Origin of the sequence: Kitasatospora fiedleri (genome assembly GCF_948472415.1) — a bacterium.
In the GTDB taxonomy this organism is placed as follows: domain Bacteria; phylum Actinomycetota; class Actinomycetes; order Streptomycetales; family Streptomycetaceae; genus Kitasatospora; species Kitasatospora fiedleri.
Genome location: NZ_OX419519.1, coordinates 2,161,972 through 2,217,991 on the forward strand (window position 1 = coordinate 2,161,972; position 56,020 = coordinate 2,217,991).

The window sequence follows — 56,020 nt, forward strand, 5'->3', positions numbered from 1 at the left end:
TGGGCCCAGGCGGCCTCGTGCCCGTGGGTCATGCCGAGCAGCCGTCCGGCGCCGGCCCGGCGCAGCGCGGGGGCCATCAGGCCGAGCGGGGCGGCGGCGCCGAACCAGACCGAGGTGCAGCCCTCCGCCCGGAGGATCTCGGCGGCGCGGCGGGTCACCCGCGGCGTCGGGACCATCATCCTCGTCCGGTCCCGGACCACCGGGAAGGGCTGCCGGGCGTCGAACTCGGCGACCTCCCGGCCGTCCCGCCAGGTGGAGGCGTACACCACGACCGACCCGGCGGGCTGCCGGACGGCCATGTTGTGCACGAACGCCTGGATTCCGCCGGGCCTGGGCGGGAAGTCGTTGGTGACGATGAGGGTCTTGTGCATGCCGCGGCTCGCTCGGTCGGGGGGTGCTCGGACTACCTGTGAGTGGTCCGTACGATAGGTCACCGTGCCCGTCCACCGGGAACGCGGGCCGCGCCGCCGGCCGCCCCGGCCACCGCACCGCCGACCGCACCGCCGGTCCGGCGGACGGGGGCCGGAACGGGACCGGACCGGAGCCGCCCGCCGCCCGGGCGATCCGGACACGGTTCGGTGACGTCGGGAGCGCCGCCGCAACCGTTCGGGCCGGCCGGCGGTCCTTCCGGTGGGGCCCCGTCCGCCCGGTGTTCCGGCGTGCACGCGACGACCTGAAGGAGCGCAGTGGAGTCAGCCCAGGCCGAGAGGCCCGGTGGCGCGGAGCCGTCGGCGCCGTCATCCCCGGCCGTTGCCGTGCCGAGCCGCCGTCCGCTGTGGGCCCTGGCCGGCGGCTGGGTGGCGACCAGGGTGCTGGTCGTCCTGATGGCTGTCAACGTGCTGAAGATCGGCGACGTGAGCTCCGACATCTCGGTGATCTACCACAGCTGGTACGAGGTGCTGCGCACCGGCACCTTCCCGCTGGACGACGTGACCTGGCAGTACCCGCCGGGCGCGGCGCTGGTGATCCTGCTGCCGGGGCTGCTGCCCTGGTCGTACCTGGTGTCGTTCTTCGTGATCTGCGGGGTGGTGGACGCGGCCGCGATGGCGCTGCTGATGCGGGCGGGCGTCCGCCGGGGCCGCAGCTACCTGGGCGGCTGGTACTGGGTGGTGGGCGTGCCGCTGCTGGGGCCGACGGCGTACTGCCGGTACGACATCATCGTGACGGCGCTGGCGGTGGCCGGCCTGCTGGTGATGCTGCGGCGTCCGGCGCTGAGCGGGGTGCTGCTGGGCCTGGGCGGCCTGTTGAAGGTGTGGCCGCTGCTGGCGCTGATCGGCTCGCCGCGCGGGCGGCGGACCCGGCGGGCGTGGACCTCGGCGGTGGCGTTCGCGGCGGCGCTGGGGTTCCTGCTGACGGCGGGCATGAACGGGGCGTTCGAGTTCCTGAAGTTCCAGTCGGAGCGCGGCATCGAGATCGAGTCGGTGGGCGCGCTGCCGCTGCACTTCGCCCGGCTGGCGGGGTCGTGGCACGGCACCGTGACGATGAACTACGGCTCGACGGAGTTCCTCGGGCCGTGGGTGCCGGTGATCTCCAAGGTGATGGTCGGGCTGTCGGTGCTGGGCTTCGGCTGGCTGCTGGTGTGGCGGCTGCGGGCGGCCCGCTGGACGGCGGCGACCACCTTCGACGCGGCGCTGTGCGCGCTGCTGATCTTCGTCACGACCAGCCGGGTGATCAGCCCGCAGTACCTGATCTGGGTGGTCGGCCTGGTCGCGGTCTGCCTGACGGTGCGCGGCAGCAGCCAGCGCCCGGTGGCGGTGCCGGTGCTGGTGGCGGCGGCGCTGACCACCTTGGAGTTCCCGGTGATGTTCGGCTCGGTGAACCACAGCGAGCTGGACGGCGTGCTGGTGCTGACCGCCCGCAACCTGCTGCTGGTGGCGTGCACGGTGCTGTCGGCGTACCGGCTGTGGCGCTCGACCCGGCGGCGGGAGGCGCTGACCACGGTGGTGCTGCCGGCCGGGCAGGTGGGCCCGCAGTACCCGGTGCGCCCGGGCATCGCCTACGAGCAGGACCTGCTGGACGACCTCACCCCGGCCGACCGCCCCTGACCCGGCCCTGTCCCGGCCCTGACCCGGCCCTGTCGCGGCCCTCCCCGGTCCTGTCCCGGACCACCGCCTGCAAGTTTCTGAAACTCCTTGCAGCGCGGGTCCCGGGCTGTCACCATCACCGGATGATCGACTACGACATCCTGATCGTCGGTGGCGTCGGCGTGGACACCATCGTGCGGGTGGACCGGCTGGAGGTCCCCCCGGGCCGCGACTCGCTGGCCGTCCCCCGGTGCTGGACTACCCGGCGCACACCGGCAACGGCGTGGCCCTGGCCTGCCTGGCGCTCGGTCTGCGCACCAAGTTCGCCGACTTCCTCGGCGACGACCCGCAGGGCGCCCTGGTGCTGGCCGAGTACGCCCGCCGCGGCCTGGACTTCAGCCACCTGCCCGCCCCGGCCGGCACCCCGCGCAGCGTCAACCTGGTCGACCGGGACGGCCTGCGGTTCTCCTTCTACGACGGCCGGCACCCGGCGGACGCCCGGCTGCCGCGCGCGTTCTGGCTGCCGCTGCTGGAGCGCTCGGCGCACGTCCACCTGTCGATCACCGGCGTCAACCGGGACATGTACCCGGACATCGAGCGGCTGGGCCGCAGCAGCTCCACCGACCTGCACGCCTGGGACGGCGCCAACGGGCACCACCTGCACTACGCCCTCCGCTCGGACCTGGTGTTCCTCTCCGCGGCGGGCCTCGGGGGCCGACCGGAGGCGGCGATGCGCGCGGTGCTGGCCCGGGGCCGGGCCGAGCTGGTGGTGGCCACCGCGGGCGCGGACGGCGCCTTCCTGCTGACCCGGGAGGACGCTGCGCCCCGGCACTTCCCGGCGGTCGACCCGGGCGCCCCGGTCGTGGACAGCAACGGCGCGGGCGACGCCTTCGTCGCCGGCTTCCTGCACCGGCGGCTGGCGGGCCGCCCGGTGGAGGAGTGCATGCGGGCCGGCGCGGTGGCCGGGGCGTACACCTGCACCGTCGCGGGCACCCACACCGCGTTCCTGGACGCGCCCGGCCTGGAGCGGGCCCTCGACGCCTGAGCGCGGCACCCTGCCCGGATCAGCCCGGATCAGCCCGGATCAGCCCGGATCAGCCCGCCCGGCTCAGCTCCGGAGCCGGGCCACCTCGGCCGTCCAGTCCTTGGTGAACTCCGCCACCCCGAGCCCGAGTTGGGCCTTCATGGCGCGCTCCAGCCCGCCCTCGCCGAAGGCCCCGACGGTGCGGTAGAGCGCCACCAGCCGGTCCTGCCCGTACCGGCGGGCGATCAGGTCGCAGGCCAGCCAGGCCAGCTCGTAGGCCTGGGCGATGCCGGCCGCACCGGCCGTGAACGCCTCGTCGGCGGGCAGCGCGGCGGGCAGCCGCCCGGCCTGGACGTCCTTGGCCAGCTCGGGGGCGATCTGCCGGGCGGTGCGCCCGGCGTCCCGGTAGCCGGTGTAGTCGGCGACGCCCTCGGAGAGCCACAGCGGCGTCCAGGACCTGGTGTCGGCCCGGGTGGCGACGTGGGTGGCCTCGTGGGTGACCACCACCCGGCGGCCGAGTTCGCTGAGCTGCCGGTACGCGTCGGGGTTGACCACGATCCGGTCGGCGGGGGTGTGCACGGGGGCGCCGCCGACCGCCAGGGTGACCGCCGCTATGCCCTGGTAGGCGTCCGCGGAGACGTCCATCCGGCGGGCGAACTGCTGCTCGGTGAGCGGCAGTTCGAGCAGCAGCCGACCCGCGAACGGCCCCCAGACCGCCTCCACCGCGGGCACCGCCCGGTCCGCCAGCTCGGCCAGCGCGGCCAGTTCCGCCACCTCGCCGAGGCCGAGCACCAGGCCGCGCCTGCCCTCCGCGGTCCGGACGGTGCCCAGGTCCCAGGGCGCGGCCGCGCCGGTCGGCACCTCCCGGGCCACCCGCCAGCCGGCCGCCTCACGCACCAGCTCGACCTGCCGCTCCAGCAGCACCGGGTAGTCGTCCACCCCGGCCAACCGGTAGCCCAGTTCGGCGCCGACCCGCACCCGGTCCGCGTCGGCGGGCGGCTCGGCGAAGGAGGTCAGCTTCAGCGTGTACGCGGCGAAGCGCAGCCCGGCGGTCCGGGTCAGCAGGTCCCGGTCGGCCTCCTCGGCGCCGTCCGCGGAGCCCGCCAGCAGCCCGGCGGTGTCCCGGCCGGCCACCGCGCGGGCCCGCTGCTCCAGCAGCCGTACGGCGGTCTCCCGCAGCCCGGGCGGCGGCGCGGGCGGCGCGGCGGGGGCCGGCCGGGCGGGCCGGACCGGCGGGAGCGAGAGCTGGGTGGCCCCGGCGGCGGCCAGCAGCAGGGCGGCCCGCCGGGACAGCGGAGCACCGGCCCGGCCCGGCCCGGTGGCCGTCGCCGGGTCGGTGACCAGGGGCTCGTCGACGAGGCTCAGACCCGCACCACCGTGTTGACCGGCATCGCGCCGACGCTCTCGTAGCGGACCCGGGCCCCGGGGTAGGGGGCGTGCACGACGACGCCCCCGCCGGCGTACATGCCGACGTGGTGCCTGTCGCTGTAGAAGATCACCAGGTCTCCGGGCCGGGCTTCGGCGAGGCTCACCCGCCGGCCGGCCGTGGCCTGCGCCTGCGAGGTCCGCGGCAGGGTCACTCCGGCCTGCCGCCACGACCAGTACATCAGACCGGAGCAGTCGAAGGTGCCGGGGCCGGTCGATCCGTAGACGTAGGGGGAGCCGATCTTGGAGAGGGCGGCGGCCAGCGCGGCGGCGGCCCGGTCGGAGGAGGGCGGCTGGTCGCCGAGGTCGATCCGGTCGGTGCCGCGGGTGGCGCGCTGCCGGGCCGCCCGGGCGTCGTCGGCCGTCAGCCGGGCCCGCTCGGCGGGGGCGAGGCCGTTCAGCAGCCGCTGGGCCGTGGCCAGCCGCTCGCGGACCTCGTCCTTGGCGGCGGACAGCCGCTGCCTGGCCCGCTCCAGCTCGTCGAGCTTGGCGCCGGCCTCGTGCCGGCGCTCGTCGAGCCGCCGGGCCCGCTCGGCCAGCTCGCGCAGCCGGTCGCCCTGCCGGGCGGTGGCCTGTTCGAGCGAGCGGGCGCCGGTCAGGTAGCCGGCCGGGTCCTGGTCGAGCATCAGCCGGACGGCGGGGTCGATGCCCTGGGAGCGGTACTCGGCGGCGGCGACGGCGCCCAGGTCGCCACGCATCCGGTTCAGCTCCTCCTGCCCGGCGGCGACCTGGTCCTGGAGGGCGCCGGCCTCGGCCTGGAGCCGCCGCTGCTGCTCCAGCGCGGCGTTGCACTGCTCGGAGGCCCGCTCGGCCTCCTCGTAGAGCTGGTCGACCCGGGCCTTGACCTCGCCGCGGTTGGGCGGGTCGGCGGGGCTGAGCGGGGCCGCGGCGGCCCCGCCCACGGTCAGGCCGAGCGCGCCGGTGGCGGCGGCGGTGAGCGCCAGGGCGCGGGCGAGGCGCTGGACGCCGGGCAGTGGGGTGCGGCGGGGCACGGACACGCGCGACGGCTCCGTTCTGCGGCCGGCCTCCGCCGCCGCCCGCGGTCGGACGGCCGTCCTCGCGGGGGCCCGGGGGCAGAGGTTAGCGATTCCGGCCGATCCAGTCCAAACCCCGACAGCACCGAATATTTGACCCCTAATCGGGCATTCGCACGAGAACGGCCCGGCACCCCGTACGGGGTACCGGGCCGGGGCCTCGACGGAGCGTCAGATCCGGACGATCCGGTTGATCGGCATGGCGGTCGCCGACTCGTAGCGGACCTGCGCGCCGGTGTGCGGGGCGTGGATGATCTGCCCGTTGCCGACGTACATGCCGACGTGGTGCTGGTCGCCGTAGTAGATGATCAGGTCGCCCGGGCGGGCGTTGGCGATGTTGGTGCCGAGGCTGGTGCCGGCCCCGGCCTGCGCCTGCGAGGTGCGCGGGATCGACACCCCGGCCTGCTTGTAGGCCCACTGCATCAGCCCGGAGCAGTCGAAGGTGCTCGGCCCGGCCGCGCCGTAGGAGTACCAGCTGCCCAGCTTGGAGGCCGCCGCGCCGACCGCGTTGCCCGAGAAGCTGGAGGACGCCGGGGCGTTCAGCTCCGCCCGGCCGCTGTCGCGGGAGGCCCGCGGCTGCTGCTGCTGTTGCTGCTGCTGGGCGGAGTCGGCCTTCGCCTTGGCGTCCGCGGCGGCCTTGGCCTCGGCGGCGGCGAGCTGCTCGCGCTCCTGCTGGGTCAGCGTGTTGAGCAGTTCCTGGGCCTTGGCCAGCTTCGCCTGGACGTCCTCCTTGTCGGCCTTGAGGGCCTTGGTGGTGGTGTCCAGTTCGGCGAGCTTGGTCTCGGCCTCCTTGCGCTGCGCGTCGAGCTTGGCCTGCTCGTTCTGGAAGGTCTTGAGCAGGTCGGCCTGGGTGGAGCCGACCGCGTTCAGCGCGCCGGCCTGGCCCAGGAAGGTGTCCGGGCTGCTGGAGAGCATCAGCTGCATGGTCTGCGGCATGGTGCCGGTGCGGTACTGCTCGGCGGCGATGCCGGCCAGCGACTCCCGGGCGGAGGTCACCTGCTCCTGCTGCCGGGCGAGCTGGTCCTGGAGCTGGCCGACCTGCTTCTGCAGGTCCTGCTGCTTCTCGACCGAGGCGTTGAGCGCCTCCGTCTTCACCTCGGCCTGCTCGTTGAGCTCGTCGACCTGGGCCTTGACCTGGTCCTTGGTCGGTGCCGGGTCGGCGTGCGCCCCGCCCTGGGCGGAGAGCGCCACGGCAGCGGCGGCGGTGGCAGTGAGAATCGAGACCCGGGCACGGCCGACGGGCTTGGGACGGCGATGGGACGCCACGAAGGCGGACTCCTTCTTCCTCACACCGCCTACCGGGTGAGCTGACGGGTTCGGGCTGGAAGAGATGCCCTACGGCGCTTCACCGACCGCGCGCGGCGGTCGGCCCGGCGCCGATTCACCCCGGGGGAACGTGGTTCCCCGGCTCCGTTCGACAGCACCCCCGCAGGGGTATCCCCGTCGGCAGACCCGGTGTTGACGGTCTGCCCGCTGCGTCACGGACTCGGCGGCGACCTCCGCCGCCGCCCCCCTTGGGCGATCGACACTGCGGTGGTCGAAGCACGACCCTAGTAACCGATCCGTGATCCGTTCAAATCCTTGTCGGAAAAAAATCTGATTCTGAATCAAATACCTCGACACATATGACCGAACGTGATCGATTCACTACCCAGCACGGAGCAATTCTCACCCTGCGGCCGAGAAACACCACACCCGGGCGTGTCACGGATCACAGCGGGATCTCGACCGGCCCGGGCGTGTCACGGTACGTCAATTGTCGCCCGACGGGGCGTTTGTCCGATTCGCCGGACCGTCGGTCGGCCCCGACCAGACCCAACCGGACCCGGTCAGACCCGGCGGATGGTGGAGATCGGCAGGGTGTCGACCTTCATCGTCTTCACCACGTCACCGGTGCGCGGCGCGTGCACCACCAGGCCGTTGCCGATGTACATGCCGACGTGGTGCCGGTCGCCGTAGTAGATGACCAGGTCGCCGGGCTGCGCGTTGTGCCAGTCGGTGCCCACGTTGGTGCCGTAGCTGCCCTGCGACTGCGAGGTGCGCGGCAGCGAGACGCCGGCCTGCTTGTACGCCCACACCATCAGGCCCGAGCAGTCGAAGGTGCTCGACCCGGTGGCGCCCCACACGTACGCCGAGCCCTGCTTGCCGAGCGCGGCCGCCACCGCGGTCGCCGCGTAGCCGCTGGCCGGCGGCAGGGTGGACGGGTCCACCCGGGAGGCGCTGCGCGAGGCGGTGCCGCCGCCCGAGCCGCGGAGGATGGAGGCGCGGTCCGCGGCGTTCAGCTTGGAGAGCAGCTTCTGCGCCTCGGCGAGCTTGGCGTTCACGTCGTTCTTGGCGTCGTTGAGCGCCTGGGTCTGGCTGTCCAGCTCCTGGAGGACCTGGGAGGCCTCCTGCTTCTGCTGGTCCAGGCGGCGCTGCTGGTCCTTGAGCGACTTGAGCGTCTCGGCCTGGGTGCTGGCCGCCTGCCCGAAGGAGGTGGCCTGGGTGAGGTACTGGTCCGGGTTCGAGGAGAGCATCAGCTGCATCGACGGGTCGACGCCGCCCTGCCGGTACTGGTCGCCGGCCACCGCCGCCAGCCCGGAGGCCAGCTCGGTCAACTGCTCCTGGCCGCGGGCCACCTGGTCCTGCAGGTCGTCGGCCTGCTTGCGGAGCTGGTCGGCCCGCTCCTTGGCGCCGTTGTACTTCTCGGCGGACTGCTCCTGCTCCTCCAGCAGCTTGTCGACCTGCGCCTTCACCTCGTCCTTGTTCGGCTGGGCCGGGGCGGCGTGCGCGCTGGCCTGGGCCGTCAGGGCGACCGCGGTCGCGGCGGCAGCGGTGAACACGGAGATCCGCGCACGGCTCGGCTGCTTGGGACGGCGGTGGGAGGCCAAGGGGGAGCTCCTTCTTCCTGCTGGACTCACCCCGACGAGTGATGGTCCGGAATATAGGTTTGACGCCAGACCCTAGTGAAGTCCCCGCCCCCGCGTCCACTCCCGGGGGCTTTCGGATGCCCACCCCCGCCCCCTTTCACGGGACCGTCACACTCCGGCCGCCCGGGGGCCCGCCGACCACCCCTCAGCTGCGCGCCAGCCGGTTCAGCAGCAGCACCGAGGCCACCGGCCGCGCCCCCGCCTTGCGGACCCCGTCGGCGACCTCCCGGTCGGCGGAGACCACCACCACCGGACGGCCCTGCGGCTCGGCCCGCACCAGCCGGCGGATCAGCTCGTCCGCGGTCTCCCCGGTCCGGCTGAAACGCACCCGCACCCCGCGCGGCGGGGCCATGATCACCGGCACGTCCAGGTCCTGGCCGTCGAACACGCAGGTCACCTCGGCCTGGGTGCGCTGGGCCAGCATCGCCAGCCCGCCCAGCAGCCGCATCCGCTGCTGCTCCAGCGGCAGTTGGGGGTAGCCGGTCTTGGTCACGTTGTAGCCGTCCACCACCAGGTGGACCTGCGGGATGGCCAGCAGCTGGTCCAACAGCGCCGGGTCGTCCTCGGCCAGGCCGCGCCGGGCCACGTCGTGCGGCGAGGCCGAACCGGGCTCGACCGCCTCCACCAGGTCGGCCGGGCGCAGCGCGGTCACCGGCAGCGCCAGCTCGCGCTGGAGGCCCTGGGCCGACTGCAGCACGCTGTCCAGCAGCAGCCGCAGCCGCATGTCCTCGACGCTGCGGCCCTCCCGGGCGGTGCGCCGCCCGCTCTCCACCGCGGCCTCCAGCTCGGCGACCCGGTGCCGCAGCCGCCGGGCCTCGCTCTCGGCGGCGCTGCGCTCGGCGGCGGCGGCGGCCCGGGCCTCGGCCAGCTCCCCGGCCAGCCGGCGGTTCTCGGCCTGCGCCCGCCGGGTGTCCGCCTCCAGCGAGCGGACCTTCTTGCGCAGCGACTCCGCCTCCCGGCGCACCCCCTCGGCCTCGGCCCGGTGCCGCTCCAGCTCGCCGCGGGCCGCGGCCCGGGCCTCGGCCAGCTCCTCCTGGAGCTTCTCGGCCAGCCGGGCGGCCTCGGCGGCGGCGCCCTCGGCGTCGACCCGCTCGGCCTCCTCGCCGGCCTCCTCCACCAGCCGGGCCCAGCCGGACGGGCGGACCAGGTAGGCGGCGGCGGCCACGTCCATCGGGTCGGCGGCGGCCGGGACGGCGCCCGACTCCAGGGCCTGCACCAGGTCGGGCTGGCCGAGCCGCAGCCGTTCGGCTATCCGGACCCGGAACGCCGGGTCCGACTCCAGCGCGGCGGCCAGCGCGGTCGCCGCGTACTTGGCCCGCCGGGCCGGGGTGAACTTGGCGTACGGGCGCAGCGAGGCGGGCAGCTCGGCCGGGGCGATGCCGCCGAGCGCGTCCGAGGCGATGCCGACCACCCGCCGGCGCACGCCCTCGGGCAGGGGGCGCCCGGCCGTCTCCGCCGCGTCGTCCCGGGCCGGGGCGGGCGCGGTCCCGTCCGGGCCCGCCGGCGCGTTCGCTGCCTCCGCCACTGTCCTCGGCTCCGATCCTGGTCCTGGCGGGCCCTCCCGGCGGGTGCCGGGCGGGGGTTGGTGTCCGCCGCTGCTGCCAATTGTCCCGTCTACCGTGCCGCTCCGACAGCACCCCGCCGACGAGTGCGCCCCGCGCCCCCGTCCGGGCCGGACGGGAACGCGGGGCGGTGGGGACGGCGTCAGCCCTGCTGGGCCCCGCCCTCCGCGGACTCCTCGGCGCCGGGGCGGGCCACCAGCTCGACCTGGTCGACGGCGTTGCACCAGCGGCAGCGCACGGACTCGATGGTCTCCGCGAGCACCTGGGTCTCCTCGACCTTGGACTCGCCGGAGAGGTCGAAGTGCAGGAAGTCGGTCACCCGGGACGAGCGGGTGACGTCGAAACGGGTCAGGTTGCCGCACAGGGTGCAGCGCCAGCGGGTCTCGGCGGTCGGCGCGGCAATGCTCATCAGTGGTCCCTCTCGGCTGGTCCCGGTTCCGGGCCTCCAGCCTATTGCCTGCCGCCGGACGGGCGGATCACCGGTCCACAGCCCGGACGCTCACCCGACCGGAGCAGCGCCCGGTGTCGCGGGTGCGCCCCCGAGGAATGCTGACCGGCATGGTGCTCTCCGCCCCCGCCCGGGCCGGTTCGCCGGCGGCCGAGCGGGCCGCCCGCACCCCGGTCGCCGGCTACCTGCTGATCGCCCTGGCCGCGCTGGCCATGCTGCTCGGCCCGTCCGGCCCGAACCCGCTGTACGGCAGCGGCGACGCCCGGGCCTGCGCCGAGCAGCGCTACGAGCACCGCTGGGGCGCCGTCCCGGCCGAGCTGCTGGGGGGCCGTCCGCTGACGGCGGCCCAGCTGTCGGCGCTCCCCCCGGCGGCGCCCGGCTGCGTGCTGCCGGCCACCCCCGGCAAGATCCCCGAACTGTCGGTGCTGACCGCGCTGTTCGTCCACGCGGGCTGGCTGCACCTGGTGGGCAACCTGCTGTTCCTGTTCGTCTTCGGCCCGGCCGTGGAGGCCCGGCTGGGCCGGGTCCGCTTCCTGGTCGGCTACCTGGCGATCGGCTACCTGGCCACCTACGGCTACGCGCTGGCCGAGGCGGGCACCCCGGACGCGGTGCGGGCGCTGGTCGGCGCGTCCGGCGCGATCGCCGGGGTGCTGGGCGCGTTCCTGCGGCTGTACCCGAGGGCCCGGGTGACCACGCTGGTGCCGGCCCTGCTCTTCCTCCCGCTGCGCTTCCCGGCCTGGCTGGTGCTCGGCCTGTGGTTCGCGCTGCAGTTCTGGTCGGTCACCTCCGGCGGCGACGGGGTGGCCTACCTGGTGCACGTGATCGGCTTCGTGACGGGCTGGCTGTTCGCGTGGGCCGCCCGTCCGGCGGGCGATACCCTGGGCGCACCTTCTCGAACAGGAGTCGTCCAGTGATCACCGCGATCGTCCTCATCAACACCGACGTCGACCGGATTCCCGAGATCGCCGAGGCGATCGCCGCCATCGAGGGCGTCAGCGAGGTCTACTCCGTCACCGGCACCTACGACCTGGTCGCGATGGTCCGGGTCCGCAACCACGAGGACCTGGCCGAGGTGATCCCCGGCCGCCTCAACAAGGTCCCGGGCGTCTCCAACACCGAGACCCACATCGCCTTCCGCACCTACTCCCAGCACGACCTGGAGGCCGCGTTCTCGCTCGGCCTGGACGGCTGAGCGCTCAGCGCTGCTGCTGGGTGTCGACCACGCAGCGGCCGCCCTCGTTGCGGTAGGTCCACTTCGCGCCGTCGCTGACCAGCTCGCGCACCGCGGTCAGGAACCGGTCCAGGTGCTCGACGGGCGTCCCGGCGCCGAAGCTGACCCGGATCGCGTTCAGGCTGCGCTCCCCCGGCAGCGAGGACTCCGGCGCCCCGCACTCGCTCGGGGCGCTTTCCTCGCCGCCGAGCAGGGTGCGCACCAGCGGGTGCGCGCAGAACAGCCCGTCCCGGACGCCGATGCCGTACTCGGCGGAGAGCGCGGCCGAGAAGTGCGAGCTGTTCCAGCCGCGCACCACGAACGACACCACGCCGACCCGGTCCGCGCCCTCGCCGAACAGGCTGAGCACCCGCACCTCGGGGATCGCCGCCAGGCCCTCGGTCAGCTTGGCCACCAGCGCCCGCTCGCGGGCCTCCAGCGCCTCGAAGCCGGCCTCGTCCAGCGCCCGGCAGGCCGAGGCGATCGCGTACGCGCCGATCACGTTCGGCGAACCGGCCTCGTGCCGCGCCGGGCCGGTGTGCCACTCCACCGCCACCGAGCCGTCCAGCTCGCGGGCCACCGTCCGGCTCGCCCCGCCGCCGGCCAGGTACGGCTCCGCGGCGTCCAGCCAGTCCGAGCGGCCCGCCAGCACTCCGGCGCCGAACGGCGCGTACAGCTTGTGCCCGGAGAACGCCACCCAGTCGACGTCCAACTCCCGCACCGAGACCCGGTGGTGGGGCGCCAGCTGGGCCGCGTCCAGCACCACCCGGGCGCCGTAGCGGTGCGCGACGGCGGTCAGCTCCCTGACCGGCCACAGCTCGCCGGTCACGTTCGACGCCCCGGTCACGCAGAACAGCTTCGGCCCCTCGGCCGCCCCCAGCAGCGCCTCCTCCAGTGCCGCCACCGCCTCCGCGTGCGACCGCGGCGCCCGCAGGTAGCGCACCGTCAGGCCCTCGCGCCGCCACGGCAGCAGCGAGGCATGGTGCTCGGTCTCGAACGCGAACACCTCGGTCCCGGCCGGGACCGCTCCCGCCAGCAGGTTCAGCGAGTCGGTGGTCGCCCGGGTGAACACCACCTGGTCCCCGTCCCGCAGGCCCAGGAACTCGGCGACGGTCCGCCGGCTCTGCTCGAACAGGTCGGTCGACAGCTGCGACAGGTACCCGGCCCCCCGGTGCACCGACCCGTAGTACGGCGCGTACGCCGCGACGTCGTCCCACACCCGCTTCAGCGCCGGGGCGCTCGCCGCGTAGTCCAGCGCCGCGTAGCCGACCTTCTCGCCGGAAGCCAGCGGCACCTCGACGTCCCCGCCCAGCACCGCCAGCGGCTCGCAGATCTCGGTGGTCACAGACATGGGTGCACTCCTCCACAGGGTCAGGACCCCGGAGGAGCTGCACCGGAAGTCCGCGCTTGCCGCGCGGACTGGTCGCCGCACGGCCTGGTCCTCACCCAGGGCACCCCGCCACGGACGGAGGGTTGCCGGACAGCCAGCTGGGGCTTCGCGCTGTCACTCATGACCTGGCGAAAACAGTACACGAGACGCGTCCCGTCTCAACACCCGTCCACATGGCGAGAAGGCGCGGGGCGGCCGAGGGGCCGGGGGAACGACGGCCCCGGCCCCCGGACGGGCGTCCGCTACGCCTGCGTCGCCTCCGCCCAGCGCTTCAGCAGCGCCCCCGCCGCCCCCGAGTCGATCGCCGCCGCGGTCCGCTCCATCGCCGCCGCGATCTGCGCGGTGAGCGGCGCCTCCCCCAGCTCCAGCGCGACCAGCGCGGCCGCGCTGTTGAGCAGGACGGCGTCCCGCACCGGTCCGCGCTCGCCGTTCAGGACCCGCCGGGCGACGTCCGCGTTGTGCTCGGCGTCGGCGCCGCGCAGGGCCTCGATGCCGACCAGCTCGATCCCCACCTCGCGCGGGTCGAACCCGGTCTCCGTCACCTCGCCGCCGCGGATCACCCAGACGTGCGAGGTGGTGGTGACGGTCAACTCGTCGAGCCCGTCGTCCCCCCGGAAGACCAGCCCCTGCGCGCCGCGCCGGGCCAGCACGCCGGCGATCAGGCCGGCCAGCCGGGTGTCGAAGCAGCCGACGGCGTGCGAGGTGACCTTGGCCGGGTTGGTGAGCGGGCCGAGGATGTTGAAGACCGTCGGGACGGCCAGTTCGGCCCGCGCCTGGGCGGTGTGCCGCATCGAGGGGTGGAACCTGGCGGCGAAGCAGAAGGTCAGGCCGACCTCCTCGGCCACCGCCGCGACCCGGTCGGCGGGCAGTTCCAGGTTGATGCCGAGGCGGCCGAGCACGTCGGAGGAGCCGGAGGCCGAGGAGGAGGCCCGGTTGCCGTGCTTGACCACCTTCGCCCCGGCGGCGGCCGCGACCACCGCGGACATGGTGGAGATGTTGACCGTCCTGGCCCGGTCGCCGCCGGTGCCGACGATGTCGACCGCCGGGCCGGGGATGTCCAGCGGCACCGCGTGCGCGTACATCGCCTCGACCAGGCCGGCGATCTCCTCGACCGTCTCGCCCTTGCCGCGCATCGCGATCAGGAAGCCGCCCACCTGGACGGGGCTGGCCTCGCCGCTCATGATCCGGTCCATCGCCCAGGCGGTGTCGGCCTGCGAGAGGTCGTTGCCCTGGAGCAGCGAGCTGAGCAGGTCGGGCCAGGTGCGGACCACCTGCGCGGGCTCGCTACCGCCGTTCGCAGAGTGCGCGTTCACCATGGCTGACTCCAGCTCTCGTCATCGTCCCGGAGGAATCCCGAAGAAACGACGTCAGCCTATCGAGCGAGCGGGGACGGCCGCCCCGGGTTGCCGCCCCCTTCTCTCCAGCTGAGACGCGGCGGCGCCGGTCAGCGCCCGGCGGGCGCCCGCCGGGCGAGCCGGGCCCGCAGCAGCGCGGTCGCGGCGTCGGCGAGGCCGACCGGGTCGACCGGGTGGGAGATCGCGGCGTCGGCCCGGCTCCAGGCGGCGAGCCAGGAGTCCTGCGGCCGGCCGATCACCACCAGGACCGGCGGGCAGCCGTAGATCTCGTCCTTCAGCTGCCGGGTCAGGCCGAGACCGCCGACCGGGGCGGCCTCGCCGTCCAGGACGCAGAGGTCGACGCCGCCCTTCTCCAGGGCCCGCAGCACCGCGGGCGCGGTGGCGCACTCCAGGTAGTCGAGGGCGGGGACGTCCGCGGCGGGCCGCCGGCCGAGGGCGAGGGTCACCTGCTCACGGGTGTTGCGGTCGTCGCTGTAGACGAGAACGGTGAGCGTCTCGTCGGAGTGCTGCGCCATGGCCCCTGCTTCCTGGTGCTCGTCCTCTTATATGTGTGCTCACGCCGGGCGGCCCCGACCGAACGGCCCAGTGTGACCCGGGCCACGTCCTTGGACGGATGCTACTCCCGCGCGCCCGTCCTGCGGAGACCCCGACGCGATCTCGCTCAAGCCGCCGCGCCCGGGAGTCACTCCGGCGGCCCAGCGCGCTCACCCGCTCGAACAACCGTCAGAAAACGGGCGGTGCGCGAGGCGGGCATACCTCACGCACCGGACACTCCGAGGGAGACCCCCCGGCGTGAAGACGGAATAAGGGACCGACATAATGTCCGTCGTGGCGACAGCAACAGCAACAGAAACCGGACACGCGCACGGAGCGGTCAACAGGCCGAACCTGGTCAGCGTCGGAACCATTGTCTGGCTGAGCTCGGAGCTGATGTTCTTCGCGGCCCTGTTCGCGATGTACTTCACCCTCCGCTCGGTCAAGGGTGCCGAGTTCTGGCACGAGAAGGCCCATGCCCTCAACGTGCCGTTCTCCTCGGTCAACACCACGATCCTGGTGCTCTCCTCGCTCACCTGCCAGCTCGGCGTGTTCGCCGCCGAGCGCGGTGACGTGAAGAAGCTGCGCTCGTGGTTCACGATCACCTTCGTGATGGGCGCCATCTTCATCGGCGGCCAGATCTTCGAGTACACCGAGCTGGTCAAGAAGGACGGCCTGTCGCTGTCCTCGGACCCGTACGGCACGGTGTTCTACCTGACCACCGGCTTCCACGGACTCCACGTGACGGGTGGTCTGATCGCCTTCCTGCTGGTCCTCGGACGGACCTACGCGGCGCGGCGGTTCACCCACGAGCAGGCAACCGCGGCGATCGTGGTGTCGTACTACTGGCACTTCGTCGACGTCGTGTGGATCGGCCTGTTCGCGACCATCTACCTGATCAAGTAACAGCCGCCCCGCCCCTGACCCGGCGTCACCTTCGACGCCTGGGAGTCGGGGGCAGGCTGCTGCCGACCAGATCCTGACACCGGGGTTATTCCGTGAAAAAGCTCTCCGCACGACGGCGCCACCCACTGGCGGCGGTCGTCGTTCTACTTCTCGCCCTGGCGGCCACCGGGGGGCTGTACGCCGCTTTCGCGCCCGCCGAGAAGGCGCAGGCCGACAGCTCGGCGCAGTCGCTCGCCATCGACGAGGGCAAGAAGCTCTTCGCCGTCGGCTGCTCCTCCTGCCACGGCCTGAACGGCCAGGGCACTTCTGACGGCCCGTCGCTGGTCGGCGTCGGTTCCGCGGCGGTCGACTTCCAGGTCGGCACCGGCCGCATGCCGGCCCAGCAGCCGGGCGCCCAGGTCCCGCGCAAGAAGACCATCTACTCCCAGGCCGAGATCGACCAGCTGGCCGCCTACGTGGCCTCGCTGGGCCCGGGCCCGGTCGCTCCGGACAGCAAGCAGTACCAGCCCTCCGACGACCCGGTGACCAACGCCGAGCAGGTCGCCAAGGGCGGCGAGCTGTTCCGCACCAACTGCGCCCAGTGCCACAACTTCGCCGGCAAGGGCGGCGCGCTGACCAACGGCAAGTACGCGCCGTCGCTGGAGGGCGTGGACGCGAAGCACATCTACGAGGCCATGCAGACCGGCCCGCAGAACATGCCGTCCTTCCCCGACACCACCATGCCGGAGGAGCAGAAGCGCCAGATCGTGGCCTTCGTCCGCCACACGAACGACGAGCCCAACCCCGGTGGTCTCGCGCTGGGCAGCCTCGGTCCGGTGACCGAGGGCCTGTTCGGCTGGATCTTCGGTCTCGGCGCGCTGATCGCGATCGCGATCTGGGTCGCCGCCCACACCACCAAGGCCAAGAAGTCATGAGCCACGACATGTCAGAGAACCTGCCCGAGGCGCACGACGCCTCCCACGGCACGGCCGTCGCCACCCACGGCGACCCGTTCGCCGACCCGGGCCTGCCGGCCCACGAACCGCGTCGGACCGACATCGACGAGCGGGCCGCCAAGCGGGCCGAGCGCCAGGTGTCGCTGCTGTTCGTGGTCTCGATGCTGGCGACCGTCGGCTTCATCGCGTCCTACGCGTCGATCGACGCCGACAAGCTGGTCTACATCTTCCCGCTGGGCCACGTCAGCGCGCTCAACTTCGCCCTGGGCATGACCCTCGGCGTGGCGCTGTTCTGCATCGGCGCGGGCGCGGTCCACTGGGCCCGCACCCTGATGTCGGACCACGAGATGCCGGCCGAGCGCCACCCGATCGAGGCCGACGACGACGTCCGCAACGACGTCATCGAGCAGTTCAGGACGGGTGCCGCGGAGTCCGGCTTCGGCCGCCGCAAGATGATCCGCAACACCCTGATCGGCTCGATGGCCCTGGTGCCGCTGTCCGGCGTGGTGCTGCTGCGCGACCTCGGCCCGCTGCCGGAGAAGAAGCTGCTCCACACCAACTGGGTGGAGGCGACCCCGGCCCAGCCGATCAAGCTCGTCAACATGAACACCGACGAGCCGATGAAGCCCGAGGACATCGTCCAGGGCTCGCTCACCTTCGCGAAGCCCGAGGGCCTCGAGGAGTCGGCCGAGGACTTCCAGCAGCGGATCGCCAAGGACGCCCTGATGCTCATCCGGATCGCCCCGGAGGACATCAAGGACGACAAGTCCCGCGAGAAGGGCTTCGAGGGCATCCTCGCCTACTCGAAGATCTGCACCCACGTCGGCTGCCCGATCTCGCTGTACGAGCAGCAGACCCACCACGCGCTCTGCCCCTGCCACCAGTCGACCTTCGACCTGGCGGACGGCGCTCGCGTCATCTTCGGCCCGGCCGGCCACCCGCTGCCGCAGCTGAAGATCACCACCGATGAGCAGGGCTACCTGGTCGCCACCGGCGACTTCGACGAGCCCGTCGGCCCGAGCTACTGGGAGCGTCCGCGATGAGTTCCGCAAGCGGCACCAACACCGGCGCCTCCAAGCCGGCCAGCACCCGCGCCAAGCCCGCCAACAAGGCCGAGGCCGCTGCCGACTGGGTGGACGGCCGGGTCGGGATCTACTCCCTGGCCAAGGCCAACCTGCGCAAGATCTTCCCGGACCACTGGTCCTTCATGCTCGGTGAGATCTGCCTCTACAGCTTCATCATCATCATCCTCACGGGTGTGTACCTGACGCTGTTCTTCAAGCCGAGCATGGCCGAGACCGTCTACCACGGCTCGTACCTGCCGCTGAACGGCATCCGGATGTCGGAGGCGTACGCCTCCACGATGAACATCAGCTTCGAGATCCGCGGCGGTCTGCTGATCCGGCAGATCCACCACTGGGCCGCCCTGGTCTTCGTGGCCGCGATGCTCGTGCACATGATGCGCGTCTTCTTCACCGGCGCCTTCCGCAAGCCGCGCGAGATCAACTGGGTCTTCGGCTTCCTGCTGCTGGTCCTGGGCATGTTCGACGGCTTCTTCGGCTACTCGCTGCCCGACGACCTGCTGTCCGGCACCGGCATCCGCTTCATGGAGGGCGCGATCCTGGCGGTGCCGATCGTCGGCACCTACATCCAGATGTTCCTGTTCGGCGGCGAGTTCCCGGGCACCGACATCGTCCCGCGCTTCTTCACCATCCACGTGCTGCTCATCCCGGGCATCATGCTGGGCCTGCTGGTCGCGCACCTGATCCTGGTCTTCTACCACAAGCACACCCAGTGGGCGGGCCCGGGCAAGACCGAGAAGAACGTCGTCGGCATGCCGCTGATGCCGATCTACATGGCGAAGGCCGGCGGCTTCTTCTTCCTGGTGTTCGGCATCATCGCGGCGATGTCCGCGATCGCCACGATCAACCCGATCTGGGCCTACGGCCCGTACCGTCCGGACCAGGTGTCGACCGACGCCCAGCCCGACTGGTACATGGGCTTCTCCGAGGGCCTGATCCGCATCATGCCGGGCTGGGAGATCTCGGTCTGGGGCGGCCACACGCTGAACCTCGGCGTGATGGTCCCGCTGGCGGTCTTCCCGATGGTCCTGGTCGCGATCGCGATCTGGCCGTTCATCGAGTCCTGGGTCACCGGCGACAAGCGCGAGCACCACATCCTGGACCGCCCGCGCAACGCCCCGGTCCGCACCGCGTTCGGCGCGGCCTGGATCTCGCTGTACCTGATCCTGCTGGTCGGCGGTGGCAACGACCTGTTCGCCACCCACCTGCACCTGTCGATCAACACGATCACCTACACGGTGCGCATCGGCTTCTTCGTGGTCCCGGTCCTCACCTTCTTCGTCACCAAGCGCTGGTGCCTCGGCCTCCAGCGCCGCGACAAGGAGAAGGTGCTGCACGGCCGCGAGTCCGGCGTCATCAAGCGCCTGCCGCACGGCGAGTTCGTCGAGGTGCACACCCCGCTGGCGCCGAAGGACCTGCACACCCTCACCGCCCACGAGCAGCCCCAGCCGCTGGAGCTGCCCGCCGAGACGGACGAGAACGGCGTGGCCCGCAAGGCCGGCGTGATCACCAAGACCCGGGTGAAGCTCTCCGAGGGCTTCTACGGCGAGGGCAACCAGATCGCCAAGCCCACCACCGAGGAGTACCACGAGATCACCAGCGGCCACGGCCACCACTGATCCCGGGTAGCTGTCCCGCCACGTCAGAACCCCCCTCCGGCTCCGGCCGGAGGGGGGTTCTGGCATCTCGGGCCGGAGCCCGACCTGACGCCCTGTTATGTTGACCGGGTGCACGTGGCGATCGATCACCAGTCCCCCACCCCGCCCTACGAGCAGGTCCGCTCGCAGATCGCGGCCCGGGCCCGCACCGGCGAGCTCCCGGTCGGCCTGAAGCTCCCCACCGTCCGCGCGCTGGCCGAACAGCTCGGCCTGGCCGCGAACACGGTGGCCCGCGCCTACCGCGAGCTGGAGGCCGACGGGGTGGTCGAGACCCGCGGCCGGGCCGGCACCACCATCGCCCCCACCGGGGACACCTCGCACCGCCTGGCCGCCACCGCCGCCGCCGAGTACGCGGCCCGCGCCGCCCGCCTCGGCCTCACCCGCGACGAGGCACTGGCCGCGGTCGCCACCGCCCTGGACGCGGCCTACCGCTGACCCGCGGCGGACAGCGGCGAGGTCCGCCCGGCGGGAGCCTCGCTCCCCGGGCGGACCTCGCCGCGCCTCACCGGCCCGTCGGGCTCGCGCTCGGACCGGGGTTGACGCTGGGGGCGGGCATCGCGTTCGCCGCGTCCCCGGACGCCGCCGTGCTGACCGGCTTGCCCAGCGCGCTGTGCTTCACGTACTCGTCGAAGCCGATGTTCCAGTCGCCGAACCCGTTGCCGAACGGCTCCATGTCGTGGCCCTTGCTGTTGACCACCTGCACGATGTCGCCGACCCGGGTGTTGTCGAAGAACCACTTGGCCTCGTCGGTGCTCATCCCGGTGCAGCCGTGGCTGACGTTCTCCTTGCCCTGCGACGACACGGACCACGGCGCGGCGTGGACGTACTCGCCGCTCCAGGTGACCCGGGTCGCCCACTTCACGTCCAGGTCGTAGGCCTCGCTGCTGCCGGCCGCGATGCCGATGGTCTCGCTGCTCATCCGGACGTCGGACTCCTGCCCGAGCACCACCTTGACGCCGTTGCGGGTGTCGAAGCCGGGCTTGCCGGTGGTGACCGGGATGGTCTTCACCACCTCGCCGTTGCGCTTGTACGTCAGCTGGTCGGTGGCCGCGTCGACCAGCGCCTCGATCCGGTCGCCGGTGCGCAGGTCGAGGGTCTGCTCCTCGCCGCCGTAGACGCCGTCGGAGAGCGGGACGCCCGGCAGGTCGTAGGAGAGCTTGACGGTGGTGTTGGCGGGCCAGTAGTCCTGCGGCCGGAAGTGCAGGTTCTCGTCGTCGACCCAGTACCAGGCGCCGGTCACGGCGGGCTGCGAGGTGACGGTCAGCCCGCGTTCGATCTGCTGGCGGGCCGCCGGGTCGGTGACCGGCTCGGAGAGCTTGACGGTGAGCGGCTGGCCGACGCCGTAGACGCCGCTGCCGGAGCTGTCGGGGCCGAGTTCGGCGGTGACGACGTGCTGCGCCTCGGCGGTGGTGAAGGTGGAGCCGGTCTCGCCGTGGCCGCCCTTGCCGTCCTCGGCCGCGACCTTGACGGTGTACGCGGCGCCGGCCCGGAGCGGGTCGGTGGTCCGCCAGTGCTGCTGGTCGGCGGCGAGTTCGCCGGCCACCGGCTTCCCGTCGGGGTCGGTGACGGTGACGGCGTCGAGTTTCGCGGTGCCGTCCGTGGTGACGCTGAACGCCTGTGCCGGGTCGGCCTGCTCCTCGGCGGCCGAGGTGTGGACCAGCGGGGTCACGTCGATCTGACGGGGCGACGAGTCCTTCTCCGCCGAGTCGTTGTCGGAGGAACAGGCCGCGGCGGGGGCCAGCACCAACATGGCGGCCAGCGCGGTCCGGGTACTGCCGGCTATCCGAGAGCCCTTCAACGGAACCTCCCAGGGGTGTGAACCTGCCTCAGAGCGTAGGAAGGCGTCACCCGGTCGGCACTCCGGGTAACCCGGTCGGGGGACGGACGCCCGGCCCGCCCCGGGAACGACGGGGGCCGGGCACCCCCGAGGGGGGTGCCCGGCCCGCCGTGCGGCTGCGCGGTCCGGAACCTACTGGTTCTGGTTCTCGCCGCGGTAGAACTCGAAGACCCAGCCGAACAGGCCGACCAGGAGGATCGGGATCGACCAGAACAGCAGCCACCAGCCGAAGACCACGCCGAGGAAGGCCAGCGCGCCGCCGATCGCCAGCGAGAGCGGCTGCCAGCTGTGCGGGGCGAAGAAGCCCAGCTCGCCGGCGTCGTCCGCGACCTCGGCCTCGGGGTTGTCGCCCGCGCCGGTGTCCACCCGCTTGGCGGTGAACGCCAGGTAGAAGCCGATGAAGGCGGCCAGGGCGAAGGCCAGGAAGAGCGCGGTGGTGCCGGCGGCCTCCAGGCCGTGGTCCGACTTACCGGTCCAGACCATGTAGGTGATGGCGATGGCCAGGATGAAGACGGCCAGACCGGCGAAGATCTTTCCCTGTTCCTTCATCGGGCGTCACCCTCATTCTTGCCCTTGCCCAGCGACGGACGGTCGTACTGCGCGGGGGTCACACCCTCGAAGTGCTTGGCCGGCTCACCGTGGTTCTCCAGGTAGTCCAGCGCGGCGATCTCCGGGTGGTGCAGGTCGAACGCCGGGGACTCGGAGCGAATCCGCGGCAGGGTGGTGAAGTTGTGCCGCGGCGGCGGGCAGGAGGTCGCCCACTCCAGCGAGCGGCCGTAGCCCCACGGGTCGTCGACGTTGACCTTCTCGCCGTACTTGGCGGTCTTCCAGACGTTGTAGAGGAACGGCAGGATCGACAGGCCGAGCAGGAACGAGCCGATGGTCGAGACGGTGTTCAGCGTGGTGAAGCCGTCCGAGGCCAGGTAGTCGGCGTAGCGGCGGGGCATGCCCTCGGCGCCCAGCCAGTGCTGGACCAGGAAGGTGGTGTGGAAGCCGATGAACAGCGTCCAGAAGGTGATCTTGCCCAGGCGCTCGTCCAGCATCTTGCCGGTCATCTTCGGCCACCAGAAGTGGAAGCCGGCGAACATCGCGAAGACGACGGTGCCGAACACCACGTAGTGGAAGTGCGCGACGACGAAGTACGAGTCGGAGACGTGGAAGTCGATCGGCGGCGAGGCCAGCAGCACGCCGGTCAGGCCGCCGAACAGGAAGGTGACCAGGAAGCCGACCGTCCAGAGCATCGGGGTCTCGAAGCTCAGCGAGCCCTTCCACATGGTGCCGACCCAGTTGAAGAACTTCACGCCGGTCGGGACCGCGATCAGGAAGGTCATGAACGAGAAGAACGGCAGCAGCACCTGCCCCGTCACGTACATGTGGTGCGCCCACACCGTCACCGAGAGGCCGGCGATGGCGATGGTCGCGGCGATCAGGCCGGAGTAGCCGAACATCGGCTTGCGGCTGAACACCGGGATGATCTCGGAGACGATGCCGAAGAACGGCAGCGCGATGATGTAGACCTCGGGGTGGCCGAAGAACCAGAACAGGTGCTGCCAGAGCAGCGCGCCGCCGTTCGTCGGGTCGAAGACGTGCGCCCCGAACTTCCGGTCCGCCTCCAGCGCGAACAGCGCGGCGGCGAGGACCGGGAAGGCCAGCAGGACCAGCACGGCGGTCAGCAGGACGTTCCAGACGAAGATCGACATCCGGAACATCGTCATGCCGGGCGCGCGCATGCAGATGATCGTGGTGATGAAGTTGACCGCGCCGAGGATGGTGCCGAAGCCGGAGAAGGCCAGGCCCATGATCCACATGTCGGCGCCGACGCCCGGCGAGCGGACCGCGTCGCTCAGCGGCGAGTAGGCGAACCAGCCGAAGTCGGCCGCGCCCTGCGGGGTCAGGAAGCCCGCCACCGCGATGATCGAGCCGAACAGGTACAGCCAGTAGGCGAACATGTTCAGTCGCGGGAAGGCGACGTCGGGGGCGCCGATCTGGAGCGGCATGATCCAGTTGGCGAAGCCCGCGAACAGCGGGGTGGCGAACATCAGCAGCATGATCGTGCCATGCATGGTGAACGCCTGGTTGAACTGCTCGTTCGACAGGATCTGGGTGCCCGGGCGGGCCAGCTCGGCACGCATGACCAGGGCGAGCACGCCACCGATCAGGAAGAAGGCGAACGAGGTCGCCAGGTACATCGTGCCGATCGTCTTGTGGTCGGTGGTGGTGAGCCACTTGATGATCGCGTTGCCCGGCTTGCGCACCCGCGGAGTCCCCGAGGTGACGGCCCCGGCTCCCCCACCGGCCGCGGCGGGCTCGTTGAGGATGGTCACTTCTCTTCACTACTTCCCGTGGTGGGGAGGATGCCTGCGGGAACCGCGCCGGCCTGGCCCTTGTCGCGGAGTTCCTTGAGGTGCTGCTGGTACTCGTCGGCCGTGACGACCTTGACGTTGAACAGCATCCGCGAGTGGTCGACACCGCAGAGCTCGGCGCACTTGCCGCGGTAGGTGCCGAGCGCGGTCGGGGTGACCTGGAACTCGTTGACCACACCGGGCACGACGTCCATCTTCATCATGAAGTTGACGGGCCAGAAGTCGTGGATGACGTCGTTGGAGGTCAACCGGAACTTCACGGTCTCGTTGATCGGCAGGTAGAGCGTCGGAGGCTCCTTGGTGCTGCCGACCTCGTACGCGGCGGTGGTGCTCGCCGGGTCCGGGATCTCGGAGTTCTCGTAGTTGAACGCCCAACTCCACTGGAAGCCCACCACGTTGATCGTGTGCTGGGGCTTCGCGTCGACCTTCGTCAGGGTGGCCTCGTCGCGGGCGACGAAGTAGAACAGCACCGAGACGATGACGAGGGGACCGCGGTGTACAGCGCCTCGATGGGCACGTTGTACCGGGTCTGAGCGGGGACCTCCACCTTGGTGCGGCTGCGCCGGTGGAAGATCACGCTCCAGAGGATCAGACCCCACATCAATGCACCAACAACCAGAGCCGCGATCCACGAGCCCTGCCACATGTGAAGGACCAGCGGGCCTTCCTTCGTGACGGGACTGGGGAGGCCAAGCCTGGGCAGGTCGTTGGCCGAGCAGCCGGTGGCGGTCGCGATGACGAGGCCCAGTGCCAGCGCCTGAGGCAGCTTCCGCCGCATCGTGCGCCGCGGCGAGCGGTCGGAGCCGTTGGGACTCACGTAGCGCCTTCCCGAAGTCTCGCCCGGGAACGCACCACCGTCCGGAGTCCGTTGTCAGGTCTCCTCGGTGATCCGGCCACGGGCACGGTTTGAATGCTTATGCGGGCCAAACGCTACTCCATCCTTATGCGGCGCTCACGGGCAGCCCCCGGTAACGCGCCGCCCGGCTACCCGATCAGCCCCCGTGGGGTGAACCGCCCCCGCGGGGCGGACGGAGTCGCAGGTCATGGCGGACATCCGAGCCTCCCACGGCCGAACGGGCGACCGTCCTGCGACACGCGGGTGACGGAGCGTCGGCTCCCTGACGGGCCGGGAGGAATCACCCCGTAAGGGGCGCCGCGCGCGGTCGTCTACGGTGGCCCGGTGCCCTACTTCGACGCCGCCTCCACCGCCCCGCTGCACCCCGTCGCCCGGCAGGCCCTGCTCGCCGCCCTCGACGAGGGCTGGGCCGACCCGGCCCGGCTGCACCGCTCCGCCCGGCAGGCCCGGATGCTGCTGGACGCCGCCCGGGAGACCGTCGCCGAGGTGCTCGGCGCCCGGGCCGACGAGATCGCCTTCACCGGGTCCGGCACCCAGGCCCTCCAGTTGGGCGTCCTGGGCACCCTGCGCGGTCACCGCCGCCGCGGCGCCCACCTGGTGCACTCCGCCGTCGAGCACTCCGCCGTCCTGCACACCGCCGAACGCTGGGAGGCCGACGGCGGCAGCGCCACCGCCGTCCCGGTCGACCGCCACGGCCGGGTCGACGCCGGGGAGTTCGCCGCCGCGCTGCGCCCCGACACCGCGCTCGCCGTCCTGCAGTCCGCCAACCACGAGGTCGGCACCCTGCAGCCGGTGGCCGAGACCGCCGCGCTGCTCGGCGACGTCCCGCTGCTGGTGGACGCCGCGCAGAGCGCCGGGCGGCTGCCGGTGCCGGAGGGCTGGTCGGTGCTCACCGCGAGCGCGCACAAGTGGGGCGGGCCGGCCGGCGTCGGGGTGCTCGCGGTCCGCAAGGGCGTCCGCTACTCCTCGCCGCTGCCCGCCGACGACCGGGAGAACGGGCGGGTGCCCGGCTTCACCAACGTCCCGGCGATCGTCGCCGCCGCGGCCTCGCTGCGCGCCGTCCGGGACGGGGCGGCCGCGGAGAACGCCCGGCTGCGGGCGCTGGTCGAGGTGATCCGCCGCCGGGTCCCGGAGCTGGTGCCCGCCGTCGAGGTGGTCGGCCACCCCGAGCTGCGCCTCCCGCACCTGGTCACCTTCTCCTGCCTGTACGTGGACGGCGAGGTGCTGCTCACCGAGCTCGACCGGGCCGGCTTCGCGGTCAGCTCCGGCTCCTCCTGCACCTCCAGCACCCTGACGCCCAGCCACGTGCTGGCCGCGATGGGCGTCCTCACCGAGGGCAACCTGCGGGTCTCGCTCCCGGCCGGCACCAGCTCGGCCGAGGTCGACGCCTTCCTCGACGTGCTCCCCCGGGTGGTCGCCGGGGTCCGCGCCCCGCTCGGCCTCGACCTGCCCCCGGCGGGCAGCGCCGACGCGCTGGTCCTGGACGCCCTCGGCAAGCGCTGCCCGATCCCGGTCATCGAGCTCGCCAAGCACATCGGCGAGGTCGCCCCCGGCGGCCGCGTCGCCGTCCTGTCCGACGACGAGGCGGCCCGCCACGACATCCCCGCCTGGTGCGAGATGTGCGGCCACGCCTACGAGGGCGAGGCCCCCGCAGCGGAGTACGGGGGCGCCCGCGGCACCGCCTACCTGGTGCGCCGGGCCCGGCCGGAGCCGTCGGCCGGCCGGTAGCGGGCCGGCGGGCTAGAGCGCGATCCTGGTGCGGATGTCGGCCGCCGCCTCGGCGCCGTAGGCGGTCTCGAAGCGCTCCAGGAAGTGGCCGCCGCGCAGCTCGTACTCCTGGGTGCCGACGGTCTCGATCACCAGGGTGGCGAGCATGCAGCCGACCTGGGCGGCGCGCTCCAGGCCCAGCTCCCAGGAGAGCCCGGCCAGGAAGCCGGCCCGGAAGGCGTCGCCGACGCCGGTGGGGTCGGCCTTGCGCTCCTCGGCGGGGCAGCCGACCACGATGTCGGGCTCGCCCCGGCGCTGGATGCGGACGCCCTTGGGGCCGAGGGTGGTGACCCGGGTGGTGACGCGCTCCAGGATCTCGTCCGAGGACCAGCCGGTCTTGGACTCGATCAGGGCGGCCTCGTACTCGTTGGTGAAGAGGTAGGCCGCGCCGTCGACGATCTCCCGGATGTCGTCGCCCTCCAGGCGGGCGAGCTGCTGGGAGGGGTCGGCGGCGAAGGCGTAGCCGCGGGTGCGGCACTCCTGGGTGTGGCGCACCATCGCGGCCGGGTCGTCCGCGCCGATCAGCACCAGGTCGAGGCCGCCGACCCGGTCGGCGATCGGCTTGAGCTCGATGTTGCGGGCTTCGACCATCGCGCCGGTGTAGAAGGACGCGATCTGGTTGTGGTCCTGGTCGGTGGTGCACATGAACCGGGCGGTGTGCCGGGTCTCCGAGATGTGCACCGAGTCGGTGTCCACGCCGTGCCGGTCGAGCCAGCTGCGGTACTCGGCGAAGTCGCCGCCGGCCGCGCCGACCAGGACGGGGCGCAGGCCGAGGACGCCCATGCCGAAGGCGATGTTGGGGCCCACCCCGCCGCGGCGGATGTCCAGGGTGTCGACCAGGAAGGAGAGCGACACCGTGTGCAGCTGCTCGGGCACCAGCTGGTCGGAGAAGCGTCCGGGGAAGGTCGTCAGGTGGTCGGTGGCGATCGAGCCGGCGACGGCGATGCGCACGGGGTCTCCTCTGGCGGCCCGGCAGTGGCCGGAGCTGGGGGCAACAACCCGCCTACGGTACCGGCCCGACCGGGTGCTACCGAGCGGTAGGGCTGTCTTCCGGCCGCAGGTCGGCCTAGGGTCGCCAGTACGGGGGCCGGACGCGGCCCCCGTCCAGGTCCGCGGCAGCGTGGCCGCGGCACGGCGATCGGAGCTGGGTAGCCATGGTGATCGATCACTCCTCCGGGTGGCGGCCGGGCCGCCGCCGCGACGACGCCGACGCCGAGTCGCTGGCCGAACTGCTGGACTCCTCGCGCCGATTGGGCCGGTTCTGGCCGGTCGCCGGACCGCTCCCGACGGTGTCGGCCCCGGCCGTAACGCGGGTGCGGGTGCCGATCGAGGCGCGCCGGGTGGTGGCGGGCATGCCGGAGTACGGCGGATAGGCCCGCTCCTCCGGCTCCGGCCGGAACCGGTTTCCTCCGGGGCACGTCAAACCGGCGCGGTACCGCTCACCGCGGCGCCGCACGACCCTCGGGAGGAACGCAGATCATGGACGAGAGCACCGCAGCCGTCCCCACCAAGGCTCCGCACCCGCGCCGGGCCGCCGCCGCGCTGTTCGGCGCGGCCCTCGCGGCCGGCCTGCTGACCGCGTGCGGCGGCTCGGGTTCGCCCGCCACCGCCACGGCCCCCGTCAGCGCCACCGCCACCGCCTCGCCGAGTGCGAGCCCGTCCGCGAGCAGCGACCCCGGCTCGGCGTCCGCCTCCGCCCCCGCGAGCCCGTCGGCGAGCGCCAGCCCGCAGCCCTCGGCGGCCCAGCCGACCACGCCGGGGATAGCCGTCGGCGAGCGCCCGCCGACCGCCGTGAAGATCCCGCGACCGGGTACCGGCAGGACGGTCCGACCCAGCTGACAGTGTTCTTCACCGCCGGGATCTGCGACAAGTACGGGGTCCGGGTCGAGGAGGCCGCCCCGCCGGTGGTGAAGCTGCGGGTGGTGGTCACCCAGACCGCGGAGCCGGGCAAGGCGTGCCCGCAGCTGGTCAAGGAGCAGCAGGCGACCGTCACCCTGCCCGGGCCGATGACCGGCGGCGGCGTGGTGGACACCGCGACGGGCGAGCAGGTGCCCGTACAGAGCGGCGTCGCGGGCGGCGACCCGCGCTGACCGCCGCCGGAACGCTTCCGGAACGCTTCCGGAACGCCGCGAGGGCGGCTCCCCGCGCTGGGGGAGCCGCCCTCGGCGTGTGCGTGCCGGGCCTCGGCGCGGGGCCTAGCTGAACGAGTCGCCGCAGGCGCAGGAGCCGGTGGCGTTCGGGTTGTCGATCGTGAAGCCCTGCTTCTCGATGGTGTCCACGAAGTCGACGGTGGCGCCGCCCAGGTAGGGGGCGCTCATCCGGTCGGTGACGACCTTGACACCGTTGAAGTCCTTGACGACGTCGCCGTCCAGCGAACGCTCGTCGAAGAACAGCTGGTAACGCAGGCCCGAGCAGCCGCCGGGCTGCACGGCGACGCGCAGCGCGAGGTCGTCGCGGCCTTCCTGCTCCAGCAGGCCCTTGACCTTGCCCGCGGCGGCGTCGGTGAGGAGAATGCCACTCTCGACGGTGGTCTCGTCCTGGACGGTCATGCTTACTCCCGGTCTGTGACGACTGTGATCCGCCAGTGCCAACCAGCGGCCTCCCGGATTCATTTCCGGAAGGTGGTGCGTTCGGGGGACATTTTTCGTCGCCCACTCCCCCACGCACCCCATGCTCGCACACCGGGCCGGGCGGGTCACCGCCCACTTCGGCAAACCGCTACCGCCCGCGCACCGGGCGCAGCAGGATGTGACGGGTGATCATTCGTCAGCTCAGGAACACCGCCGCCGACGCCGAGGCCGTCCAACGGGTCTCCCGCGCCGCGTTCCGCGATCTCGACGGCCGGCCGCAGGACGATCCCGACCGGCCCGGCGACGCGGCCCACCGGGTCCGGGCGCTGGCCCGGGCCCGGCACCTCGCGGTGACGGACCCGGACGGGTGCTGGATCGCCGAGCAGGACGGCGAGGCCGTCGGGGTGGCGCTGTCGCTGCGCCGCGAGGGCGTGTGGGTGCTGCCGCTGTTCGTGGTGCTGCCCTCCGCGCAGGGGCGGGGGGTGGGGCGGCTGCTGCTGGAACGGGCCGCGGCGTACGGGCGGGGCTGCCTGCGCGGGATGCTGTGCGCCTCGCCGTCGCCGGCCGCGGCCCGCCGGTACCGGGCGGCCGGGTTCACGCTGTACCCCACGATGCGGCTGGCCGGGCGGGTCGACCGGGAACGGCTGCTCGACCCCGGCGACATCCCGGTGCACCCGGGCGGCGCGGCGCACCTGCACCTGCTCGACTCGGTGGACCGCCGGTTGCGGGGCGCGGCGCACGGCCCCGACCACCCGTTCATGCTGGCCCACTTCGAGGAGCTGCTGATCGCCGACACCCTGGCCGGCACCGGCTACTGCTACCGGGACGGCGGCACCGTGCAGCTGCTGGCCGCGACCTCGAAGCGGATCGCGGCCCGGCTGCTGCGCGAGGCGCTGGCCCGGGTCCCGGCGGAGCAGGAGGCCGCGGTCTCCTTCCTGACCGCCGAACAGGAGTGGGCCCTGGACGTCGGCCTCGACCTGGGCCTCTCCGTCACCAACCGCGGCTACCTGGCGCTGCGCGGCATGCGGCCCCCGGCGCCGTACATCCCCAACGGGGGCTACCTGTAGGCGTCCGGGAAGGGCCCGCGGGGGCCTCGGAGGGGCCCGCGGGACCCGCTCACTCCATCGTGGCGAGGATCTCCTCGACCATCTCCATGGTCGTGCCCGGGTGCAGGAAGGCGAAGCGGGCGACCGTCTCGCCGTCCCAGCCGGTGGGGGTGACGAAGCCGACCTGGTCGGCGAGGAGCTGCCGGGACCAGCGGTAGTAGTCGTCGTGGGTCCAGCCCTTGCGGCGGAAGCAGACGGCGGAGAGCTGGGGGTCGTGGAGCAGTTCGAGGTGCGCGCTGTCGCGGATGAGCCGCGCGGTGTCGCGGGCGAGGCGCAGGCCGGCCTCGATGGCGTCGGTGTAGGCCTGGACGCCGTGGACGGCGAGCGAGAACCAGAGCGGGAGGCCGCGGGCGCGGCGGGTGAGGTGGTAGGCGTAGTCGGTGGGGTTCCACTCGTCGCCCTCGGTGTGCAGGACGTCGAGGTAGGAGGCGTCCTGGGTGTGGACGGCGCGGGCCAGGCGCGGTTCGCGGTAGAGCAGGGCGGCGCAGTCGAACGGGGCGAACAGCCACTTGTGCGGGTCGACGACGAAGCTGTCGGCGTGCTCGATGCCGTCGTAGCGCGCGCGGACGGAGGGGGCGAAGAGCCCGGCGCCGCCGTAGGCGCCGTCGACGTGGAACCAGAGGCCGTGCTCGCGGGCGACCTCGGCGATGCCGGCGAGGTCGTCGACGATGCCCTCGTTGGTGGTGCCGCCGGTGCCGACCACGGCGATGACTGTCTCGGGGTGCGGGTCGGCGGCGAGGGCGGCGCGCAGGGCGGGGCCGGTGAGGCGGCGGTCGACGGCGGGGACGGGGAAGGCTTCGACGCCGATGATGTTGAAGGTGTTCTTGACCGAGGAGTGCACCTGGTCGGCGACGGCGATCCGCAGCCGGGCCTCGGGGCCGACGCCAAGGCGGCGGCGGGCGGTGTCGCGGGCGACGACCAGCGCGGAGAGGTTGCCGGCCGAGCCGCCGGAGACGAAGGTGCCGCCGGCGCTCGCGGGGAGGCCGGCCCGGTCCGCTATCAGGCGCAGCACCTGGTTCTCGGCGGCGATCGCGCCGGCCGCCTCCAGCCAGGAGATGCCCTGGAGGGAGGCGCAGGAGACCACCATGTCGAAGAGCAGCGCGGCCTTGGTGGGGGCGCAGGGGATGAAGGAGAGGTAGCGCGGGCTGTCGGCGGAGATGACGGCGCGGGAGAGCTCGTGGTCGTAGAGCTTGAGCACGTCGGCGGGGTCGTTGCCGTGGTCGTTCAGCAGTCCGGCGAGGGCCTGGCGCAGGTGGGTGCCGTCGCCCGGGTGGTCGAGCGGGACGGGGTCGTACTGCAGGCGTTCGCGCATGTAGTCGAAGACGAGGTCGACCAGCTCGTTGTCCGGCTTGTGCATGCGGTCGGGGGCTGCGTACACGGGTGTCCTCTTCGCTGCGGGCGGTGCTGGGGGCGTGATCAGCGTAGGCAGCGGGGGTGGGCGGGCGCGCGTCGGAACGCGGCCGTCCGGGGCCGGTTTCCTGCGTGTTCGGGCGGGGGCGCGCAGGAAAGCTGCGTCAGATGAGCTGGGAGAGGACGACGGAGGAGCGGCTGCGCTGGACGCCGGGTTCCTTGCGGATGCGCTCGATGACGGCTTCCAGGTGGCGGGTGTCGGCGGCGCGCAGGTGGACCAGGGCGTCGGGGTCGCCGGTGACCGTCCAGGCGGCGGCGACCTCGGGGAACTGGCGCAACGAGGCGAGCAGTTCCTCGGGCGAGGTGCGGGGGCGGCAGTAGACCTCGACGAAGGCCTCGGTGCGCCAGCCGAGCAGGGCGGGGTCGAGGACGACGGTGAAGCCGCGGACCGCGCCGCGCGCCCGCAGCCGGTCGATCCGGCGGCGGACGGCGGTGGCGGAGAGGTTGGTGAGCAGTCCGATCTCGGCGTAGGAGGCGCGGCCGTCGCGGCTGAGGTGTTCGAGCAGCAGGCGGTCGGTGTCGTCGAGGGCCGGCCCGTCCGGCCGGACGGGCCCGAGGTCGGACGGCCGGTGGGTGCGCATGGCGGGGCTCCACGGTGGTGCGGGTGAGGGTGGTGAGCCGTGGGGGAACGACTCTGCGGAGCCCATTGTCGCGGACGGCCGGAACCGGGTCAGTCCACCAGCAGGACGATCTTGCCGCGGGTGCGGCCCTCGGCGTTGAGGGCCTGGGCGGAGGCGGCCTGGGCGAGCGGGAAGGTGGAGGCCACCGGGACGGTGAGCAGGCCCTCCTCGGCGAGCCGGGCGACGGCGGCGAGGTCCTCGTGGTCGGGGCGGGTGAAGACGTAGCGTCCGCCGCGGGCGGTGACGGTGTAGTCGACCGTGGAGGCGATCCGGGCGGGGTCCTCGAGCAGGCCGAGGGAGACCTCGACGGCGTCGCCGCCGATCAGGTCGAGCGCGGCGTCGACGCCCTCGGGGGCCAGCGCGCGGACCCGGTCGGCGAGGCCGGGGCCGTACTCGACGGGTTCGACGCCCAGGCCGCGCAGGAAGGTGTGGTTGTGCTCCCCGGCGGTGCCGATGACCCGGGCGCCGAGGGCGGTGGCGACCTGGCAGGCGATCGAGCCGACGCCGCCGGCCGCGGCGTGGATCAGCACGGTCTCGCCGCGGCGCAGTCCGAGCGCCCCGACCAGGGACTGCTGGGCGGTGAGCCCGGCCAGCGGCAGTCCGCCGGCCTCGGCCCAGTCGAGGGCGGCGGGTTTGCGGGCCAGGGTGCGGACGGGGGCGGCGACGAGTTCGGCGTAGGTGCCGCTCTCGACGACGTCCTTGCGGACGTAGCCGATCACCTCGTCGCCGGGGGCGTACTCGGTGACGGCGCCGCCGACGGCCTGGACGGTGCCGGCCAGGTCGAAGCCCATGACCAGCGGGAAGTGGGAGTCGAGGACGCCGTCGAGGTGTCCTTCGCGGATCTTCCAGTCGACGGGGTTGACGCCGACCGCTCGGGTGCGGACGAGTACGGTGTCGGGGCCGACCTTCGGGTCGGGGAGCTCGGTGTACTCGACCACGTCGGGGCCGCCGTAGCGGTTGATCACGATTGCCTTCATGGGTCCAGCCAACCGGAGGGTACGGCGGGTCCTCGCGTCGGAAGCATCCATCCTGGTGAGCGGTTCTCGTCACATCGACAGGACGGCCATCGTCAGGCTGACGAGAACCGGTTATCATAGATAGCGTCAGATAGACGAGAAGGCTGGTGTCAATCCGGCCGCACCTGGAGGGCAGCCGCCCGTGACCACCACCACCGAAACCTACGGCGTGGACCCCACCCCTTCGCCGCTCGCCCTGCTGCTGCTCGGCCGGGAGGCCGACCCGAACAGCGAGCGCGGCGTGGAGTGCCCCGGCGACCTGCCCGCCGCCTCCGACCCGGACCTGGTGGCGCGCGCCCGCGCCGCGAAGGAGAAGCTCGGCGACCGGGTCTTCATCCTGGGCCACCACTACCAGCGCGACGAGGTGATCGAGTTCGCCGACGTCACCGGTGACTCCTTCAAGCTGGCCCGGGACGCGGCGGCCCGCCCGGAGGCCGAGTACATCGTGTTCTGCGGCGTGCACTTCATGGCCGAGTCCGCGGACATCCTCACCTCCGACCGCCAGCGGGTCGTCCTGCCGGACCTCGCGGCCGGCTGCTCGATGGCCGACATGGCCACCGCCGAGCAGGTCGCCGAGTGCTGGGACGTGCTGACCGAGGCGGGCGTCGCGGACGTCACCGTGCCGGTGTCGTACATGAACTCCTCGGCCGACATCAAGGCGTTCACCGGCAAGCACGGCGGCACCATCTGCACCTCCTCCAACGCGGAGCGAGCCCTGGAGTGGGCCTTCGAGCAGGGGGAGAAGGTGCTGTTCCTGCCGGACCAGCACCTGGGCCGCAACACCGCGGTGCTGCAGATGGGCCTCTCGCTGGACGACTGCGTGCTCTACAACCCGCACAAGCCCAACGGCGGCCTGACCGCCGAGCAGCTGCGGGACGCCAAGATGATCCTGTGGCGCGGCCACTGCTCGGTGCACGGCCGGTTCAGCGTGGAGTCGGTGGACGAGGTCCGGGCGCGCATTCCCGGCGTGACCGTGCTGGTGCACCCGGAGTGCCGGCACGAGGTGGTCACCGCCGCCGACATGGTGGGTTCGACCGAGTACATCATCAAGGCGCTGGACGCCGCCGAGCCCGGCTCGAAGTGGGCGATCGGCACCGAGCTGAACCTGGTCCGCCGGCTCGCCAAGGCGCACCCGGACAAGGAGGTCGTCTTCCTCGACCGCACCGTGTGCTTCTGCTCGACCATGAACCGGATCGACCTGCCGCACCTGGTCTGGGCGCTGGAGTCGCTGGTCGAGGGCCGGGTGCCGAACGTGATCACGGTGGACGCCGAGACCGAGAAGCACGCCAAGGCCGCGCTGGACCGGATGCTGGCCCTGCCGTAACGATCCGCCCCCGGCACCGCCCCCGGCCACGGGCCCGTCCCCGGGCTCGGACCGGGAGAGGGCGGGCACCCCTTCCGGGGTGCCCGCCCTCTCGTCACGTGTGGCGCCCGAACTACTCCGGGAGGCCGGGGATCAGGCCGTCGCCCTCGTCCCGCAGCAACTCGCGGACCTGCTCCAGGGACGACTCGGCGTCCGGCAGGATCAGGTCCGACGGCTCCAGCGACTCCGGCGCGAGCGGCGTGCCGACCTCCCGGACGGCCGCGAGCAGGTTGCCCAGCGCCGCCCTGAAGGCCGCCTCGTCGCCCGCCTCGACGGCCTGGAGCAGCTCGTCGTCCAGCTGGTTCAGCCGGTTCAGGTCGCCCTCGGCGACCTCGAACTGCCCCTCACCCAAGACCCGCATGATCATGCTGGTGCGTCTCCCCTGCTACCGGGCTCACTTGTTGTAGTTGATGGTGGGCGGCGGGGTGTCGTTCTTCCCCTGCTCGATCGCCTGCGGCTGGGCGGCGGGGTGCCGCCGGTCAGCTCGGCCTTCATCCGGGCCAGCTCCAGCTCGACGTCGCTGCCGCCGGCCACCCGCTCCAGCTCGGCCTCGATGTCGTCCTTGCGGCCGAGGCCGCTGGCGTCGTCGAGCGCGCCGGAGGCCAGCAGCTCGTCGATCGCGCCCGCCCGGGCCTGCATCTGCGCGGTCTTGTCCTCCGCGCGCTGGATCGCCAGGCCGACGTCGCCCATCTCCTCGGAGATGCCGGAGAAGGACTCGGCGATCCGGGTCTGCGCCTGGGCGGCGGTGTAGGTGGCCTTGATGGTCTCCTTCTTGGTGCGGAAGGCGTCCACCTTGGCCTGGAGGCGCTGGGAGGCCAGGGTGAGCTTCTCCTCCTCCCCCTGCAGGGCCTGGTACTGCGTCTCCAGATCGGTGATCTGGGACTGCAGGTTGGCCTTGCGGCTGAGCGCCTCGCGGGCCAGGTCCTCGCGGCCGAGGGATAGCGCCTTGCGGCCCTGGTCCTCGTACTTGGAGGACTGCTGCTGGAGCTGGGTCAGCTGGAGCTCCAGGCGCTTGCGGGAGGTGGCCACGTCGGCGACGCCCCTGCGCACCTTCTGCAGCAGTTCCAGCTGCTTCTGGTAGGAGTAGTCGAGCGTTTCGCGCGGGTCCTCCGCCCGGTCCAAGGCCTTGTTCGCCTTGGAGCGGAAGATCAGCCCCATACGCTTCATGATTCCGTCGCTCATGGGCCTCGATAGCCCCCTTCTTCGGGCCTGGGTTTGCGTCTCGTGACAGGTCGAGTGTATGCGCGGCACGGTCCCCGGCGCAGTGCACCAGCCTGCAACAATGCTGCTACGGCGGAGGCCCGTTCGGCATCGTCCTCAGGATCGATATCGGTTCGCGTCCGGGGGCGCGCCGGAAAGCGGCCGGTCAACCCGTACGCTGGGAGTGTGTTTCGACGCCGCTCTGATGAATCCGCCGCCTCCTCCTCCACCGTCACCCTGACGAAGGAGGACGAGAGGACGTCCCGCGACCCGCAGGCCCCCAAGGGCCGGCCCACGCCCAAGCGCAGTGAGGCCGAGGCCAACCGGAAGACCCGGGTCACCGTTCCCAAGGACCGCAAGGAGGCCGCCAAGCAGGCCCGCGAGCGGATGCGCGCGGAGCGCGAGAAGCAGCGCACCGCGCTGCTGGAGGGCGACGAGCGCGCCCTGCCGCCGCGCGACAAGGGGCCGGTGCGGCGCTACGTCCGCGACTTCATCGACTCCCGCTGGGCCGCGGCCGAGTTCTTCCTGCCGTACGCGGTGGTGGTGCTGGTGCTCAGCATCACCCGGGTCAACTACCTGCAGCTGCTCTCCACGCTGCTGTTCCTGGTCTTCTTCGTGGTGGTCATCCTGGACTTCGTCCGGATCGGCCTCCAGCTGCGCAAGGGCCTGGCCCAGCGCTTCCCGGACGGGGACACCCGCGGCGCCGTGATGTACGGCCTGATGCGCACCCTGCAGATGCGCCGGCTGCGGCTACCCAAGCCGATGGTCAAGCGGGGCGAGCGGCCCTGACCGCGGAAGCCGTCCCGCCGTACTGGGCCCCGCCCGCGCAACCGCCGGTCGGGGCCTTCGGTGCACCTGGCATCCCGGCGCAGCACGGGTACGGGGCGCCGCAGGGGCGGCACGGGCGGCTGCCGGCCCGCGGCGGGCCGTACCACAGCGGGGCCGGCGAGTGGCTGGAGCGGCACGGCGGGCTGCACAACCTGGTCCGCCAGGAGCTGGTCACCCGCCAGCTCGCCGAGCAGCTCACCCGGGGCGTCGCGCTGCGGGTGCTGGACGTGGGCTGCGCCGAGGGCACCCAGGCGCTGCGGCTGGCCCGGGCCGGGCACTTCGTCACCGGCATAGACCCCGACCCGGCCACCCTGGGCCTGGCGCACCAGGCGCTGGCGGCCGAGCCGCCGGAGGTCCGCGAGCGCGTCCAGCTGCTCACCGGCGACGGCCACCAGGTCGGGCGCTGGTTCGGGCCGCGCAGCTTCGACCTGGTGCTCTGCCACGGCACCCTGATGTACCTGCCGGACCCGGACCCGATGCTGGCCTCGGTGGCCCGCATCCTGGCCCCCGGCGGCCTGCTCTCGCTGCTGGTCCGCAACGGCGACGCGCTGGCCATGCGGCCCGGGCTGACCGGCGACTGGCGGGCCTGCCAGGAGTCCTTCGACTCCACCCGGTACACCAACCGCCTGGGTCTGCCCGCCCGGGCCGACCGGCTGGCCGAGCTCTCCGGCACGCTGTCCGGCTTCGCCGTCCCGGTCCGGCACTGGTACGGGGTGCGGGTGTTCACCGACACCATGCCGGACGAGGCCGCCCCGGTCGACGGCCGGCAGCTGGGCCAGCTGCTGGACGCCGAGGAGCGGGCCGGCAAGCAGGACCCGTACCGGCGCGTCGCCGCGCTGCTGCACGTCGTCGCCGAGAAGTGACCGGGGAGGTCACCCGGGCAGCGGCCGGGGCCGCTGACGGAGGCCGTTGACGGGGGCGCCGACGGGGGCCGCCGGCGGGGCGGCTGACGGCGCGTCAGCCTTCGTGCAGGCTCATCGGGTAGATGTCCTGCCCGTCCTCGACCAGGACCACCCGGTCCACCCCGTCCTCCAGCAGCGTCTTCCACTCCTCGCCGACCCAGGACTCGGCGTCGCCCTGGCTGGAGAACTCCTCGGCCCCGTTCGCCGGCTCCACCACGGTGCCGTCGTTCTTCTCGTACCGCCAGGTCCACACCATGCCGGGCTCCTCCGCGAGTCGTGCCACTGGGGTTGTGACGGTAGCGTGCCCACCCCGCGAGGGGGCGAAGCTCCGTCCGGCAGGATGATCGCATGGCACTCCCCCGCACCCTGCTCCTCGGCGGCGCCCGCTCCGGCAAGTCCACCCATGCCGAGCGGCTGCTCGCCGACCGCTCCGACGTGCTGTACGTGGCCACCTCCGGGCACCGGGACGGCGACGCCGACTGGGCCCGGCGGGTCGACCTGCACCGGGCCCGGCGGCCGGCCTCCTGGCGGACCGCCGAGACCTGCGCGCTGGAGGCGGTGCTCGCGGACCGGGACGACCCGGCGCCGGTGCTGATCGACTGCCTGGCGCTCTGGCTGACCGCCGTCATGGACGAGCACCGGGCCTGGGAGGACGAGGTGTGGCTGGACGGGGGGCAGCGGGCCGTCGAGGAGCGCTGCGCGGCGCTGGCGGCGGCCTGGGCCGAAAGCGGGCGGGAGGTGGTCGCGGTCTCCAACGAGGTGGGGATGGGCGTGGTGCCCGCCACCGCGTCCGGACGGCGCTTCCGGGACACCCTCGGCCGGCTCAACATGGCGGTGGCCGACGCCTCCGAACAGGTGCTGCTGGTGGTCGCCGGACAGGTGCTGACCATCAAAGCGGTGTCCGTGTAGATTGCCGAGCGATGGACACCACCGTGGATCTCGACACTTTCTCCTCGCTCGTCGAGCGGCCCGACGAGGGTGCGCGGCGCGGCGCCGAGGAGCGCTGGCAGCACCTGGCCATGCCGCGCGGCGGCCTGGGCCGGCTCCAGGAGCTGGGGGCCTGGCTGGCGTCCGCCCAGGGCGAGGCCCCGGTCCGCCCGCTGACCGGCGCCCGGGTGCTGCTGTTCGCCGCCGACCACGGCGTCGCCTCGCTCGGCGTCTCCACCCTGGACGCCCGCGGCGGCACCGCCGACCGGGTCCGCGCCGTGCTGGACGGCACCGCGCCGGTCGCCGTGCTGGCCCGCCGCTACGGGGCGGACGTCCGGGTGGTCGACATCGCCGTGGACGCCGACCCCGCCGAGTTCCCCGAGGAGGTCGTCCGCCACCGGGTGCGCCGCGGCTCCGGCCGGGTCGACGTCGAGGACGCGCTGAGCGCGGAGGAGACCGCCCGGGCCTTCCGGGCCGGCATGGCCGTCGCCGACGAGGAGGCCGACGCCGGCACCGACCTGGTGCTGCTCGGCGACCTGGGCGTCGGCTCCACCACGGTGGCCGCGGTGCTGATCGGCGCGCTGTGCGGCACCGACGCCGCCGCCGTCACCGGCCGCGGCTCGGGCGTCGACGACCGGACCTGGATGGTCAAGTGCGCCACCGTCCGCGACGCGCTGCGCCGGGCCCGCCCGGTGCTCGGCGACCAGCTCGCGCTGCTCGCCGCGACCGGCGGCGCCGACTTCGCCGCGATCACCGGCTTCCTGCTCCAGGCCGCCGTCCGCAAGCTCCCCGTCGTCCTGGACGGGGTGGTCTCGGCGGCCTGCGCGCTGGTCGCCCAGCGGATCGCCTTCCGGGCCCCCGAGTGGTGGCGCGCCTCCGCGCTCACCGGCGAGCCCGCCCAGGCCAAGGCGTACGACCGGCTGACGCTGACGCCGCTGCACGAGGCGGGCGTCACCATGGGCGAGGGCGTCTCGGCGGTGCTGGCCCTCCCGCTGCTCCAGGCCGCGGGCGACACCCTCGCCGAGCCGGCCGCCGTCCCGAGCGCGAAGCCGCTGCCGCCGCGGGCCCCGGCCAAGCTGCCGACGGCCGCGGACCTGCTGGACCGCTACTGAGACTCCGTCAGGGCACGGGATGAACGGCGAGCACGCGGAGCCGGGGGCGAACCGGCCTCCGGTGGGTCGGCCTGCGGCGGGACGGTCTGCGGCGGGTCGGCCGGGGGCGGGCCGGGGGCGGGGGCGTCGGCGGAAGGCTGCGCGCCGCGGTCTTCCGCCCCCGCGCAGTTCCCCGCGCCCCTGACGGGGCGTGAAGCGGACGACGAACGGACCCCGCCGGAGGCCGGGCAGGCGGCCGGGGGCTCCGCGGCCTCCGGCGGCGGGCGGTTCTCCGGGGCCGGGGTCGGTGCCGGGTTGCGGTTCGCGTTCGGGACATTGACGGTGTTCCGGGTGCGGGTGGACCGGTGGGACCGGTCGGCGGGCGGGGCCGCGATGGTGCTGGCGCCGTTGGTCGGGCTGGTGGTGGGGGCGTTGGCCGGGGGCGTCGGCGCGCTGGTGGCCTGGCGGTGCGGGGCGCTGCTGGGCGGGGTGGCGGCGGTCGCGGTGGGCGCGCTGCTGACCCGGGGGCTGCACCTGGACGGGGTGGCGGACGTCGCGGACGGGCTGGGCAGCGGGAAGCCCGCCGAGGACGCGTTGCGGATCATGAAGCAGTCGGACATCGGGCCGTTCGGCGTGCTGACGCTGCTGCTGCTGATGCTGGCCCAGGTCGCGGCGCTGGCCGGGCAGTTCGGGGTCTCGCCCGGGCGCGGGGCGCTGGCCGCGGCGGTGGCCGCGACGGCGGGGCGGGCGGCGCTGGCCTGGGGATGCCTGCGTCCGGTTCCGGCCGCCCGGCCGGGCGGGCTGGGGGCGATGGTGGCGGCCACCGTGCGGCCGGCGGCGGCGGTGGCGGTGACGCTGCTGGTGGCCGGGGCGGCGGCGGTGCTGCGCTGGCAGCTGGGGGTCGCGGTGCTGCTGGGCGTGCTGGCGGCGGGGGCCCTGCTGCGGCGGTGCGTGCGCCGGTTCGGCGGGGTGACCGGGGACGTGCTGGGCGCGCTGGTGGAGACCGCGGCGACGGCGGTGCTGGTGGCGGCGGCGCTGCTGTGAGCGGACCTCGGTCCGGCTCCCGCACACGAACTCACGCACCGTCACGGATCGCGGCGGTTCGTGCACGGGGCAGGCGGGGCGGCGAGATCCCAATATGCGGACTACCATGCGGTGAGCACCCTGGCCCTGCGCCCCGTTTCGCCGCGGAGTCTGCCTGGGTTTTGCCGGTCGGCAACGGAGCCGCCACCGGCTGTGGACCGCGAAAGAACAGGACGCATTTGTCGTGACTGCACTGTCTGTGAGCACCTCTTCCGCCGTGAGCCTGCGGGCGGACGCCCTGGTGGTCGGCGTGGCGAAGGGGCCCAAGGGCCTGGTCGTCGCTCCGGGCGCCGAGGCGGTCGTCGAGGCGTTCGAGGGCAAGCTGGCCGAGGTCCTCACCACCCTGGGCGCCAGCGGCGCCGAGGGTGAGGCGGTCAAGCTTCCCGCTCCGGCCGGGGCCAAGGCGCCGCTGGTACTGGCCGTGGGCCTGGGCCCGGCCGCCGACGGCGCGTACGGCGCCGAGGAGCTGCGCAGGGCGGCCGGTGTGGCCGCCCGCACGCTGGCCGGTTCGAAGAAGGTCGCGCTGGCCCTGCCGGCGGCGACGGCCGACGAGTTCGAGGCGGTCGCGCTGGGCGGCCTGCTCGGCGCGTACTCCTTCGGCAGCTACAAGGGCGAGGTGGCCAAGGCCCCGGTCGCCGAGCTGGTGCTGCTGGCGGACCGCAAGGGCTCGAAGGACGCCAAGGCCGCCGCGGAGCGCGCCGCGGCGATCGGCGAGGAGATGAACCGGGCCCGTGACCTGGTGAACACCGCCCCGAACGACCTGAACCCGAAGTCCTTCGCCACCCTGGCGCAGACGGTGGGCAAGGAGCACGGCCTCAAGGTCGAGGTGCTGGACGAGAAGGCGCTGGCCAAGGGCGGCTTCGGCGGCATCCTGGGCGTGGGCGCCGGTTCGGCGAACCCGCCCCGGCTGGTGAAGGTGGCCTACACCCACCCGAAGGCGACGGCCTCGTTGGCCTTCATCGGCAAGGGCATCACCTACGACTCGGGCGGCATCTCGCTGAAGCCGGCCGGCCACAACGAGACCATGAAGTGCGACATGGCGGGCGCCGCCGCGGTGTTCGCCGCCGTGGTCGCCGCCAAGCGCCTGGGCCTGCGGGTCAACGTGACGGCGTGGCTGGCGCTGGCGGAGAACATGCCGTCCGGCTCGGCCACCCGCCCGGGCGACGTGCTGCGGATGTACGGCGGCAAGACCGTCGAGGTGCTGAACACCGACGCCGAGGGCCGGCTGGTGCTGGCCGACGCGATCGTCCGGGCCGGCGAGGAGCAGCCGGACGTGATCGTCGACGTGGCGACCCTGACCGGCGCGATGGTGCTGGCCCTGGGCACCCGCACCTTCGGCGTGATGGCCAACGACGAGGCGCTGCGCACCCGTCTGCACGAGACCGCGGGCGCGGTGGGCGAGGCGTCCTGGCCGATGCCGCTGCCGGCCGACCTGCGCAAGGGCATGGTCGAGTCGACCGTCGCGGACCTGGCGAACATGGGCGAGCGGATGGGCGGCGGCCTGGTGGCCGGCCTGTTCCTGCAGGAGTTCGTCGCCGAGGGCGTCGACTGGGCGCACCTGGACATCGCCGGCCCGGCGTTCAACGAGGGCGGCCCGCACGGCTACACCCCGAAGGGCGGCACCGCGAGCGCGGTGCGCACCCTGGTCCGCTTCGCGGAGGACACCGCCGCGGGCGAGTGATCCGACGCGTGGGGCCCGGCACCGGTGGGTGCCGGGCCCCACGCGCATTACCAGCCGGTAGTGGGGCGGGCCAATTCGATGGCGTGTTCGCCTCCGGCGAAAATTGATTCCGCAGGGCGGAACCGGAACCGCGAAGACCCCCGGACGGAGTACCTCCGCTTGCCGATTTCCCGGCTGTGAGCTGCGACGATACCTCCGAGAACGGGTCGTACCGCCGCCACGCGGACCGCCCCGGGTGCGCCCCGGGGCACCCGCCGACGTCACCTGCCGCCAACAAGTGCAAAGATGTATTTCCGGCACGACTGGGCGCTCTTACAAGGGCACTCACCCACCGGACCGCGACCGGCCCGGCGATCCGCACCTTTTGCATGGAGGACGTGACGTGGCGAACGACGCCAGCACCGTTTTCGACGTAGTCATTCTCGGAGGCGGAAGCGGCGGTTACGCCGCGGCGCTCCGTGGCGCTCAGCTCGGCCTGAGCGTCGCGCTGATCGAGAAGGGCGAGCTGGGCGGCACCTGCCTCCACCGCGGCTGCATCCCGACCAAGGCGCTGCTGCACGCCGCCGAGGTCGCCGACGAGACCAAGGAAGCCGCCGAGTTCGGCGTCCTCGCCACCTTCCAGGGCATCGACATCAACGGCGTCCACAAGTACAAGGACGACGTCGTCGCCGGCCTGTACAAGGGCCTCCAGGGCCTGGTCGCCTCCCGCAAGGTCACCTTCATCCAGGGCGAGGGCAAGCTCTCCTCGCAGACCTCGGTGGACGTCAACGGCCAGCGGATCGAGGGCCGCCACATCGTCCTCGCCACCGGCTCCGTGCCGCGCTCGATCCCGGGCCTGGACATCGACGGCAACCGAATCATCTCCTCCGACCACGCGCTGAAGCTGGACTACATCCCGAAGTCGGCGATCATCCTCGGCGGCGGCGTCATCGGCTGCGAGTTCGCCTCGGTCTGGAAGTCCTTCGGCGTCGACGTCACCATCGTCGAGGGCCTGCCCCACCTGGTGCCGCTGGAGGACGAGAACTCCTCCAAGCTGCTGGAGCGCGCCTTCCGCAAGCGCGGCATCAAGTTCGAGCTCAAGTCCCGCTTCTCCGGCGTGGAGTACACCGCCGACGGCGTCCGGGTCTCGACCGAGAACGGCAAGTCCATCGAGGCCGACCTGCTGCTGGTCGCGATCGGCCGCGGCCCGGTCTCGGCCGGCCTGGGCTACGAGGAGCAGGGCGTCGCGATGGACCGCGGCTACGTCCTGGTCGACGAGTACCTGCGCACCAACGTGCCGACCATCTCCGCCGTCGGCGACCTGGTCCCGACCCTGCAGCTGGCCCACGTCGGCTTCGCCGAGGGCATCCTGGTCGCCGAGCGGATCGCCGGCCTCAAGGTCGTCCCGATCGACTACGACGGCATCCCGCGGGTGACCTACTCCAACCCGGAGGTCGCCTCCGTCGGCCTGACCGAGGCCAAGGCCGTCGAGCAGTACGGCAAGGAGAAGGTCGTCACCCTCAAGTACAACCTCGCCGGCAACGGCAAGAGCAAGATCCTCAAGACCGCCGGCGAGATCAAGCTGGTCCAGGTCAAGGACGGCGCCGTCGTGGGTGTCCACATGGTCGGCGCCCGCATGGGCGAGCAGGTCGGCGAGGCCCAGCTGATCTACAACTGGGAGGCCCTGCCCGCCGAGGTCGCGCAGCTCATCCACGCGCACCCGAGCCAGTCCGAGGCCCTCGGCGAGGCCCACCTCGCGCTGGCCGGCAAGCCGCTGCACGCGCACGACTGATCGCGCCCCGTCCCCCTTCATTCCTGTACGCAAGACTTGATAGGAGTCGCTGGAACCATGGCGGTCTCAGTAACACTGCCCGCGCTGGGCGAGAGCGTGACCGAAGGCACCGTCACCCGTTGGCTCAAGGCCGAGGGTGAGCGCGTGGAGATCGACGAGCCGCTGCTCGAGGTCTCCACCGACAAGGTCGACACCGAGATCCCGGCGCCGGCCTCCGGCATCCTGGCCTCGATCAAGGTCGGCGAGGACGAGACCGTCGAGGTGGGCGCCGAGCTGGCGATCATCGACGACGGCTCCGGCGCCCCGGCCGCCGCTCCGGCGCCCGCCGCCGAGGCCGCTCCGGCTCCGGCTCCGGCCGCCGAGGCTCCGGCCGCTCCGGCCGCCCCCGCTGCGGAGGCCCCCGCGGCCCCCGCCCCGGCCGCCGAGGCTCCGGCCGCCGCCACGCCGTCCGGCGACGCCACCCCGGTCCTGCTGCCCGCGCTGGGCGAGTCGGTCACCGAGGGCACCGTCACCCGCTGGCTGAAGGCCGAGGGCGACACCGTCGAGGTCGACGAGCCGCTGCTGGAGGTCTCCACCGACAAGGTCGACACCGAGATCCCCTCCCCCGTGGCGGGCACCCTGGTGAAGATCCTGGTCGGCGAGGACGAGACCGCCGAGGTCGGCGCCCAGCTCGCGCTGATCGGTGCCGCGGGTGCGGCCCCCGCCGCCCCGGCCCCGGCTGCTCCGGCCGCCCCGGCTCCGGCTCCGGCTCCGGCCCCGGCTGCCCCCGCCGCTCCGGCCGCTCCGGCTGCCCCGGCTCCCGCTGCCGCCGCCCCGGCTCCGGTCGCCGCTCCGGCTCCGGCCGCTCCCGCTGCCCCGGCCGCTCCGGCCCCGGCCCCGGCCGCTCCGGCCCCGGCTCCGGCTGCTCCGGCTCCGGTGGCTGCTCCGGCCGCCCCCGCCGCCGCTCCGGCCGCGGACGCCGGTGACGCCTACGTCACCCCGCTGGTGCGCAAGCTCGCCGCCGAGCACGGTGTCGCGCTCTCCTCCGTCGCCGGCACCGGCGTCGGCGGGCGCATCCGCAAGCAGGACGTGATCGCCGCCGCCGAGGCCGCCAAGGCCGCGCCGGCCCCGGCCGCCGCCCCCGCCGCTGCCGCCGCCGCCCCGGCGAAGGCCGCCGCCGCGCCGTCCGCGCTGCGCGGCCAGACCGTCAAGCTGACCCGCATGCGCAAGGTCATCGGCGACAACATGCTGAAGGCCCTGCACGAGCAGGCCCAGCTGACCAGCGTGGTCGAGGTGGACGTCACCCGGATCATGTCGCTGCGCGGGAAGGCGAAGGACTCCTTCCTGGCCCGCGAGGGCGTGAAGCTGTCCCCGATGCCGTTCTTCGTGAAGGCCGCCGCCCAGGCGCTGAAGGCCCACGCGGTCATCAACGCCCGGATCAACGAGGCCGAGGGCACCGTCACCTACTTCGACACCGAGAACATCGGCATCGCGGTGGACTCCGAGAAGGGTCTGATGACCCCGGTCATCAAGGGTGCGGGCGACCTCAACATCGCCGGCATCTCGAAGAAGACCGCGGAGCTGGCCTCGAAGGTCCGCGACAGCAAGATCACCCCGGACGAGCTGTCCGGCGCGACCTTCACCATCTCCAACACCGGTTCGCGCGGTGCGCTGTTCGACACCGTCATCGTCCCGCCGAACCAGGTCGCGATCCTGGGCATCGGCGCGACCGTGAAGCGCCCGGTGGTCATCGAGGCCGACGGCGGCACCGCCATCGGCATCCGCGACATGACCTACCTGTCGCTCTCCTACGACCACCGCCTGGTGGACGGCGCGGACGCCGCCCGCTACCTGGTCGCGGTCAAGGAGATCCTGGAGGCCGGCGAGTTCGAGGTCGAGCTCGGCCTGTAAGGCGCCCCGGCCGGGAGCCCTTCCCGGGAGCCCCGCACCGTCCCCGGACGGCGCGGGGCTCCCGCGCGTTCCGGCCCGGTCGACGGACCGGTCGGCGGGCCGATCGGGTGCGCGCGGGGCGGCGATCGTGGAGGCTGGAGCGGTGATGGACGAGACGGGATTCTGGCAACTGGTCGACGAGGCCCGGGAAGCGGCCGCGGGCGACCCGGACGAACAGGCCGAGGTGCTGGTCGAGCGGCTGCTGCGGCTCACCCCGGACGAGGTGCTGGACTTCGCCCGGCAGTTCGAGGCGCGCTTCCAGCGGGCGTACACGGTGGAGCTGTGGGGTGCCGCGTACCTGATGCTCGACGGGGCCTCCGAGGACGGCTTCGACTACTTCCGCTGCTGGTTGATCGGCCAGGGCCGGGACGTCTTCGAGGGCGCCGTGCACGAGCCGGACGCGCTGGCCGAGCTGGTGCCTGACTTCGACGAGGCGGAGGACGGCGACGCGGAGGACCTCGGCTACGCCGCCGACGAGGCGTACGAGCGGCTGACCGGGCTGCCACTGCCGGACCTGGGGGTACGCCAGCCGCCGGGCCCGGAGGGCGTGTCCTTCGACTTCGCGGACGGGGCGGTGATGGCCGCCCGCTACCCGCGGCTGTGGGAGCTGTACGGGGACTGACCGCCGCACGGGCCGCACGGGCCGGACGGGGCGGGCCTTTCGGGTGGCGGCCGTCCGGGTGCGGTGCGGGGCCCGGCGGGGTGGTGCCGGCGGGGGCGCTGCGGAGGGTGCGGCCGGTGGGCGGGGGCGGTCTCCCAGGACCGGGTGACCGCGTCGTCGAGCAGCCCGGCCGGACGGTGCGGGTCCGTCCGGGCGGTGCCGTTCCACCAGCGTTCCTGCCCGGTGCCGGGGACGGGGTGCCGGCCGGGCGGCGGCGTCGGGGTGCTCACGGCGGTCACCGCACCGCTCCGGCCGACGCGCCCGGGAGGCGAGGGGTGATCCCGGATCGGGCCCCGCGGCAGGCGTGCTGACAGGCCGTCGGCAGTCCGGCGGCGGCCCGGTCGGCGGCCGGCCGGTCAGTCCAGGGCGCGGCCCATCCAGACGTCGTCCGCGTAGCCGCCCTCCAGCAGGAAGTGTTCGGGCAGGACGCCGAGGACCTGGAAGCCGTTGCGCTCGTAGAGCCGGCGGGCCGGGGTGTTGTGGGCGAGCACCCGCAGCGTCATCCGGCGGGCCCCGTCGGCGCGGGCCGCCTCGCAGGCGGCGGCGAGGAGGGCGTCGCCGACCCGGCGGCCGCGGGCCTCGGGCAGGACGCCCAGGCCCTGGATCTGGCGGACGTGCGCGTTCGACGGGAGCGGGATCTCCCGCACCTGGCGGACGTAGCCGACCACCCGGCCGTCCAGTTCGGCCAGCAGGTACTGGCCGGGGTGGTGGTCCCGGTCGAAGACCGGGGCGTCGGCGGAGCTGCGCGGGGAGACCTCGCTGAGCGGGGACCAGACGGCGTGGTCGACGGCGCGGATCGCGCGCTCGTCCTCGTCCCGCGCCGGACGGACGATCACATCGGTGGAGGGCATGGCGGACATGGTAGACGCCGCTCCGGTCCGGGGTTTCTGACCGGATGCGCCCGGGCGGGCTGCGAGGATGGCCGGTATGCGAATCGCGGTGACAGGCTCCACGGGGTTGATCGGGTCCGCGCTGGTGGACTCCCTGCTGACGGACGGGCACGAGGTGCTACGGCTGGTGCGGCGGCGTTCGCGCACCGGGCCGCAGCCGGACGGGACGGTCGGGGTCGGCTGGAACCCCCAGCTGATGCAGATCGACCGGCCCGCGCTGGAGGGCGTCGAGGCCGTGGTGCACCTGGCCGGGGCGGGCGTCGGCGACCGGCGCTGGACGGACTCCTACCGGCGGGAGATCCGGGACAGCCGGGTGCTGGGCACCGAGACGCTGGCCGCCGCGCTGTCCCGGCTGAAGGAGCCGCCGCGGGTGCTGGTCAGCGCCTCCGCGATCGGCTACTACGGGCAGACCGGCGACCAGGTGATCGACGAGGGCTCCCCGTCCGGCAGCGACTTCCTGGCCGAGGTCTGCCAGGAGTGGGAGCGCGCCGCGCAGCCCGCCGCGGACGCCGGAATCCGGGTGGTGCACCCGCGCACCGGGCTGGTGCTCGACCCGAAGGGCGGCGCCGGGGCGCGGCTGCTGCCGCTGTTCCGGCTGGCGCTGGGCGGGCGGCTGGGCAGCGGCGAGCAGTACTGGTCGCTGATCTCGCTGGCCGACGAGGTGGCCGCGCTGCGCTTCCTGATCGACCGCCAGGAGCTGTCCGGGCCGGTCAACCTGGTCGGGCCCGACCCCGTCACCAACGGTGAGCTGACCGCGGAGCTGTCCCGGCAGCTGGGGCGTCCGGCGGTGTTCGCGGTGCCGGAGTGGGCGCTGCGCGCCGTGCTCGGGGAGATGGCCGTCGAGGTGGTGGGCAGTCACCGGGTGGTGCCGAAGGCGCTGCTGGAGGCGGGGTTCGAGTTCCGCGACCCCGACGCGGGGGCGGTCGTCGCGGCGGCGCTCGGGCTGCGGTAGGGGGCGCGGCGGGGCGGCGGGGAACGGCGAGCGGCGTCGGGCGCGCGCCGGGGGCGCGGCGGGGCGGCGGGGCGGCGGGGTGCCGTCCGCGGGTGACGGGGCGTCAGCGGGGGGCGCACGGGTGCAGCCGGGCGGCGCGCGAGGTGCGGGCGGTGACGGTGCGCGCCCGTTCCCGCCCCGCGTGCCCGGTTTGGTGCACGGTGGGTGACCGGTCGGACTCGGTGCGTGCCCATGCCGGTGTGATGAACCGATTGAGTGTCACCCGGCGGTCTGGAGCGGCGGATGACGGGGCATCACCAGTGCGGACCACGTCCGCCCCCCGCTGCCCGCCCCGGCACCGACCCGCGCGCTCACCCGCGGGCACCGCCGCGCGCGGCGGCCACCGGGGGGCTCCGCCAGGGAGGGAGCACCCACTCGTGCCCGCACAGGACTTCACCGGCCGCGCCCGGCGCGGCCAGTCCGGCGAACCCGACGCGATCGTCGTCGGCGCCGGCGTCGCCGGACTGACCGCCGCCAGCGCGCTGGCCGCCCGGGGCCTGGACGTCCAGGTCCTGGAGGCCGCCGAGCGCGTCGGCGGCCGGATGGCCGCCCGCGAACTCGACGGCTTCCGCCTCGACCACGGCGGCCACCTGCTCAACACCGCCCATCCGGAGCTGGCCCGCCGGCTCGACCTCGACCGACTGGACCTGCGCCCGCTCGCCCCCGGCGTCCTGGTGCACAGCGGCGGACGCACCTACCGGTCCGGCGACCCGCAGCTCACCCCCGCCCGGCAGGCCGCCGTCCGCGGGCCGCTGGGCACCCCGCTCGACAAGGCCCGGCTCGCCGCCGCCCTGGCCCGGCTCGCCGCGACGCCCACCGCCCGGATACACGCCCGCCCGGAGACCACCGCCGCCCGGGCCCTGGCCGACCGCGGCCTGCCCGCCCGCACCGTCGACGGCTTCCTGCGCCCGCTGCTCGGCGCGCTGCTGTCCGACCCGGCGCTGGGCACCTCCAGCCGGGTCGCCGACCTGGTGCTGCGCGCGTACGCCCGGGGCCGGCTCTGCGTTCCGGCGGCGGGCAGCGGGGCCGTCCCCGCGCAGCTCGCCGCCCGGCTCCCGGAGGGCAGCCTCCGGCTCGGCGTCCGGGTCACCTCGGTCGGGACGGACGGCGTCGGGACCGCCGGGCACGGCCGGATCGGGGCCCGCGCCGTGGTCGTCGCCACCGACGCCGCGACGGCGGCCACCCTGCTGCCGGGCCTGCGCCAGCCCGGCTTCCACCCCGTCACCACCTACTACCACGCGGCGGAGCGCTCGCCGCTGGGCGAGGCGGTCCTGCTGCTGGACGCCGAGCGCTCCGGGATCTCGCACTCGCTGGTGCTCAGCGACGCCGACCCCTCGTACGCCGCCGACGGCCGCGCGCTGATCGCCACCACGGTGCTCGGCCGCCGCGCCTTCGACTCCGGCGGGGCGGCCGGCGACGAGCCGGCGGTCCGGCGGCGGCTGGCGGAGCTGTACGGGACCTCCACCGCGGGGTGGGAGTTCCTGACCGTCCGCCACGTCTCCGACGCGGTCGTCTCGATGCCGCCGCCGCACCACTTCCGCCGCTCGGTCCGGCTGCTGGCCGGCTGTACGTCTGCGGCGACCACCGGGACACGGGGACCGTCCAGGGCGCGCTGGTCTCCGGCCGGCGGGCCGCGGAGGCCGTCCTGCACGACCTGGGCGTCCGCACCGGGACGGCGGCCGCGGAGGAGGCGGCGTAGGGGCGCGTCGAGGGGCCCGGGGAGCGCGCTCCCCGGGCCCCCGGACCGTTCTTCCCTCAGATCACCCCCGCCTGGCGGGCGGCCTCTTCGAAGGCGCGGGCGGCGGGGGTGGTGCGGTAGGGGGTGAGGCGGCGGTGGAAGTCGCGGAGGTACTCGACGGTGCGGGCGGAGCGCAGCTCCCCGGCGGCGCGGAGGGAGTCGGTGGCCATCGAGCAGGCTTCGTCGACGTCGCCCATGCCGAGCCGCGCGGAGGCGAGGACCAGGCGGCACAGGATGCGGCTGCGGGCGTAGGCGGGGGCCCGCAGCCGGAGGGACTTCTCGGCGTGCTGGGCGGCGGGGCGCCACTGCTGGAGGTCCCGGTAGCAGTGGGCGAACTCGTCGGCGAGCTGGGCGTCGTCGAAGTAGCGCGCCCAGGAGGGGACTTCGTCGGCGCCGCGGGCGGTGCCCAGGGCGCGTTCGCAGCGGACCAGGGCGGTGGTGCAGGCCCGGACGTCGCCGGCCAGGGCGTGGCCGCGGGCCTCGGCGGCGTGCATCAGGGCCTGGACGACGGGGGCGGCGGTGGTGCCGACGCCCTGCTGGGCGACCCGGGCGAGTTGGATGGCCTCGCGGGCGTGACCGAGGTGGACGGCCTGCTGGCTCATGGTGGTGAGGACGAAGCCGCCCAGGACGCGGTCTCCGGCGGCCTGGGAGAGCCGCAGGGCCTGGACGAAGTAGCGCTGGGCGAGGCCGTGCGCGGCGATGTCGAAGGAGGTCCAGCCGGCCAGCCTGGTCAGGTCGGAGACGGCGCCGAACAGGGCGCGGCCGATCTGTTCGCCGTACCGGCCGCGGAGCATGGGTTCGGCTTCGCTCTCCAGGTAGCGGACCAGGGCCTGCCGGGCGTGGCCGCCGCCGTAGGCGTGGTCGAGGGCGCGGAACAGGTCGCCGACGGCGCGGATCGCGGCGATGTCGCCGCGGCCGACCCGGACCGGGGGCCTGGACTCCCGGGCCTCGGTGCCCGGTTCGGTGCCGGAGGCGTTCGCCGGGCGGCGCGGTGCCTGCTGGGGGACGCGGGCGCCCTGCGGGGGCGTGCGGAGCTCCTCGGGGTGAGGGTGGTGCCGTCCCGGGCGACGCGTTCGTCGGTGCGGCCGATCAGCCAGTCGCGGCTGGGGACGACGAGCCCGGCGGGGGTGAAGGCGATCTTGCGGAGTTCGGCGTAGGGGCCGTTGTCCTTGCGCCACATGGAGGCGACGATGTCGACGGCCTCCTGCGGGGTCTCGGCGAACTCCAGCCCGGCGTAGACCGGGGCGCAGGCGTCGAGGCCGACGTCCTGGGCGGTGAGGCGGCGGCCGAGGCGGCGGGTGAAGACCTCGGCGATCAGGGCCGGGGTCGCGCCGCGGGGCTGCTGGCCGCGCAGCCAGCGGGTCACCGAGGTCTTGTCGTAGCGCAGGTCGAGGCCGTGCTCCAGGCCGAGTTGGTCGACCCGGCGGGCGAGGCCGGCGTGCGAGAAGCCGGACTCCTCGATGAGTGCGGCGAGTTGGGGGTTCTGGGCGCGCCCGGCCGCGGGGGCCGGTGGTTCGGTCCGCTCGGGGGCGCGCGGAGGGGTCTCGGCCGCTCCGGTCGGGCGCGGGTCGAGCGGGTCGAGCGGTCGGTACGCGGGGCTGTCGATCACTGGCCGTTGGGGCATAGCAGTCCACACCTCTCAGGCGCCGTTCCGGCCCCTCCTGCCCGGACGGCGCCCCCTGATCGGGAATCGGCGCGAATGTAGCGAGCATTGGGACGCTATGGGTGGATTCGGGCCACCCGTCCTCCGAACGGGTGAACCAGCCCCGCCCGTTGTGAGGAAGCACGGGCGTCGCGTGTTTGAGTTCGGGAGCCGCTGCCCGCGGTGCGGGCGCATGGCTGTGCGCACCACATGTCCGGGCGGTGCTGTGGTGTCCGCCCACATCGTTGCGGGGCCCGCGGATTCCTACCGTTCTCGGCCATGGACACCACTTCTGCCCCGCCCTCCGCGCCGCCGCTGCTCGGCCGCACCGCCCTGGTCACCGGGGCCGCCTCCGGCATCGGCCGGGCCTGCGCGGAGGCGTTCGCCGCGGCGGGCGCGCACGTGTACGTCGTCGACCTGGCGGCCGGTCCCGCCGAGGAGTTGGCGGCCCGGATCGGCGGGACCGCGCACGTCGCGGACCTGTCGGACCCGGAGGCGGTGGAGGCGCTGCCGGCGGACGCGGACATCGTGGTCAACAACGCGGGCCTCCAGCACGTCGCGCCGGTGCACGAGTTCCCGGTGGAGCGGTTCACCCTGATCCAGCGGGTCATGGTGGAGGCCCCGTTCCGAATCCTGCGCCGCACCCTGCCGCACATGTACGAGCGCGAGTGGGGCCGGGTGGTCAACATCTCCTCGGTGCACGGCCTGCGGGCGAGCGCCTTCAAGTCGGCCTACGTGACGGCCAAGCACGCCCTGGAGGGCCTGAGCAAGACGGTGGCCCTGGAGGGCGCCCCGTACGGGGTGACCAGCAACTGCGTGAACCCGGCGTACGTGCGGACCGCGCTGGTGGAGCAGCAGATCGCCGCGCAGGCGCTGGCGCACGGCATCCACGAGGACGAGGTGGTGGAGCGGATCATGCTCGACCGCACCGCCGTGAAGCGGTTGATCGAGCCGGACGAGGTGGCGGAGCTGGCCGTCTGGCTGTGCTCGCCCGGCGCCTCGTACATCACCGGCGCGAGCCTGCCGGTGGACGGCGGCTGGACCGCGCACTGACCTTCCCGACCCTCCTCACCAGCAAGGGAATTCGCCATGGCCATCTCTCCCGACGTCGCGAGACCCGCCTCCCTGCCCAGGGTGGTCGCCGCCTCGCTGATCGGCACCACCATCGAGTGGTACGACTACTTCCTGTACGGATCGGCGGCGGCGCTGGTCTTCGGGCACGTGTTCTTCCCGAAGGCCGACCCGCTGACCGGCACCCTGCTCTCCTTCCTGACCTACGCGATCGGGTTCGCCGCCCGGCCGCTGGGCGCGCTGGTGTTCGGGCACTTCGGTGACCGGATCGGCCGCAAGAGGCTGCTGGTGCTGAGCCTGCTGCTGATGGGCGGCGCGACCACGCTGATCGGCTGCCTGCCCACCTACGACCAGGCCGGCGTCGCGGCACCGGTGCTGCTGACCGTCCTGCGGCTGGTGCAGGGCTTCGCGCTGGGCGGCGAGTGGGGCGGGGCGGTGCTGCTGGTCTCCGAGCACGGCGACCGGCGGCGGCGCGGCTTCTGGGCGTCCTGGCCGCAGGGCGGCGCGCCGGCCGGCAACCTGCTGGCGGCGGGCGTGCTCTCGCTGATGACGGCCGTCCAGTCGGACGCGGCGTTCCTGGCCTGGGGCTGGCGGGTGCCGTTCCTGCTGTCCGCGGTGCTGGTGCTGGTCGGCCTGTGGATCCGGCTCGCGGTGGACGAGTCGCCGCTGTTCAAGGCCGCGCTGGCGGCGGCCGGGCAGCGCGCCGAGCGGGAGCGGCCGCCGTTGGTGGCGGTGCTGCGCGACCACTGGCGGGACGTGCTGGTGGCGATGGGCGCCCGGATGGCGGAGAACATCTCGTACTACGTGCTGACCACCTTCGTGCTGGCGTACGCCGTCACCCAGACCCACCTGCCCAAGCAGACCGCGCTGAACGCCGTACTGATCGGCTCGGCGGTGCAGTTCGCGCTGATCCCGGCCTTCGGGGCGCTCTCCGACCGGGTCGGCCGCAGGCCGGTCTACCTGGTGGGCGCGGTCGGCGTCGGCGGCTGGGCGTTCGTCTTCTTCCGGATGGCCGACACCGGGAGCTTCGTCCAGCTGACCGCCGCCGTCACCGTCGGGCTGTTCTTCCACAGCATGATGTACGCCCCGCAGGCGGCGTTCTTCTCCGAGCTGTTCGCCACCCGCACCCGCTACTCGGGGCCTCGATCGGCGCCCAGTTCTCCTCGGTGGCGGCCGGCGCGCCCGCCCCGCTGATCGCCACCGCGCTGCTGAAGGACTACGGCAGCGCCACCCCGATCGCGGTGTACGTGGCCCTCGCCGCGGTGGTCACGGTGGTGGCCGTGCTGTGCGGCCGGGAGACCCGCGGCGCCGACCTGGAGGACGTCGGGGCGGACGCTCGGGTGGACTCCGTGAAGGCGCCCGCTAGCCTCTGAGCACTTCGGCAGGATCAGGGCCGCGTCACCGGGCGACCGGGGGCGCGGCCCCGACCCGTTCCCGCGGCGGGTCGGGGGGCACGAGGGCCACGGGGGCCACGGGGGCACTAGTGACAGGGAAGACCGCATGGACCGCCACACCACCGCCGCACCGGCGCTGCGCAGACTCCTCGACCTGCTGGCGACCGGCGCCGCCACCGAGGACTTCGGCGAGGTGCTCGCCGACGCCCGCCGCCGGGGCGCGCCCGCCGAGGTGCTGACCGAGATCGACGACGCCACCTGGCAGGCGCTGCGGGTGCACCGGACCATGCGCCAGCACCGCCGCCGCGAGGCCGAGCTGACCGCCCTGTTCGACACCGCGGGCGACCTGGCCGCCTCCCGCGACCTGGACGCGGTGCTACAGGCCATCGTCCGGCGGGCCCGGATGCTGCTGGGCACCGACACCGCGTACCTGACCCTCCCCGACGAGCGGGCCGGGGACACGTACATGCGGGTCACCGACGGCTCGGTCTCGCCGATCTTCCAGACCCTGCGGCTCAGCCTGGGCGACGGCCTGGGCGGCCTGGTCGCGCAGACCGCCCGGCCCTACGCCAGCCACGACTACCGGGTCGACGAGCGGTTCCGGCACACCGGGCAGATCGACGCGGGCGTGCTGGACGAGGGCCTGGTGGCGATCATCGGGGTGCCGCTGCTGCTCGGCGGCACCGTGATCGGCGTGCTGTTCGCCGCCGACCGCTCGCCGCGGGCCTTCTCCCCCGACGAGGTCGCGCTGCTGTGCACCCTGGCCGCGCACGCCGCGATCGCCCTGGACACCGCCAAGTCGCTGGCCGACACCCGGGCCGCGCTGGCCGAACTGGCCGCCGCCAACGCCGTCATCCGGGCGCACGCCGCCGCCGTCCAGCGCGCCGAGCAGGCCCACGACCGGCTCACCGACCTGGTGCTGCGCGGCGCGGAGGTGGCCGACGTGGCCGCCGAGGTGGCCGCGCTGCTGGACGGCGCGGCCTCGGTGCACGACGCCGAGGGCGCCCCGCTGACCGGCCCCGGCGGCGCGCCCGACGGCCTGGCCGAGGCGGTCACCGCCTCCCGCGCGGAGGGCCACGCGGTCCGGCACGGCACCGAGTGGGTGTGCGCGGTGCTGGCCGGGCAGGAGCTGCTGGGCGCGCTGGTGCTGCACGGGCGGCCCGAGCTGGACGACGCGGACCGGCGGGTGTTCGAGCGGGCCGGCGTCGTCACCGCGCTGCTGCTCCTGCTGCGCCGCTCGGTCGCCGAGACCGAGAACCGGGTCCGCGGCGAGCTGCTGGCCGACCTGCTGACCGCCCCCGGCCGCGACCCGGCCGGGCTGACCGCGCGCGGCCGGCGGCTGGGCGTCGACCTGAACCGGCCGCACCTGGCCCTGGTGGCCGTCGCCGAGGACGCCCTCGCCCAGGGCCGGCTGGCCGGGGCGGCGGCCCGGTACCTGTTCGGCTCGCGCGGCATCAGCGCCGAGTTCGGCGAGGGCGTGGTGCTGCTGGTGCCGCACGAGGGCGGCGGCGACGGCGCGGTGGCCGCGCTCGCGGCCGAGCGGCTGGCCCGGCTGGCGGGCGGCCCGGTCACGGTCGGCACCGGCCGCGCCGCGAACGGCCCGGTCGCGCTGGCCGCGGCGTACGCGGAGGGGGTGCGCTGCGTGCGGGCCCTGCGGGTGCTGGGCCGGGCCGGGGACGGGGCGTGCGCGGCCGACCTGGGCTTCCTGGGCGTGCTGCTGGGCGACGGGCACGACGTGGACGGCTTCGTCCGGGCCACCCTGGGCCCGCTGCTCGACTACGACGCCAAGCGCGGCACCGAGCTGGTGCGCACCCTGC

At 73.7% G+C, this 56,020-nt stretch carries 49 protein-coding genes, 4 pseudogenes and 2 riboswitches (2 of these 55 running past the window's edge); of the genes and pseudogenes, 29 read left to right on the forward strand and 24 right to left on the reverse strand.

Annotated elements, in window-relative coordinates; translation table 11 throughout:
• Positions 1-371, reverse strand: the beginning of a protein-coding gene (locus QMQ26_RS10180; RefSeq protein ID WP_282205485.1) for a glycosyltransferase family 4 protein. 775 nt of this gene lie to the left of the window's left edge; only the first 371 of its 1,146 coding nucleotides appear in the window; its start codon is at positions 369-371; its stop codon lies beyond the left edge, outside the window.
• 384 nt (positions 372-755) lie between these two features.
• Here QMQ26_RS10180 and QMQ26_RS10185 point away from each other — a divergent pair, with 384 nt between their 5' ends.
• Together QMQ26_RS10185 and QMQ26_RS10190 are read left to right on the forward strand one after the other, a co-directional pair.
• Positions 756-2,045: a glycosyltransferase family 87 protein gene (locus QMQ26_RS10185; protein ID WP_282205486.1), complete on the forward strand. Its 1,290-nt coding sequence runs from the start codon at positions 756-758 to the stop codon at positions 2,043-2,045.
• 229 nt (positions 2,046-2,274) lie between these two features.
• Positions 2,275-3,069 (forward strand): carbohydrate kinase family protein, encoded by a 795-nt coding sequence (locus QMQ26_RS10190; protein WP_282205487.1) that lies wholly within the window; start codon positions 2,275-2,277, stop codon positions 3,067-3,069.
• 63 nt (positions 3,070-3,132) lie between these two features.
• Here QMQ26_RS10190 and QMQ26_RS10195 read toward each other — a convergent pair whose 3' ends face one another.
• The 6 genes from QMQ26_RS10195 to QMQ26_RS10220 all read right to left on the reverse strand — a co-directional run bounded on the left by QMQ26_RS10195 (position 3,133) and on the right by QMQ26_RS10220 (position 10,387).
• Entirely contained in the window at positions 3,133-4,182 is a 1,050-nt protein-coding gene (locus QMQ26_RS10195) for a gluzincin family metallopeptidase (RefSeq protein ID WP_282205488.1), read from the reverse strand.
• Positions 4,183-4,409: 227 nt separating this feature from the next.
• The gene (locus QMQ26_RS10200; protein ID WP_282205489.1) at positions 4,410-5,471 is read right to left on the reverse strand and encodes a C40 family peptidase; all 1,062 of its coding nucleotides are present in this window, start codon (positions 5,469-5,471) and stop codon (positions 4,410-4,412) included.
• 207 nt (positions 5,472-5,678) lie between these two features.
• Entirely contained in the window at positions 5,679-6,773 is a 1,095-nt protein-coding gene (locus QMQ26_RS10205; RefSeq protein ID WP_100835842.1) for a C40 family peptidase, read from the reverse strand.
• A 10-nt stretch (positions 6,774-6,783) separates the two neighbouring features.
• Positions 6,784-6,940, reverse strand: a riboswitch (cyclic di-AMP (ydaO/yuaA leader).
• A 396-nt stretch (positions 6,941-7,336) separates the two neighbouring features.
• Complete coding sequence (locus QMQ26_RS10210) at positions 7,337-8,377, reverse strand: C40 family peptidase (RefSeq protein ID WP_100835843.1); 1,041 nt, start codon at positions 8,375-8,377, stop codon at positions 7,337-7,339.
• A gap of 184 nt (positions 8,378-8,561) precedes the next feature.
• Positions 8,562-9,941 carry an NYN domain-containing protein gene (locus tag QMQ26_RS10215; protein WP_282205490.1) on the reverse strand — a complete coding sequence of 460 codons (1,380 nt, stop codon included), beginning with the start codon at positions 9,939-9,941 and terminating at the stop codon, positions 8,562-8,564.
• 179 nt (positions 9,942-10,120) lie between these two features.
• On the reverse strand, positions 10,121-10,387 hold the full coding sequence (locus QMQ26_RS10220) for a hypothetical protein (RefSeq protein WP_100835845.1): 267 nt from the start codon (positions 10,385-10,387) through the stop codon (positions 10,121-10,123).
• 149 nt (positions 10,388-10,536) lie between these two features.
• Between QMQ26_RS10220 and QMQ26_RS10225 the strand changes: the two genes are divergently transcribed.
• On the forward strand, positions 10,537-11,340 hold the full coding sequence (locus tag QMQ26_RS10225; protein ID WP_282205491.1) for a rhomboid family intramembrane serine protease: 804 nt from the start codon (positions 10,537-10,539) through the stop codon (positions 11,338-11,340).
• Entirely contained in the window at positions 11,337-11,618 is a 282-nt protein-coding gene (locus tag QMQ26_RS10230) for an Lrp/AsnC ligand binding domain-containing protein (protein WP_100835847.1), read from the forward strand. The genes QMQ26_RS10225 and QMQ26_RS10230 overlap by 4 nt, the downstream gene beginning before the upstream one ends.
• A gap of 4 nt (positions 11,619-11,622) precedes the next feature.
• Here QMQ26_RS10230 and QMQ26_RS10235 read toward each other — a convergent pair whose 3' ends face one another.
• From QMQ26_RS10235 to QMQ26_RS10245, 3 genes are all read right to left on the reverse strand, one after another.
• The gene (locus QMQ26_RS10235; RefSeq protein ID WP_282205492.1) at positions 11,623-12,987 is read right to left on the reverse strand and encodes an aminotransferase class V-fold PLP-dependent enzyme; all 1,365 of its coding nucleotides are present in this window, start codon (positions 12,985-12,987) and stop codon (positions 11,623-11,625) included.
• 47 nt (positions 12,988-13,034) lie between these two features.
• Positions 13,035-13,152: riboswitch (SAM riboswitch) on the reverse strand.
• A gap of 116 nt (positions 13,153-13,268) precedes the next feature.
• Positions 13,269-14,342, reverse strand: coding sequence for an anthranilate phosphoribosyltransferase (gene trpD, locus QMQ26_RS10240; RefSeq protein WP_100835849.1), 1,074 nt, complete (start codon positions 14,340-14,342; stop codon positions 13,269-13,271).
• Between the two features lie 128 nt (positions 14,343-14,470).
• A complete protein-coding gene (locus QMQ26_RS10245; RefSeq protein ID WP_100835850.1) occupies positions 14,471-14,896 on the reverse strand; it encodes a DNA-binding transcriptional response regulator in 426 nt (141 codons plus the stop codon).
• Positions 14,897-15,200: 304 nt separating this feature from the next.
• Between QMQ26_RS10245 and ctaE the strand changes: the two genes are divergently transcribed.
• The 5 genes from ctaE (at position 15,201) to QMQ26_RS10270 (ending at position 19,931) form a co-directional block, all read left to right on the forward strand.
• Positions 15,201-15,821: an aa3-type cytochrome oxidase subunit III gene (gene ctaE, locus QMQ26_RS10250; protein ID WP_030460978.1), complete on the forward strand. Its 621-nt coding sequence runs from the start codon at positions 15,201-15,203 to the stop codon at positions 15,819-15,821.
• 92 nt (positions 15,822-15,913) lie between these two features.
• Positions 15,914-16,735 carry a cytochrome bc1 complex diheme cytochrome c subunit gene (qcrC, locus tag QMQ26_RS10255; RefSeq protein WP_100835851.1) on the forward strand — a complete coding sequence of 274 codons (822 nt, stop codon included), beginning with the start codon at positions 15,914-15,916 and terminating at the stop codon, positions 16,733-16,735.
• 8 nt (positions 16,736-16,743) lie between these two features.
• Entirely contained in the window at positions 16,744-17,799 is a 1,056-nt protein-coding gene (qcrA, locus tag QMQ26_RS10260; protein ID WP_282205493.1) for a cytochrome bc1 complex Rieske iron-sulfur subunit, read from the forward strand.
• The gene (gene qcrB / locus QMQ26_RS10265; protein ID WP_100835853.1) at positions 17,796-19,457 is read left to right on the forward strand and encodes a cytochrome bc1 complex cytochrome b subunit; all 1,662 of its coding nucleotides are present in this window, start codon (positions 17,796-17,798) and stop codon (positions 19,455-19,457) included. Before qcrA ends, qcrB begins: the two co-directional genes overlap by 4 nt.
• 108 nt (positions 19,458-19,565) lie before the next feature.
• Positions 19,566-19,931, forward strand: a complete 366-nt coding sequence (locus QMQ26_RS10270) for a GntR family transcriptional regulator (protein WP_100835854.1) — start codon at positions 19,566-19,568, stop codon at positions 19,929-19,931.
• Between the two features lie 67 nt (positions 19,932-19,998).
• Here the strand turns inward: QMQ26_RS10270 and QMQ26_RS10275 are convergent, their stop codons facing one another.
• The 4 genes and pseudogenes from QMQ26_RS10275 to ctaC all read right to left on the reverse strand — a co-directional run bounded on the left by QMQ26_RS10275 (position 19,999) and on the right by ctaC (position 24,513).
• Positions 19,999-21,246: a L,D-transpeptidase gene (locus QMQ26_RS10275; RefSeq protein WP_404814165.1), complete on the reverse strand. Its 1,248-nt coding sequence runs from the start codon at positions 21,244-21,246 to the stop codon at positions 19,999-20,001.
• A gap of 219 nt (positions 21,247-21,465) precedes the next feature.
• Positions 21,466-21,882, reverse strand: a complete 417-nt coding sequence (locus tag QMQ26_RS10280) for a cytochrome c oxidase subunit 4 (protein WP_282205495.1) — start codon at positions 21,880-21,882, stop codon at positions 21,466-21,468.
• Positions 21,879-23,657, reverse strand: coding sequence for an aa3-type cytochrome oxidase subunit I (gene ctaD / locus QMQ26_RS10285; RefSeq protein WP_100835857.1), 1,779 nt, complete (start codon positions 23,655-23,657; stop codon positions 21,879-21,881). Before ctaD ends, QMQ26_RS10280 begins: the two co-directional genes overlap by 4 nt.
• Positions 23,654-24,513 (reverse strand): annotated as a pseudogene (gene ctaC, locus QMQ26_RS10290) (aa3-type cytochrome oxidase subunit II). The gene ctaD and the pseudogene ctaC overlap by 4 nt, the downstream one beginning before the upstream one ends.
• A 363-nt stretch (positions 24,514-24,876) precedes the next feature.
• On the opposite strand from ctaC, the gene QMQ26_RS10295 reads away from it, so the two are divergent.
• Positions 24,877-26,280 (forward strand): cysteine desulfurase/sulfurtransferase TusA family protein, encoded by a 1,404-nt coding sequence (locus QMQ26_RS10295; RefSeq protein ID WP_282205496.1) that lies wholly within the window; start codon positions 24,877-24,879, stop codon positions 26,278-26,280.
• A 12-nt stretch (positions 26,281-26,292) separates the two neighbouring features.
• Here the strand turns inward: QMQ26_RS10295 and QMQ26_RS10300 are convergent, their stop codons facing one another.
• Positions 26,293-27,270 (reverse strand): carbohydrate kinase family protein, encoded by a 978-nt coding sequence (locus tag QMQ26_RS10300; RefSeq protein ID WP_100835860.1) that lies wholly within the window; start codon positions 27,268-27,270, stop codon positions 26,293-26,295.
• A gap of 203 nt (positions 27,271-27,473) precedes the next feature.
• On the opposite strand from QMQ26_RS10300, the gene QMQ26_RS10305 reads away from it, so the two are divergent.
• The 3 genes from QMQ26_RS10305 (at position 27,474) to QMQ26_RS10315 (ending at position 28,409) form a co-directional block, all read left to right on the forward strand.
• On the forward strand, positions 27,474-27,692 hold the full coding sequence (locus QMQ26_RS10305; RefSeq protein WP_282205497.1) for a hypothetical protein: 219 nt from the start codon (positions 27,474-27,476) through the stop codon (positions 27,690-27,692).
• Positions 27,693-27,798: 106 nt separating this feature from the next.
• The gene (locus QMQ26_RS10310; protein WP_282205498.1) at positions 27,799-28,158 is read left to right on the forward strand and encodes a hypothetical protein; all 360 of its coding nucleotides are present in this window, start codon (positions 27,799-27,801) and stop codon (positions 28,156-28,158) included.
• 2 nt (positions 28,159-28,160) lie between these two features.
• Complete coding sequence (locus QMQ26_RS10315) at positions 28,161-28,409, forward strand: hypothetical protein (protein ID WP_282205499.1); 249 nt, start codon at positions 28,161-28,163, stop codon at positions 28,407-28,409.
• A gap of 105 nt (positions 28,410-28,514) precedes the next feature.
• On the opposite strand, the gene erpA is transcribed toward QMQ26_RS10315, so the two are convergent.
• A complete protein-coding gene (gene erpA, locus QMQ26_RS10320) occupies positions 28,515-28,868 on the reverse strand; it encodes an iron-sulfur cluster insertion protein ErpA (protein ID WP_111553090.1) in 354 nt (117 codons plus the stop codon).
• Between the two features lie 206 nt (positions 28,869-29,074).
• Here erpA and QMQ26_RS10325 point away from each other — a divergent pair, with 206 nt between their 5' ends.
• Positions 29,075-29,956 carry a GNAT family N-acetyltransferase gene (locus tag QMQ26_RS10325; RefSeq protein ID WP_100835863.1) on the forward strand — a complete coding sequence of 294 codons (882 nt, stop codon included), beginning with the start codon at positions 29,075-29,077 and terminating at the stop codon, positions 29,954-29,956.
• Between the two features lie 49 nt (positions 29,957-30,005).
• On the opposite strand, the gene QMQ26_RS10330 is transcribed toward QMQ26_RS10325, so the two are convergent.
• From QMQ26_RS10330 to QMQ26_RS10340, 3 genes are all read right to left on the reverse strand, one after another.
• Positions 30,006-31,373, reverse strand: a complete 1,368-nt coding sequence (locus QMQ26_RS10330; protein WP_282205500.1) for a pyridoxal phosphate-dependent decarboxylase family protein — start codon at positions 31,371-31,373, stop codon at positions 30,006-30,008.
• A gap of 136 nt (positions 31,374-31,509) precedes the next feature.
• The gene (locus QMQ26_RS10335; protein WP_282205501.1) at positions 31,510-31,986 is read right to left on the reverse strand and encodes an Lrp/AsnC family transcriptional regulator; all 477 of its coding nucleotides are present in this window, start codon (positions 31,984-31,986) and stop codon (positions 31,510-31,512) included.
• A gap of 89 nt (positions 31,987-32,075) precedes the next feature.
• Positions 32,076-33,002 carry an NADP-dependent oxidoreductase gene (locus QMQ26_RS10340; RefSeq protein ID WP_282205502.1) on the reverse strand — a complete coding sequence of 309 codons (927 nt, stop codon included), beginning with the start codon at positions 33,000-33,002 and terminating at the stop codon, positions 32,076-32,078.
• A gap of 181 nt (positions 33,003-33,183) precedes the next feature.
• Here QMQ26_RS10340 and nadA point away from each other — a divergent pair, with 181 nt between their 5' ends.
• Positions 33,184-34,365, forward strand: a complete 1,182-nt coding sequence (gene nadA / locus QMQ26_RS10345) for a quinolinate synthase NadA (RefSeq protein WP_100835866.1) — start codon at positions 33,184-33,186, stop codon at positions 34,363-34,365.
• A gap of 112 nt (positions 34,366-34,477) precedes the next feature.
• Here the strand turns inward: nadA and pspAA are convergent, their stop codons facing one another.
• Together pspAA and QMQ26_RS10355 are read right to left on the reverse strand one after the other, a co-directional pair.
• A complete protein-coding gene (gene pspAA / locus QMQ26_RS10350) occupies positions 34,478-34,771 on the reverse strand; it encodes a PspA-associated protein PspAA (protein ID WP_100835867.1) in 294 nt (97 codons plus the stop codon).
• A complete protein-coding gene (locus QMQ26_RS10355; protein ID WP_282205503.1) occupies positions 34,768-35,571 on the reverse strand; it encodes a PspA/IM30 family protein in 804 nt (267 codons plus the stop codon). Before QMQ26_RS10355 ends, pspAA begins: the two co-directional genes overlap by 4 nt.
• Positions 35,572-35,790: 219 nt before the next feature.
• On the opposite strand from QMQ26_RS10355, the gene QMQ26_RS10360 reads away from it, so the two are divergent.
• A complete protein-coding gene (locus QMQ26_RS10360) occupies positions 35,791-36,393 on the forward strand; it encodes a DUF3043 domain-containing protein (protein WP_282205504.1) in 603 nt (200 codons plus the stop codon).
• Positions 36,394-36,650: 257 nt separating this feature from the next.
• Entirely contained in the window at positions 36,651-37,295 is a 645-nt protein-coding gene (locus QMQ26_RS10365; RefSeq protein WP_404814106.1) for a class I SAM-dependent methyltransferase, read from the forward strand.
• Between the two features lie 94 nt (positions 37,296-37,389).
• On the opposite strand, the gene QMQ26_RS10370 is transcribed toward QMQ26_RS10365, so the two are convergent.
• A complete protein-coding gene (locus QMQ26_RS10370; RefSeq protein WP_100835871.1) occupies positions 37,390-37,590 on the reverse strand; it encodes a hypothetical protein in 201 nt (66 codons plus the stop codon).
• 92 nt (positions 37,591-37,682) lie between these two features.
• Between QMQ26_RS10370 and cobU the strand changes: the two genes are divergently transcribed.
• From cobU to QMQ26_RS10405, 7 genes are all read left to right on the forward strand, one after another.
• Complete coding sequence (cobU, locus tag QMQ26_RS10375) at positions 37,683-38,243, forward strand: bifunctional adenosylcobinamide kinase/adenosylcobinamide-phosphate guanylyltransferase (RefSeq protein WP_100835872.1); 561 nt, start codon at positions 37,683-37,685, stop codon at positions 38,241-38,243.
• 11 nt (positions 38,244-38,254) lie between these two features.
• Positions 38,255-39,373: a nicotinate-nucleotide--dimethylbenzimidazole phosphoribosyltransferase gene (locus QMQ26_RS10380; protein WP_100835873.1), complete on the forward strand. Its 1,119-nt coding sequence runs from the start codon at positions 38,255-38,257 to the stop codon at positions 39,371-39,373.
• Between the two features lie 330 nt (positions 39,374-39,703).
• The gene (locus QMQ26_RS10385; protein WP_404814107.1) at positions 39,704-40,396 is read left to right on the forward strand and encodes an adenosylcobinamide-GDP ribazoletransferase; all 693 of its coding nucleotides are present in this window, start codon (positions 39,704-39,706) and stop codon (positions 40,394-40,396) included.
• A 223-nt stretch (positions 40,397-40,619) separates the two neighbouring features.
• On the forward strand, positions 40,620-42,116 hold the full coding sequence (locus QMQ26_RS10390) for a leucyl aminopeptidase (RefSeq protein WP_282205506.1): 1,497 nt from the start codon (positions 40,620-40,622) through the stop codon (positions 42,114-42,116).
• A 364-nt stretch (positions 42,117-42,480) separates the two neighbouring features.
• Positions 42,481-43,887 (forward strand): dihydrolipoyl dehydrogenase, encoded by a 1,407-nt coding sequence (gene lpdA / locus QMQ26_RS10395; RefSeq protein WP_318552227.1) that lies wholly within the window; start codon positions 42,481-42,483, stop codon positions 43,885-43,887.
• 57 nt (positions 43,888-43,944) lie between these two features.
• Positions 43,945-45,777: a 2-oxoglutarate dehydrogenase, E2 component, dihydrolipoamide succinyltransferase gene (gene sucB / locus QMQ26_RS10400; RefSeq protein ID WP_282205508.1), complete on the forward strand. Its 1,833-nt coding sequence runs from the start codon at positions 43,945-43,947 to the stop codon at positions 45,775-45,777.
• Positions 45,778-45,922: 145 nt separating this feature from the next.
• A complete protein-coding gene (locus tag QMQ26_RS10405) occupies positions 45,923-46,438 on the forward strand; it encodes a DUF4240 domain-containing protein (RefSeq protein WP_100835877.1) in 516 nt (171 codons plus the stop codon).
• 395 nt (positions 46,439-46,833) lie between these two features.
• Here the strand turns inward: QMQ26_RS10405 and QMQ26_RS10410 are convergent, their stop codons facing one another.
• The gene (locus QMQ26_RS10410) at positions 46,834-47,337 is read right to left on the reverse strand and encodes a GNAT family N-acetyltransferase (RefSeq protein WP_282205509.1); all 504 of its coding nucleotides are present in this window, start codon (positions 47,335-47,337) and stop codon (positions 46,834-46,836) included.
• Positions 47,338-47,395: 58 nt separating this feature from the next.
• Between QMQ26_RS10410 and QMQ26_RS10415 the strand changes: the two genes are divergently transcribed.
• Positions 47,396-48,319, forward strand: a complete 924-nt coding sequence (locus QMQ26_RS10415; protein WP_282205510.1) for a TIGR01777 family oxidoreductase — start codon at positions 47,396-47,398, stop codon at positions 48,317-48,319.
• Between the two features lie 416 nt (positions 48,320-48,735).
• A pseudogene (locus tag QMQ26_RS10420) lies at positions 48,736-50,057 on the forward strand (FAD-dependent oxidoreductase).
• Positions 50,058-50,113: 56 nt separating this feature from the next.
• On the opposite strand, the pseudogene QMQ26_RS10425 reads toward QMQ26_RS10420, so the two are convergent.
• A pseudogene (locus QMQ26_RS10425) lies at positions 50,114-51,720 on the reverse strand (regulator).
• A gap of 297 nt (positions 51,721-52,017) precedes the next feature.
• Between QMQ26_RS10425 and QMQ26_RS10430 the strand changes: the two are divergent.
• The 3 genes and pseudogenes from QMQ26_RS10430 to QMQ26_RS10440 all read left to right on the forward strand — a co-directional run.
• Positions 52,018-52,791 (forward strand): 3-hydroxybutyrate dehydrogenase, encoded by a 774-nt coding sequence (locus tag QMQ26_RS10430; protein WP_100835881.1) that lies wholly within the window; start codon positions 52,018-52,020, stop codon positions 52,789-52,791.
• Between the two features lie 36 nt (positions 52,792-52,827).
• A pseudogene (locus QMQ26_RS10435) lies at positions 52,828-54,182 on the forward strand (MFS transporter).
• A 127-nt stretch (positions 54,183-54,309) separates the two neighbouring features.
• Positions 54,310-56,020: the 5' portion of a helix-turn-helix domain-containing protein gene (locus QMQ26_RS10440; protein ID WP_282205511.1), read on the forward strand. It continues 365 nt past the right edge of the window; the window shows 1,711 of its 2,076 coding nt (coding positions 1-1,711); it begins with the start codon at positions 54,310-54,312; the stop codon falls past the right edge of the window.

What these genes read in the sequence shown, in the direction of transcription:
- qcrB (WP_100835853.1), top strand. Translation starts at nt 17,796, where the DNA reads ATGAGTTCCGCAAGCGGCACCAACACCGGCGCCTCCAAGCCGGCCAGC.
- trpD (WP_100835849.1), bottom strand. Translation starts at nt 14,342, where the DNA reads ATGGTGAACGCGCACTCTGCGAACGGCGGTAGCGAGCCCGCGCAGGTG.
- QMQ26_RS10340 (WP_282205502.1), bottom strand. Translation starts at nt 33,002, where the DNA reads ATGAAGGCAATCGTGATCAACCGCTACGGCGGCCCCGACGTGGTCGAG.
- ctaE (WP_030460978.1), top strand. Translation starts at nt 15,201, where the DNA reads ATGTCCGTCGTGGCGACAGCAACAGCAACAGAAACCGGACACGCGCAC.
- QMQ26_RS10220 (WP_100835845.1), bottom strand. Translation starts at nt 10,387, where the DNA reads ATGAGCATTGCCGCGCCGACCGCCGAGACCCGCTGGCGCTGCACCCTG.
- QMQ26_RS10335 (WP_282205501.1), bottom strand. Translation starts at nt 31,986, where the DNA reads ATGCGCACCCACCGGCCGTCCGACCTCGGGCCCGTCCGGCCGGACGGG.
- QMQ26_RS10280 (WP_282205495.1), bottom strand. Translation starts at nt 21,882, where the DNA reads ATGAAGGAACAGGGAAAGATCTTCGCCGGTCTGGCCGTCTTCATCCTG.
- QMQ26_RS10310 (WP_282205498.1), top strand. Translation starts at nt 27,799, where the DNA reads ATGGACGAGAGCACCGCAGCCGTCCCCACCAAGGCTCCGCACCCGCGC.
- QMQ26_RS10355 (WP_282205503.1), bottom strand. Translation starts at nt 35,571, where the DNA reads ATGAAGCGTATGGGGCTGATCTTCCGCTCCAAGGCGAACAAGGCCTTG.
- cobU (WP_100835872.1), top strand. Translation starts at nt 37,683, where the DNA reads ATGGCACTCCCCCGCACCCTGCTCCTCGGCGGCGCCCGCTCCGGCAAG.
- QMQ26_RS10410 (WP_282205509.1), bottom strand. Translation starts at nt 47,337, where the DNA reads ATGTCCGCCATGCCCTCCACCGATGTGATCGTCCGTCCGGCGCGGGAC.
- QMQ26_RS10225 (WP_282205491.1), top strand. Translation starts at nt 10,537, where the DNA reads ATGGTGCTCTCCGCCCCCGCCCGGGCCGGTTCGCCGGCGGCCGAGCGG.
- QMQ26_RS10275 (WP_404814165.1), bottom strand. Translation starts at nt 21,246, where the DNA reads ATGTTGGTGCTGGCCCCCGCCGCGGCCTGTTCCTCCGACAACGACTCG.
- QMQ26_RS10370 (WP_100835871.1), bottom strand. Translation starts at nt 37,590, where the DNA reads ATGGTGTGGACCTGGCGGTACGAGAAGAACGACGGCACCGTGGTGGAG.
- QMQ26_RS10415 (WP_282205510.1), top strand. Translation starts at nt 47,396, where the DNA reads ATGGCCGGTATGCGAATCGCGGTGACAGGCTCCACGGGGTTGATCGGG.
- QMQ26_RS10305 (WP_282205497.1), top strand. Translation starts at nt 27,474, where the DNA reads ATGGTGATCGATCACTCCTCCGGGTGGCGGCCGGGCCGCCGCCGCGAC.
- qcrA (WP_282205493.1), top strand. Translation starts at nt 16,744, where the DNA reads ATGTCAGAGAACCTGCCCGAGGCGCACGACGCCTCCCACGGCACGGCC.
- QMQ26_RS10380 (WP_100835873.1), top strand. Translation starts at nt 38,255, where the DNA reads ATGGACACCACCGTGGATCTCGACACTTTCTCCTCGCTCGTCGAGCGG.
- QMQ26_RS10430 (WP_100835881.1), top strand. Translation starts at nt 52,018, where the DNA reads ATGGACACCACTTCTGCCCCGCCCTCCGCGCCGCCGCTGCTCGGCCGC.
- pspAA (WP_100835867.1), bottom strand. Translation starts at nt 34,771, where the DNA reads ATGATCATGCGGGTCTTGGGTGAGGGGCAGTTCGAGGTCGCCGAGGGC.
- erpA (WP_111553090.1), bottom strand. Translation starts at nt 28,868, where the DNA reads ATGACCGTCCAGGACGAGACCACCGTCGAGAGTGGCATTCTCCTCACC.
- QMQ26_RS10245 (WP_100835850.1), bottom strand. Translation starts at nt 14,896, where the DNA reads ATGGCGCAGCACTCCGACGAGACGCTCACCGTTCTCGTCTACAGCGAC.
- sucB (WP_282205508.1), top strand. Translation starts at nt 43,945, where the DNA reads ATGGCGGTCTCAGTAACACTGCCCGCGCTGGGCGAGAGCGTGACCGAA.
- QMQ26_RS10235 (WP_282205492.1), bottom strand. Translation starts at nt 12,987, where the DNA reads ATGTCTGTGACCACCGAGATCTGCGAGCCGCTGGCGGTGCTGGGCGGG.
- QMQ26_RS10405 (WP_100835877.1), top strand. Translation starts at nt 45,923, where the DNA reads ATGGACGAGACGGGATTCTGGCAACTGGTCGACGAGGCCCGGGAAGCG.